The sequence below is a fragment of the Emticicia sp. TH156 genome (genome assembly GCF_002855535.1).
GTDB classification, from domain to species: domain Bacteria; phylum Bacteroidota; class Bacteroidia; order Cytophagales; family Spirosomataceae; genus Emticicia; species Emticicia fluvialis.
The window spans coordinates 57672-100402 of the sequence record NZ_PKRS01000013.1; the positions used below are offsets into that span (position 1 = coordinate 57672).

36 protein-coding genes are annotated in these 42731 nt (G+C 40.2%); 21 read left to right on the forward strand and 15 right to left on the reverse strand.

Annotated features, from left to right (window positions below; genetic code table 11):
- Window positions 1–69: 69 nt before the first annotated feature.
- Window positions 70–351 carry a hypothetical protein gene (locus C0V77_RS20850; RefSeq protein WP_101728328.1) on the reverse strand — a complete coding sequence of 94 codons (282 nt, stop codon included), beginning with the start codon at window positions 349–351 and terminating at the stop codon, window positions 70–72.
- A 946-nt stretch (window positions 352–1297) separates the two neighbouring features.
- Here C0V77_RS20850 and C0V77_RS20855 point away from each other — a divergent pair.
- The 4 genes from C0V77_RS20855 to C0V77_RS20870 all read left to right on the forward strand — a co-directional run bounded on the left by C0V77_RS20855 (window position 1298) and on the right by C0V77_RS20870 (window position 8688).
- Entirely contained in the window at window positions 1298–4474 is a 3177-nt protein-coding gene (locus tag C0V77_RS20855) for a TonB-dependent receptor (RefSeq protein ID WP_101728329.1), read from the forward strand.
- A gap of 49 nt (window positions 4475–4523) precedes the next feature.
- Complete coding sequence (locus C0V77_RS20860; protein WP_101728330.1) at window positions 4524–5972, forward strand: RagB/SusD family nutrient uptake outer membrane protein; 1449 nt, start codon at window positions 4524–4526, stop codon at window positions 5970–5972.
- A 49-nt stretch (window positions 5973–6021) separates the two neighbouring features.
- Window positions 6022–7653: a tetratricopeptide repeat protein gene (locus C0V77_RS20865; protein ID WP_101728331.1), complete on the forward strand. Its 1632-nt coding sequence runs from the start codon at window positions 6022–6024 to the stop codon at window positions 7651–7653.
- Between the two features lie 153 nt (window positions 7654–7806).
- Window positions 7807–8688: a DUF1684 domain-containing protein gene (locus tag C0V77_RS20870; protein WP_101728332.1), complete on the forward strand. Its 882-nt coding sequence runs from the start codon at window positions 7807–7809 to the stop codon at window positions 8686–8688.
- Window positions 8689–8764: 76 nt separating this feature from the next.
- On the opposite strand, the gene C0V77_RS20875 is transcribed toward C0V77_RS20870, so the two are convergent.
- From C0V77_RS20875 to C0V77_RS23500, 7 genes are all read right to left on the reverse strand, one after another.
- Window positions 8765–9535, reverse strand: a complete 771-nt coding sequence (locus tag C0V77_RS20875) for a DUF2490 domain-containing protein (RefSeq protein ID WP_101728333.1) — start codon at window positions 9533–9535, stop codon at window positions 8765–8767.
- Window positions 9536–9545: 10 nt separating this feature from the next.
- Complete coding sequence (locus tag C0V77_RS20880) at window positions 9546–10415, reverse strand: cyanophycinase (protein ID WP_101728363.1); 870 nt, start codon at window positions 10413–10415, stop codon at window positions 9546–9548.
- Between the two features lie 40 nt (window positions 10416–10455).
- A complete protein-coding gene (locus tag C0V77_RS20885) occupies window positions 10456–10890 on the reverse strand; it encodes a hypothetical protein (RefSeq protein ID WP_216824458.1) in 435 nt (144 codons plus the stop codon).
- Between the two features lie 232 nt (window positions 10891–11122).
- Complete coding sequence (locus C0V77_RS20890) at window positions 11123–11953, reverse strand: sterol desaturase family protein (protein ID WP_101728334.1); 831 nt, start codon at window positions 11951–11953, stop codon at window positions 11123–11125.
- Window positions 11954–12909: 956 nt separating this feature from the next.
- On the reverse strand, window positions 12910–15075 hold the full coding sequence (locus C0V77_RS20895) for a xanthine dehydrogenase family protein molybdopterin-binding subunit (protein ID WP_101728335.1): 2166 nt from the start codon (window positions 15073–15075) through the stop codon (window positions 12910–12912).
- Window positions 15072–15557, reverse strand: coding sequence for a (2Fe-2S)-binding protein (locus C0V77_RS20900; RefSeq protein WP_101728336.1), 486 nt, complete (start codon window positions 15555–15557; stop codon window positions 15072–15074). Before C0V77_RS20900 ends, C0V77_RS20895 begins: the two co-directional genes overlap by 4 nt.
- 96 nt (window positions 15558–15653) lie before the next feature.
- A complete protein-coding gene (locus tag C0V77_RS23500; protein WP_255408991.1) occupies window positions 15654–15788 on the reverse strand; it encodes a hypothetical protein in 135 nt (44 codons plus the stop codon).
- Window positions 15789–16175: 387 nt separating this feature from the next.
- Between C0V77_RS23500 and C0V77_RS23505 the strand changes: the two genes are divergently transcribed.
- A complete protein-coding gene (locus C0V77_RS23505; protein ID WP_255408992.1) occupies window positions 16176–16310 on the forward strand; it encodes a hypothetical protein in 135 nt (44 codons plus the stop codon).
- A 447-nt stretch (window positions 16311–16757) separates the two neighbouring features.
- On the opposite strand, the gene C0V77_RS20905 is transcribed toward C0V77_RS23505, so the two are convergent.
- Complete coding sequence (locus C0V77_RS20905; RefSeq protein WP_101728337.1) at window positions 16758–17486, reverse strand: LytTR family DNA-binding domain-containing protein; 729 nt, start codon at window positions 17484–17486, stop codon at window positions 16758–16760.
- Window position 17487: 1 nt separating this feature from the next.
- Complete coding sequence (locus C0V77_RS20910) at window positions 17488–18516, reverse strand: sensor histidine kinase (RefSeq protein WP_101728338.1); 1029 nt, start codon at window positions 18514–18516, stop codon at window positions 17488–17490.
- Between the two features lie 250 nt (window positions 18517–18766).
- Between C0V77_RS20910 and C0V77_RS20915 the strand changes: the two genes are divergently transcribed.
- The gene (locus C0V77_RS20915) at window positions 18767–21136 is read left to right on the forward strand and encodes a TonB-dependent receptor domain-containing protein (RefSeq protein WP_158237983.1); all 2370 of its coding nucleotides are present in this window, start codon (window positions 18767–18769) and stop codon (window positions 21134–21136) included.
- A 587-nt stretch (window positions 21137–21723) separates the two neighbouring features.
- Here C0V77_RS20915 and C0V77_RS20925 read toward each other — a convergent pair.
- Window positions 21724–24357, reverse strand: a complete 2634-nt coding sequence (locus C0V77_RS20925; protein WP_101728341.1) for a DUF5686 and carboxypeptidase-like regulatory domain-containing protein — start codon at window positions 24355–24357, stop codon at window positions 21724–21726.
- Window positions 24358–25107: 750 nt separating this feature from the next.
- Between C0V77_RS20925 and C0V77_RS20930 the strand changes: the two genes are divergently transcribed.
- Together C0V77_RS20930 and C0V77_RS20935 are read left to right on the forward strand one after the other, a co-directional pair.
- Window positions 25108–25530, forward strand: a complete 423-nt coding sequence (locus tag C0V77_RS20930; RefSeq protein WP_101728342.1) for a DoxX family protein — start codon at window positions 25108–25110, stop codon at window positions 25528–25530.
- 592 nt (window positions 25531–26122) lie between these two features.
- A complete protein-coding gene (locus C0V77_RS20935) occupies window positions 26123–26428 on the forward strand; it encodes a helix-turn-helix domain-containing protein (protein ID WP_229236340.1) in 306 nt (101 codons plus the stop codon).
- Window positions 26429–26922: 494 nt separating this feature from the next.
- Here the strand turns inward: C0V77_RS20935 and C0V77_RS20940 are convergent, their stop codons facing one another.
- From C0V77_RS20940 to C0V77_RS20955, 4 genes are read right to left on the reverse strand one after another with little or no spacing between them, the layout of a single operon-like run.
- Entirely contained in the window at window positions 26923–27999 is a 1077-nt protein-coding gene (locus C0V77_RS20940) for a glycosyltransferase family 9 protein (protein WP_101728343.1), read from the reverse strand.
- A gap of 6 nt (window positions 28000–28005) precedes the next feature.
- Window positions 28006–28563, reverse strand: coding sequence for an HAD-IIIA family hydrolase (locus C0V77_RS20945; RefSeq protein WP_101728344.1), 558 nt, complete (start codon window positions 28561–28563; stop codon window positions 28006–28008).
- Window positions 28556–29905, reverse strand: a complete 1350-nt coding sequence (locus C0V77_RS20950) for a glycosyltransferase family 1 protein (protein WP_101728345.1) — start codon at window positions 29903–29905, stop codon at window positions 28556–28558. The genes C0V77_RS20945 and C0V77_RS20950 overlap by 8 nt, the downstream gene beginning before the upstream one ends.
- Window positions 29898–30878 carry a glycosyltransferase gene (locus tag C0V77_RS20955; RefSeq protein WP_101728346.1) on the reverse strand — a complete coding sequence of 327 codons (981 nt, stop codon included), beginning with the start codon at window positions 30876–30878 and terminating at the stop codon, window positions 29898–29900. Before C0V77_RS20955 ends, C0V77_RS20950 begins: the two co-directional genes overlap by 8 nt.
- A 395-nt stretch (window positions 30879–31273) precedes the next feature.
- Here C0V77_RS20955 and C0V77_RS20960 point away from each other — a divergent pair, with 395 nt between their 5' ends.
- The 13 genes from C0V77_RS20960 (at window position 31274) to C0V77_RS21020 (ending at window position 42569) form a co-directional block, all read left to right on the forward strand.
- On the forward strand, window positions 31274–32959 hold the full coding sequence (locus C0V77_RS20960) for a carbamoyltransferase C-terminal domain-containing protein (RefSeq protein WP_101728347.1): 1686 nt from the start codon (window positions 31274–31276) through the stop codon (window positions 32957–32959).
- Complete coding sequence (locus C0V77_RS20965) at window positions 32956–33927, forward strand: glycosyltransferase family 2 protein (protein ID WP_101728348.1); 972 nt, start codon at window positions 32956–32958, stop codon at window positions 33925–33927. Before C0V77_RS20960 ends, C0V77_RS20965 begins: the two co-directional genes overlap by 4 nt.
- Entirely contained in the window at window positions 33924–34856 is a 933-nt protein-coding gene (locus C0V77_RS20970; protein WP_101728349.1) for a glycosyltransferase family 9 protein, read from the forward strand. Before C0V77_RS20965 ends, C0V77_RS20970 begins: the two co-directional genes overlap by 4 nt.
- Window positions 34857–35739: 883 nt before the next feature.
- Window positions 35740–36552, forward strand: a complete 813-nt coding sequence (locus tag C0V77_RS20975) for an SDR family oxidoreductase (RefSeq protein ID WP_101728350.1) — start codon at window positions 35740–35742, stop codon at window positions 36550–36552.
- 25 nt (window positions 36553–36577) lie between these two features.
- Window positions 36578–37747, forward strand: coding sequence for a zinc-dependent alcohol dehydrogenase (locus C0V77_RS20980; RefSeq protein WP_101728351.1), 1170 nt, complete (start codon window positions 36578–36580; stop codon window positions 37745–37747).
- Between the two features lie 75 nt (window positions 37748–37822).
- A complete protein-coding gene (locus C0V77_RS20985) occupies window positions 37823–38209 on the forward strand; it encodes a transposase (protein WP_216824459.1) in 387 nt (128 codons plus the stop codon).
- A gap of 140 nt (window positions 38210–38349) precedes the next feature.
- Window positions 38350–38745, forward strand: a complete 396-nt coding sequence (locus tag C0V77_RS23435; protein ID WP_229236341.1) for a hypothetical protein — start codon at window positions 38350–38352, stop codon at window positions 38743–38745.
- Between the two features lie 40 nt (window positions 38746–38785).
- Window positions 38786–39067, forward strand: a complete 282-nt coding sequence (locus C0V77_RS23440) for an integrase core domain-containing protein (RefSeq protein ID WP_229236342.1) — start codon at window positions 38786–38788, stop codon at window positions 39065–39067.
- 360 nt (window positions 39068–39427) lie between these two features.
- Complete coding sequence (locus C0V77_RS20995; protein WP_101728352.1) at window positions 39428–39832, forward strand: recombinase family protein; 405 nt, start codon at window positions 39428–39430, stop codon at window positions 39830–39832.
- Window positions 39816–40241, forward strand: a complete 426-nt coding sequence (locus C0V77_RS21000; protein ID WP_158237984.1) for a recombinase family protein — start codon at window positions 39816–39818, stop codon at window positions 40239–40241. The genes C0V77_RS20995 and C0V77_RS21000 overlap by 17 nt, the downstream gene beginning before the upstream one ends.
- Before the next feature lie 189 nt (window positions 40242–40430).
- Window positions 40431–40721: a hypothetical protein gene (locus tag C0V77_RS21005; protein ID WP_143706152.1), complete on the forward strand. Its 291-nt coding sequence runs from the start codon at window positions 40431–40433 to the stop codon at window positions 40719–40721.
- Window positions 40722–41359: 638 nt separating this feature from the next.
- Window positions 41360–41668, forward strand: coding sequence for a transposase (locus C0V77_RS21015; RefSeq protein ID WP_101728356.1), 309 nt, complete (start codon window positions 41360–41362; stop codon window positions 41666–41668).
- A gap of 163 nt (window positions 41669–41831) precedes the next feature.
- Complete coding sequence (locus C0V77_RS21020) at window positions 41832–42569, forward strand: DDE-type integrase/transposase/recombinase (RefSeq protein WP_101728357.1); 738 nt, start codon at window positions 41832–41834, stop codon at window positions 42567–42569.
- Window positions 42570–42731: the final 162 nt, after the last annotated feature.

The window sequence follows — 42731 nt, forward strand, 5'->3', positions numbered from 1 at the left end:
ATTTAATGCCCAGTGCATTTTAATTTCAGCTCTGAGAAAACGGTTATATATAGATTTTTCATCCAGGTCCTAAATTAAATCCAGTCGCTCTCCCTCTCTGTGCTTTATTCTTTCATAGTATTCTTCATCGTCTGAATTCAACAATTCTACCATGTCAATATAACTTTCAAGATAAGCTCTGAAAGGGCTGTCTTTCTTTTCATTTACCAAAAGATTTCTAGCTGTCCGAATTTTATATTTAAAAACCTCGGTATATGCCTTTTGAAACCCGGGTGTAAGCTCAAAATCTCCGGCCCTGGAATAGATAGAAAAAACAAGTAAAATAATAATAGGCCTAATAATAAAATTCATTGAATTGTCTTTATAAAATTGATTCGTAGGTCACTAATTTCTTTTTAAAGCGTATTAAGGTGCAAGCTTAAATAAAATTCTTCTATTATCCTACTTATCATATATATTATATAGTTTATTGTATTTTATTAAGGCACAACTATAAGTTATTGCCGCCCTGCAACCATGAAATATCTATTCTCTGACCTTAACAAACCTTTAAACACTGCATTGCGCATCATTAATTAAATTATAATTTGTACTTTACTAAGATACACACATTTAGTTTAAAATTATCTTGCAGGCTAAGAATCTATTAATTTATTTTGTCGATAGATTTAGTAGAGTATTGTATTACTAATACCTTCTCCCAATCTACCTACTGCTGACAACCCTTGAAACATTAATTAATTTAAACCCAAAGAAGCATATATGAATTAAAAAAATACCACTCCTGCTGGAACAAGAGTGGTAGGTCAAAAAAAGGCTCATTGCGAATGATTAAGAAGGTTAGAATAACCTTCAGGCACCTTATTTTTTTATTTAACCATTACAAAGTAAATGAAAAAGAATGTAAAAGTACATTTCTACAGCCCGATTTTATCAAGTAGGCTCAATACGTTTATTACCCGATTTTTTTCAGGAATAAACGCTTTAATCTTCGCTCAGAATGTCATTAACTATATTCAAAGAGTAAGGTTAAAGCCCTTTTCAACGTCTTTAAATACTTATCTGAAAGGTTATAAAGTATAATGGGTACCGCTATTGCACGAAAGTGTCGCGTCAGGATTTTAGTCTCTTCTTCATTCAAAATACAATTGAAAAGACTAATGCAATGCTGAAATAATACAATGCCGACCCAGAACTGCCATTGTTAAGAAGCATTTTCCAGATAGCCGAATGCTATCAACCGCATCATTTACCATTATATCTCAGAACCTTCGGTCAATTAATCAAACAGCACATCATGAAATTTAACAGGTCTACATTTACTTTATTGATTTTAGTTCATTTATCTGCTCATGTTTTTGCGCAGTCAAAAACCATAACAGGCACAGTAAAGGACAAAGACAACGGCGAAGCGCTGCCGGGTGTTTCGGTAACAGTAAAAGGCACTAACACTGGTGTTATTACTGATTTAACAGGTAGCTATAAGATTCAGGCTGCAGAAAGCAGCACACTGGTCTTCTCATTTATAGGATATACCACCATTGAAAAAGTGGTGGGCAATAGCGCCTCAGTTTCTGTTGATTTGGTATCAGAGGCAAAACTACTCAGCGAAGTAAGGGTAGTTGGCTATGGCACCCAAACCAAAGCAGAATTTACGGGTTCGGCAGCAAGGGTTAGCGGAGACGTGGTAAAAGAACAACCTATTCAGAGTTTTGACCAGGCGCTGTCTGGCCGTGCCGCCGGGGTAAACATAGCACAGCCCAATGGTGTGTTAAACAACCCGCCGGTTATCCGTATACGTGGGGTTAATTCCATCTCTTTAAGTTCGTATCCTTTAGTGGTGGTAGATGGTATACCTATCAACACCGGTAATATATCTACCAGCACAGCAGTACCCAATAACCCTTTGGGAGACATCAACCCGGCTGACATAGAGTCGATAGACGTACTGAAAGATGCCGCCTCAACTGCAATCTATGGCTCACGTGCAGCCGGAGGTGTCATTCTGGTTACTACCAAAAGGGGTAAAACAGGTAAACCACGTATCACCTACGAAGCATGGGCAGGGGTATCTAATGTTACCCGTTTGCCTGAACTTTTAAATGCAGAACAGTTTATAGCCATTAAAAATGAGGCAGTTTTAAATGCTAAAGTACTAGGTGGCAATGCCAATAACGACAACGTGGCATCTGCCCTGTTTTTTCCGAATACCGATGCCAGCAACAAACCTGTAGATACCCGCTGGTATGATTACATCTACCGTCAGGGGGTTTCCCAAAGCCATAATTTAAGCGTGTCGGGTGGCACTTCATCAACAAACTATTACTTTTCAGCAAACTTTACCAAACAGAATGGTTTTCTGGTAGGCAATGAATTCAACAGAAAGGCGGTTCGTTTCAATATCGACCAGGAGCTTACCTCATGGTTGAAGTTCAAAGGCGGCTTGTCTTATAACACCAGCTTTAATGAATCACCTTATGCCGGTTCATTGCCTAATTCTAATTTCTTTCTGGTTGGGGTAGCACGTTTAGCCATTGCTCTTCCGCCCAATGTAGGGCCGTTTAATGCCGACGGAAGCTACAATGTAAACCCGGCGAGCCCAAATACCATTGGCGTAGGTAACAATAAGTTTGTCAGTAACTGGGGTAATCCGGTGGCTTTGCTCAACGAAAACAGGTATACCTCTGCCAACGACCGGGTGATTGCCAACTTTACATTAGATGCCGAGATTATTAAAAACCTGAAGTTCACTACCACCTATGCAGTTGACCGACTTAAAACAGAAACAGTAAGTTTCGACAGCGCGATTCAAGGAAATGGTTTTTCAAGCAGAGGGAATGCCACCAATACCTCAGGCCTGAGAGACAACTGGAACTGGACAAACACCTTAGGTTATAACTTCGCTATTGGGGCAAAAAACAGTGTAGCTGCCTTGATAGGCTACGACATCCAGAAATTTGATGTGTCGTCATGGGGTGCTTCAAGAACACAGACCTCTGACCCCTTCTTCGAGAATTATCAGGGTAACTGGGGCGCAATTGCCGCTGCCAACAACGAAATCGGCCAACGTGTATTTCTTTCTTCTTTTGCCCGCCTGAACTACGACTACAATAAAAAATACTTTGTTACTTTCAACTTCCGCCGCGACGGTAACTCTGCGCTGGGTACCGGCCGTAAATGGGGCAACTTTGGTGGTGTTTCTGGTAGCTGGCAACTGTCTGACGAAGGATTTTACAAAAACTCTTCACTGACAAGAGTACTTAACAGTGTGAAACTGAGAGCCAGCTGGGGCAGAGTCGGGAACGGCAATTTAAGCAACGAATACAGTTCTCTTGAACTATACAGCGGTTCATTGTACGGCAATGCGGCTACCTGGGCTATTGCACAGGCTGGAAACTCAAACTTAGGGTGGGAAACCAGCAAGCAAACCAACATAGGTGCAGAGCTGGGTTTTCTGAACGACCGAATACAACTGGAGGCAACTTATTTTAACAACGATGTTGATGGTTTGATATTAAGCGCGCCGCAGGCGGTATCAAAGGGGATTCCGGGCAATGCCATTCTGGGCAATGTGGGTTCTATGTATAACAGGGGTGTTGAGTTAGGCATTAATGCCAGCATTTTGCGTAAGGGAGATTTTTCGTGGAATGCCTCATTCAATATTACGACCCTGAAAAACAGAGTTACGGCGCTGGCTGACGGCAATACCGATATAATAGGTACTACACACGTAGCCTATGAAACCACCAACATTACACGTGTAGGGCATTCGGTAGGTAGCTTGTATGGCGCCAGAACGGCGGGTGTGAATCCGGCTAACGGGCAGCGCATTTTTATCAATGCAAAAGGACAACAAGTGCAGTTCAGTCAGGTTGTGCTACCGGGCCAAAGCCAATGGACTTACCTTGACGGCACAAAAGCGCCTGCCATTACCGGTGCCGATTATTACCTGATAGGCAATGCCTTGCCTACCTTTTACGGAGGGTTGGCTAATAATTTCAAATATAAAAACTTCGACCTGGGTATTAATCTCTCGTATTCAGGCGGTAATTATATCATGAACGGTACACGTGCTACTTTGCTAGACCAGAGAGCATATAACAATTCAACCGAGATACTGAACCGCTGGCAAAAACCGGGTGATATTACAGATATTCCTCGTCTGGTTTATAACGACCAGACCTCGAGCGGTTCTTCGTTCCCTGTTTCTGCCAATGCCGAGAAAGCAGACTTTATACGCCTGCAAAATGCTTCTCTGGGCTATCGCCTACCTAATTCGCAGGCTTTGTCTTCAATCGGCTTGTCGGCAGTGCGCGTGTACGTTCAGGGAGCTAACCTATTTCTAATTACCAAATATACGGGTACAGACCCTGAGTCTTCTGTGAATGGTAATTCCAATACAACGCCGGGTGTAGAGAAGAACTCGGTTGGGCAGGCGCGCACTTTCACATTTGGTATCAATGTAAGTTTCTGACCTGTTGAACCATAGTCAGAGCATATATACAATTAAAATCGTAAGAACAATGAAACTTATATCCAGAAATATATCATTAGCAGGCCTGCTGGCAGGTTCACTTTTTATACTCTCAGGCTGCGACCAGGAGAAAGAACTTAATCCGGCACCCATTACAGCCATTAGCGGCGTAAACGCATTCGATACCCCCGACCGTATTCTGGGGCTTGTGAATGGTATTTACAAAGCTGCCAAATCTTCTAACTTTTATGGTGGCAACTATTACATCTATACTGAGGCTCGCGGAGAGGAGTTCATCAACAGAACCAGTAATACTTTTACGGCATTTGAAGCCTGGAGCCAGACCTTAAATTCGGGTTCAAACTTTGTGGCCGGTTTTTGGGAAGCAGGCTACAGAACGATAAATAATGCCAATATTCTGATTCAGGGCTTGAAGGATAATCCGAAGGTAGTTAGCGAAACCCTCAATAAACAGTTTACAGCAGAGGCTAAGTTCCTAAGAGCTTTGAGCTATTATGCTTTGGTAACGCTGTATGCCCGCCCCTATAATGAAAACAAGGGCGCTTCGCCAGGATTACCTCTGCGCCTGAATGCTGAAAAATCAACTGCGAATAATGACTTAAAGCGTAGCTCGGTAGCAGAAGTATATGCACAGATTATCAAGGACCTCAATGAAGCTGAAACAGATTTGCCCCTCACCTACGCAACAGCCTTGCTGAATACCACCCGCGCGCACCGCAACACAGCCATAGCGTTAAAAACGCGCGTATATCTAAACAGCAGTAATTATGAGAAGGTAATTGAAGAAGCGAAGAAGATTGTTTCAACCGCTGCACCGTTTACTGCTTCATCTGGTGTGGTGCATAAGTTGCAAAACATTGTCGAGATTTTCACTACCAATTATACCAGTACAGAGTCTATCCTTTCTATTCCGATGACCGAACTGGATAACATTACAGGTCAGCCGTCGTTCCCGTATGTTTTTAATGCTAACGCAGAATATAACCTTAACCCAACGGGTATATGGGGTGATAAGGAATGGAAATCTACCGATTTGAGAAGGACATTTGCCCGTACGGCATCAGGCGTGCAGTTTCTGACCAAATATAATAAACCGTCTCCTTTTCTGGACTACATGCCGGTTATCAGGTACTCAGAGGTATTGCTGAACTATGCCGAAGCTGCAGCACAAACCGGAGACCTGAAGAAAGCAACAGAACTGTTAAAGGCCGTCCGCAATCGTTCTGATGCTACCTATGAGTTCCCGAACCCGGCCATATCAACAGCGCCTGCATTGGTAAATACCATTCTTACCGAGCGCAGAATTGAGCTACTGGGTGAAGGCTTCCGGTCGAACGATTTGCTTAGGAATCTGCTGCCGCTTCCTGCCAAGTCAAGCAGTTCTCTGACAGCCCCCGAAGTGAAACCGTCGCAGGATAATTACATATTCCCACTGCCTAATGTAGAAATAGTAACAAACAGGCTATTGCTTCAATAAGCCTCTTTTACTCTTGTTGAACCTTATTTACTCAAAAACTAAAAGAGCTATGTTACGTTTTCTTTTCTTTCTATTAATTCCATTCGGAATATATGCCCAGCGGGTCCGTGTAGGTGAAAACCAGCATGAGAACCACAAAAGCAGCCAGGCTGAAGCACATGACGGAGGCGTAACCCATGACAACCATAGTCATCTGGAGCATATTTTAGGATACCGTAAAGAAACCGCCTATGTACCTAATTTACCTCCTCCAGTACTCTTTAAGGGTATTGGAGAGGTAAATTTTAAAATCAGTAGTAAATCGGCTAAGACCCAGCTGTATTTTAATCAGGGCATAGCATTACTTCACTGCTTCTGGGACTTTGAGGCCTATCGGGCTTTTAAGGAAGCTATTAAGCACGATTCTTTAGCTATCATGCCTTATTATGGTTTGTATAGTGCCATTGGTGCTATAGAAGGAGATGAGTTTAAACCCGACCAGAAACTGGCATTAGCTAAAATCAAACAATTAAAGGAGAAAGCGAGTGACAGAGAAAAACTGTACGCTGAAGCCATTATACTAAGAGATGATGAGAAAACAGGTGGCAAAGCTGCTTATCAATCTAAGTTGGAGTTGATTATTCACAAATATCCTGAAGATGTAGATGCAAAATTGTTTCTGGCTCTAAGTAAAATGGCTGGTTATGACACAAAGCTGAATCCGCGCGAAGGACAGCTTTATTCAGAGTATTTGCTGAAAGATATTCTGCGGAATCAACCTGACAATGCCGCAGCCCATCATTACTGGATTCATCTGAAAGAAAATTGCTGCCCGGAAGACGCCTTTCAAAGTGCTGAAACGCTATCAAGACTTGCGCCTAATTCAGGACACATGGTGCATATGCCAGGACACGTGTATTACAAAGCAGGCCTGTACCAGAAAGCCTATGAATCTTTTATTGCGGCTGTAAAAGTAGATTCGGCCTATATGAAAGATCAGAAAATACCAGAGGTTGATGCCTGGAATTACATACATAACATTAACTATCTGCTTTCTAACTGCGCCGAAGACGGTAGGTATAACACTGCGCTTTACTATGCCGAAAAGCTGAAAAATATGCCTGCCACGAAGGAACGAAAAAGAAAATTTGAAGGCAGATTTTTCTATCAGGGGGTGATTGCGCCCGCCAAGATGGAACTATGCTTTGGCTTCTATGAAAGAGCCGCTGATAAATTGGCGGCCATTAGACTAGACGAAGATAGTCTTTTTACCAATAAAGCCATTGCTTACAAAAACGCGCTTTTCCACTTTGCCTCCGGAATGGCTGCCATAAAGGCAAACAACATTGCTCTTGCCAGACAGCATTCAGAAGCGTTAGATGCTCACCTCTGGAGAAACCTAAATCAATCTGCAACCCAAGACCAGATGAATGCCAGGAGAGTCAGCGACTTGAATGTGGCATCTTTGGAATTGCAAGGAGTCATACAAAGTGCTGAAGGAAACTATGATGCTGCCATAGAAACACTTGAGTTAGCTACACAAAAAGAAGAGGATTTAGGCTATAGCGAGCCCCCTACCTATGCCCGGCCTGTGCTGATTAGCCTGGCTGAAGCCCATCTGAAAGCCGGCAAATTTGATAAAGCTGAAAAAACATATCAGCAACTTCTTAAAAAACACCCTAACAGTGCTAATGGCATCTGAGGGCTGTGCAAGGTCTATAAGCAAAAAAATGCCCACCACAAACTTCAAGAGTACAAGGAAAAACTCAATGAAGTACTAAAGTATGGCGATAAAAGCCTTTTCCCGTTGTAATCAATCAGTGGTTTTATCATACACATTTAAAATTTAATTCTTATGAACAAGTACATAAAATGTCTGGCGTTACTACTGCCATTGGTAGCGTTCTCGTTTGTGGTAGAAACTCCTTACGAAACCGCTATTAAAAGCTGGCAACAGAAAAGAATAGAAAACCTGAAAAGTGAAGAGGGTTGGCTGAACCTGGCCGGATTATTCTGGCTGGAAGAAGGTGAAAATACGATAGGTGGGGATAAAAAGAACTCGATCGTATTCCCAGCCAACCACTCTGAGCCTTTTATCGGGAAGGTAATTTTGAAGAAAGGGCAAATTAGTTTCGAGGCCGCACCAAATGCGGTAGTCTTACAAGGCAATGACCCAATATTAGAAACAACGCTTTTTCCGTACAACGGTAATAAACCCACGGTTTTAAAACATAAAACTTTACGTTGGTTTATAATTCAACGAGGTGATAAATATGCTATCCGGCTAAGAGATTTAGAAGGAGAATACCTGTTAGGATTTAAAGGCATTGAGACTTTCCCGATTAACGAAGCATGGAAAGTAAAAACCCGGTTTGTACCAACTGAAGGCAAAAAACTGAGCATTACAGATATTACAGGAAGAACTTACGAACAGGATTCGCCAGGGAAACTGGTATTTACTCTTGATGGAAAAGAGTATAGCTTAGCTGCAACAGGCACGAAAGAACGCTTGCATTTTGTATTCAGCGATGCCACCAGCAAACACGAAACGTATGGTGCAGGCAGATTTCTGGATGCCGAAGCACCGGACGCAGAAGGTAACATCTATTTAGATTTCAATAAAGCCTATAACCCACCATGTGCTTTTACACCGTACGCCACTTGTCCGCTTCCGGTTAAAGAAAATCAACTGACGGTAGCGATTAAAGCGGGTGAGAAATACAACGGAAATCATTAAACCAACCTGTTCAACCAGCTGTTTTCAATCCTTATTGGTAGCCCTCTAAGGATTGAAAATAACTGTTCTACTGTCCCTATCTTTTTCTTTTAAAAATGGCTGATACATTATCAATAGTCAGGATACCCCACAAAAAATTATAATAATCAATTTCTTTGCCCGAAATACGAGACTGTATCCCCCAGACATAACCCAAACTTCCCTTGAGATATTTGTTAAACGGATAATTTAATCCTGCATATAATCGGTTCTGATCAAAAATATTAGGATTCCCTTTTACTGCTTTACCAAACTGAATAAATATTTCGTCATTTACAATAGCAGTGAGGGGCTTGTTCAAAAATGCAAATGTGATTGGTTTCTCAAATCTCAACATATAGCGTACCCGAAAATTAGGCCTGAATATCCCGTTATTTAATAAGTCTCGCTGCCGGTATTCTAATCCATACCGATTATAGGTATTAAAGAATCGGCCTTTTACCTCTTGTTCAATCCTTCCTGAAACACGCCATTCATTAATCGGGTCTTTCTCAAGGTCTACAGGTTGAGAAATTAGTATCCAGCTTTTAAAATATCCGACTGGAGAAAAAGAAAGCCTGACCGTAGGTGTCAGGTTATAATGTAGCCATAGCCAGTAGCTGGTAAACTGGCTTTGAGCCAATACATCCCAGTTTGTTTGTTGGGTATTCTGCCTTCTGTGTTGAAGGTAAACCTCCCAGCGTAATTTTTTACTTATTGTATCAGTCAAGACCAGCCGTCCCCAGACAATATTATGCTGATATTCTTTTTGTGAGTATGTCTTTGTGAAAACTAATGAAATAATCAAAGGCAGTAGTAATTTTTTCATCAAATGGCTACTATTTGGTTTTTATTGTTTTTCGTGCTTTTAAATCAAATTTTTGCCCTTTACTTAAAAAGTAAAATGGCCCGTTATTACCTGATTCGCCAGATGGGTTTTCTTTTTTACCATCAAAATTAGTCACATCATAAATCGCCACTACTGAATTTCCTATTACTTCAAACTGATTCTGTTTGACTACAATTGCTGTGCTTTCATCAATACCGATGCCAAGCAAAGACGGATACTTTCTGATAACGGGAATTAAATCAAACTGCCGGTTTCGTGGTAATATATGTTGGTCGATAGCTACATTATGGATAAAATCAAGCCCCTGAACATGGTCACCTTCCAGAACTGTATTGGCTTTTGTATCACCCCTTAGCAAAAAAGAACCTTGGATAGTAGCTCCGGCGGAAGTACCTCCTATTACCCCATTTCTATCTAATAAATCTTTGAGAGCCTTGTGCGTAAGCGTATTCAGATAAGAATCTGCCAGGCGCCATTGCCTACCCCCGACAAACCACACGCCTGTGGCTTTTCTTATGGGTGCTACAAAAATTTCAGAATTAGCCTCGGTTGGGTTTGTTGTGTGCAAAACCTTCACAGTAGCAACGCCAAACTTTTCTAACAATTCTTTTTCAGGCGAAAACCCTTTATTGGCGTGTATACTTGAATCTCCTTGTGCTGTCGGGATAACTACAATATTTGCCCCTTCGCCACCAGCCAGTTCAATAAATTTTGCCCATATTTCAGCGGGCACTTTTCCTCCACCTACTATCACCAGAGAACCTCTTTCAGGGCCAATAAAAGAGCTTGCCGATTGCTGAGAAAAAGCAAAACGACAAACAAGGAATACTGCAAGTGTGGTTAGTATATATCTTTTCATTGTGTAAACAAGTTTTGTTTTAAACAGTAAAGACCCAGATTTACTTTTCAAGGCTTTCTGTACCCACTGATACATCCCAATGGGCATCCAATATCTCAAAGCGTCGGGATTCTTCTTTTTTGAACTTGGGCTGGTCAGGGTATAAAGTTTTCTTGTAAGGCTCAGTCAGGTTTGGGTCAAAGGCTGCCTGCACGTTTTTAAATACCAAGGTAATTCGATAGTCCCAGCGGCTTTCTTCAGTAGCATGCTGTAAAGGCTTATCTAATTTAATACTTAACAAATCTCCTTTTTCTATAGCTTTCTTAAGTAAAGGATAATGGTTCTTTTTATAAAGTTCCAGAAATTCGGACTGATAACCCCACTTCACTTTGTAATAACCTTCAATAGTAAAAGTTTCATCTTTTTGTGCCTGCGCAAATACCGGGAAGTTAAGTAAAGCAACCACAACTATAAATTTAGAGAATCTTGTTTTCATATTGCTAATGATTTAAGCGTTTTCAGAATCTTTTATTTAATTTAAGCGCTTATATACCTTCTGAATCCTATTAAGATAATGTTTACTCTTAAGATTTACAAAACTCTAATGCTCAAGTCTATACATCTAACCATAATAAATATACGTATTCCAGCGCCTTTTTTTTATACAAGGTAATTTTAAAAACAGCCGTCTGATTCAAACAGCTGTTTATGCGCTAAAAAAAACCTGCTTATTTAGACATTTCACTCTTTTCGTTTGTTGATTTGAATATTGGGTAGCCCAGTTGGACATACCAGGGTTCTTCGTGGTAGTCGTCAAGACCTATTTTTTCAGGGAATTGTCTGGTTATTTTACCAGTTCCAAAAATCACATCCCATATAAAAAACATATTACCATAGTTGCCATTTACAACGCCGATACCATCATGGTCGTTGGCGGCATGGTGAGCGTGGTGCGTAGCAGGGGTGGAAATCACTCGCTCAACCACCCACATCAGCGGATGCAACCATTTGATTTTATAGAGAGGCTTGTCCCACGGAATACTTGAATGTGAGGCAATGCCAATCAGTATCTTCAGAAAATAACCTACAATGAAGGCCTCGCCAAAACCCAGAAAAACCAAAGTTGCAGAAACGATTCTTGACGGAAACAGCAATAAATACAACCACGAATTTCGGCCAGAAAGCAACACGCTCATTTCAGGCGCGCTGTGATGCACTCTATGCCCTTTCCAGAGCCAGGGATATGTATGTGCCGCTCTATGCCACCAGTATTGGGTAAAATCTTCAAGCAGACAGGTAATCAACAAACCGGCCCAGAAAGGCACATTGGCAAAGTAATTTGCGTAATCAGAGAAAAAATAGGTTAGCACGTAAGTGGTAAAAAGGAAACTAAGTGGACGAGTAATTACACTTGACAACGCAAGACCTGCCACTGTAATATGCCACTCATTTTTGTTCCATTTTCCACTTTTAAAAGCGCCTGTAAAAAACTCCGCTAAGCTGAAAAATATGAGAAGCGCTAAAATCTCATAATAAATTGTGCTTTCTGTAAATTTCATATTACAAAAAATTTAATGGTAAAAAATTCAGGGTTCTAGGTGAAATTCATCAGTGAGAAGGCCGTGTTGAAGACACCACCCAATGCACTTTTCATTGTTTATACAATTAAGTTGAAGTGACTAACGCCTGAGATGGCGTAATCTAAGATTTTCTTTTAATCTACTTAATCGATAGACAAAATAAGCTATATGATACTGGTTTTCCAAGAAATTTTACATCTTTTTTTATAAAATTTCTAGGTGCTTTTGGCAAAAGCATTTGAGACCTTATTTTTTGGTACAACAAAAGTAGATACGGTCATATTATTCCGTTAGTAAGTACTCCGATTTGCATGATTAAAAAATGCTTTGTTAATCACAGAATACATGAAAAAATACTCATTATTATAAAGGGCTACCTAAGCCCTTACACACGATGGTAAGTGTGCTTGATTTTGAAATACGGACAACAAAAAGGTGATTTTGATGAAGATATGATGATTTTCTTGTTCTCGAGTCAGCTTTTTTTAATAAATACCGAAGAAAAAGTACTATCTACCACTCAGGATAGATAGTACTCATAGCACCACAAGTGCTTTATTATGCCAGGCTAACTAAGCATATTAAACAGAATGCTTATTTCAGCTATTCAATTAAAGAAGCTTTGTTTGTTTCTGATAAAGAAGAAAAAATAATCAGGAGGATATTATCAGGCATTGCCAACGAATGCTGCCCAGACATTGATAAATTCAGTGAGCCTAAGATAATAGCTCAACTATCACTACAGGTTACGTAGACAGATAGCTATTCCCATAGCGATATTGCTTATGATTTAGGTTTTGAACTCCCTCATTCATTCGGCAGTTTATTCAAAACTACAGCCTTACTATATCTATTGAAATTCAGAGAAAGTTTTATCGAATGCATCGCCCGATTTAGCTTCGATAACATACATACGCGCACCATGAATTATTCGTCTACCCCAATGTTAAAGGCAAACTTCTGAGTCTTTTGCCGGTAATATCAAACACTGCCGCGGCAATAGCAGGCGCTACCGGCGACAGTGGGGGTTCTCCTACGCCCAGCGGAATGGCTTCTCCTTTAATGATAATTACTTCAATTTCTGGGGTATCGGCCAATGTAACCATTGGGTATTTATCAAAATTGCTATTGGTAATTGCACCATCTTTTATTGCTATCTGCTCATATAAGGCTGCTGTTATGCCCATCATAGTGGCGCCTTCTACCTGCATCCGTATGCCCTCGGGGTTAATGGCAAGCCCGGCATCAATTACCTGGGTAATTCGTTTAACAAGTATCTTGTCTCCGTCAATGCTAACCTCAGCCACTACTGCCGAAATGGTTTTACGGTCGTTGCAGATAGCCACCCCTCTCCCCTGTCCTGGTGTTTTCGGCTGCTTCCAGCCGCTTTTAGCTTTTAAGGTTTCTAATACTTTTACACACCGGGTATTTATCTTTTCATCTCCCTTCAACAGTTCTATGCGCATATCAATAGGGTCTTTGCGGGTTTCATGTGCCAATTCGTTAAAGAAACTCTCTATGGCAAAGGTATTGGCAAACATACCTACACCCCGCCAGATACCTACCTCTATCGGCAGTTTATTATGCCACATGGTAGCCGCCTTATTTTCTATGTTGTACATGATACTTGCTCCATGACCCGCAGATATAAAATCGGCCCCAAGAATAGTTGGCCCCAAATTGGCCGGTATCTGCGCAAATATCTGGTCAGGCGTGGCCTGGTTATGGCTTACAGCTTCAATTATACCGTTACTATTAATTTTTGCTGCCAGTACATGATGTGTCTGCGGGCGATAAATGCCACTCTGAAACTCCTGCTCTCTGGTATTAAACAGGTGCACCGGCTTACCCATTATGCGGGATATTCTGGCAGCCGCAATAGCTAGTTTGGCATCCATCCGTCGGCCAAAGCCTCCACCGGCATAAGTTAAATGCACTTTAACATCTTTAGACCGGAGGTCCAGCGCATTGGCTACTACTTTTCTGAGCAGGTCCGGGGCTTGTGTTCCGATAATGAGTTGCAATTGACCTTTACTGAAAGCGGCAATGGCACCGTTAGGCTCCATGTGCGCATGGGCACCTATAGAGGTTCGGTATTGGCGGGTAAAAGCTGCTTTTCCGGTTTCTTTCAGTAGCCTCCCGGTTACCCCCTCTTTCTGAACATTTACCTCATTGCCTTTACCCACTTGTGTGAATTGCTCAATGTCTTGCTGCTGCCACTTTTTTGGGATATCCCATTCAACTTGTATTTTTCCAAGACCTCTTTCGGCTGCATACCGATTGCTCGCCACAACCGCTATTAAATTATCTTCTTCAATTACCCTCAAAACGCCGGTCTGCTTTAAGGCTTCTGCCGTTTGTATGGCCTTTACGCCTGCACCTATATATGGCGACTGCAGCAATGTAGCGTAAACCATTTCGGGCATGCTGTGGTCAATGGCATAAATGGGTTCACCCAATACCTTTGGTTTCAGGTCTATGCGTTTTACTTCTTTTCCTATATATCTGTACTGGTCTCTGGTTCTTAATTCGGGTTGAGAAGGCATTTCCCAATCCTTCACTGACTTCGTAAGTTCGCCGTATGTAATTCTCCGTGTTCCGGCAGTTAAAACACCTTCTTTGGTGCTTATATCGGCCACGCTTACATCCCATTTTTTAGCGGCTGTTGCTTTTAGCATCTCACGTATATAGGCTGCCATTTCTCTGATGGTTTCATAGAGCGACGACGTAGAACTACTGCCCCCGGTACTGATTTTGTCAATGGGGCCGTCAGCTGTATTGGCATGTACTACTTGTATCATTTCAGGCAGCACATCCAGTTCTTCGGCTGCCAACATGGCAAAACCTGTAAAAATGCCTTGACCCATTTCTATTTTAGGCGATTTTAGGAGAACCGTATTGTTGCCTAGAATCTCAAACCATACCAGGGGTTCATTTTTGTCTATCAATGCCGGCGCATCCAGGGTTTCAGCCATTTGTGCAGCGAACCTTCTGATAACACCACGACCGAAATATCCGGCCACCATTACTCCGCCCAGAATAATAGCCCCCCTCTGGAAAAACTTACGGCGAGAAAACTCTTTTGTATTTTTGGCTGTCATGATTTCTGTTCTGTTTGGGTATTTTGTTTGATTTCAGCGGCTCTTTTGATGGCTTTTAAAATGCGGGGATGGGTGCCGCACCGACATATATTGGTAATGCCGGATTTTATTTCATAGTCTGTTGGACTACCGTTCTGCTCAAGCAGTTGCGCGGCAGCCATCAAGAACCCAGGCTGACAGTACCCGCATTGAGGAACGTTTTCGTCTATCCACGCCTGCTGAACAGGGTGTAACTTATCTGCATTTACAGATAGGCCCTCTAAGGTTGTTATTTTTTTATTGGCGGCGTATTGTACCGGAAAAGAACACGAACGGACAGCGCTGCCATCCACATGCAATGTACAGGCGCCACACAGGGCTTTGCCACAGCCATATTTGGTGGCCTTCAGGTTCAGTTCATCTCTGACAACCCATAAAAGTGGCATATCAGGGTCAACGTCCACCGAAGTTGGCACATTGTTTACAATAAATTCTATCTTCATAGATATTTTATCAGTTTCCGGTTATTGAAATGGGCATTTGCCCTCTCTAAAATCAAACTAATGAGTTAAAAATCCAAACAAATACCATGAATCTTTCTACCGGAGCGTTTCCGCTGTAAACAAAACATCTCCGTCTTGCGCAATTGGCGTGGCTGTAACCCGGTTTATGTAGTAGCCACAATCGCTGCCTTTGGCGTCAAATAACTGTTTCAGGATACTTTCGCATGCCATTTAGCCAGCCTGTTCAATCCGAACATTTAATCAGTTGTATTCTCTATGATATTTGAAAGCCCCATAGATAAATGATAGGCGACCAGATTAACATCCGTACATAATTCGAATAATATGGGGGCACTACGCTTCTTATTTTCTGTAAAGCTTCAGAGGATAGTTGTTTGCAAATAAAACAATTCGGGACTGGTAGTGAGACACACTGTTGGCATTAGGTAATGCAATTTTGGCTATTGACTCCATGTTAGATGTCATATCCAGCGTAATCTCCTTGACTTTTTTGTGAATATTCACTGGGATTTTTCGTAGCATATCAATACCAGTTTCTGCTTTAATACCTGTTATTATGGCAATAAATCAGCCTTTTTTACCTTAACTCTTTTGACTGTGAAAATCGTACGGTCGCCGAGCGATATAACTTTCCATCTGACAGACTATTCTCTTAGCTGGATAAAAATTTACCTAAGTGCTTTGGAAAAAGAAGCCAGTCTCTGGTATGGCTATCCTAAAGCAATACCCTAAAGTCACTTAGCTAATTTTTCTATTGTTCTTACAGGCGCTTCCCATTCATTCCATATTGGCCTGCAATAGATTGTATGGCAGCCGGATTAGAAAAGATTGAGTTTTTAGGTCGGCGCTCCGATAAAGAAGAAGCAAACCCATTTGTCATCTGTATACCATTAATAGCATTTGGTAAGCCGAAAAACTTTATAGTTCCTTTTTAAAAAACGCTTAACATTAACTTTTTACAGAACCCCGGAAGCCACGCTACACAGGCAAAAGATTGGGTACCTCAGGCAGGTAATGCTCTCAATTCTTGCATCACTTCTCAACTTTTGGGTTTGTTATCTCGGTGCTTTTGCGGGCTGATTGGGGGTATAATCGAACCCTAAATATCAATTTTAATTTTTTGGATAGTATTCATTCATGTAAACAATCTAACTTTTCACTTTGTACAATCAATTAAACTCAAGAGCCAGAGTTCCGTTGATACCGCTCTAAAAGTTCTCTGCGGAAAGTATTTCCAATCGGAAGAATAACGCCATTATCAAGATAAGCCTGTGCGCCTGTAATTTTATTTATCTTGTTTAATGCCACAATATGCGATTTATGAATACGCATAAAAAGGCTCTTGTCCAGCTTTTGTTCGATTTCAATAGTCGTAACCGGACTAAGGTAGGTCTTATCATTTGTGTGTACCTTAATATAGTTCCCCCAGCTCTGAATGTAAATAATCTCCTCTAACTGTATTCTTAGGAGGTCGCCATCTACTTTTAAAATCAGAAAGTTGTTATTTAGAGTGCTAGTCATTTCTTTCGGCTGAACCAACACAGGTTTATATCTGGAAAACACTTTATCAATCGCTGCTAAAAACCGAGGAAACTCAATGGGTTTAATCAGATAATCCACTACCTGATATTTATAACTTTCTAAAGCATACTGACTGTAGGCAGTTGTCAGCACAATTAAAGGTGGATGACTCATGGCCTCCAACATTTCCATACCCGTAAGGCCGGGCATATTGATGTCAAGAAAAACAACATCAACAGGATTTTTATAAATATAATCTATCGCTTCAATAGCCGTATAAAAAGAAGCGCATAGAGAAAGGGTTGATATACCCTTAAAATAATGAGACATCACTAAATGTGCCCCTTCTTCATCATCAACTACAATACAGCGTAACGGAGTCAGCATCTTAGAGACAGTTTAAATCTATTATTAAATTTGTTCGATATTCAGTACCCTCATGCGATGACTGAAACTGATAATGACCCTTATATAATAATTCAAGTCTCTTCTGGATATTCTTCAAGCCAACGCCCATTGATTCCTTTTCAAGTAAATCCATGGAAAGCGAATTTCTAATATTTACATTCAATGAATGATCAACAAAAGCGATATCAATTGATACAAACCATTTCTGACTGATTGTCTGACTATGCTTAAATGCATTTTCCACAATAGTAATTAAAATCAGAGGGGCTATTTGATACTGTTTAAGTTGATCGCGATTTTCTGGAAATCGAAAAAGAATCTGGCACCTTTTGCCTATTCTCTCTTTTTCCATGGCTATATAATTTTCTATAAATCTGATTTCCTCTTCTAAACTTACCTTTGTGTTATTTCCATTTTCAAGCTGATAGCGCATCAGGTTAGACAATTTCAAAATTAAATCCGGGACTCTCTGAGGGTCTGTCAGACTAACACCATATAGGTTATTAAACATATTAAAAATAAAATGCGGGTTTAATTGCGCGTGCAGAAACTTAATATGCATCTCACTCAACAGCATCTGATCCTGATTTCTTAATTGTAATTCTCTTGAATACTGCCTGATTAAAAAAAGCGACAATATTGTCATGGTGTTGACAGTACAGATAACAAAATGATAAATAAAACTTTCAATTACGTTAATATCTTTATAAAAACGGGGGTATATCCAATAAGAATTAACCAGATAATGCAGTAAAGCCCCGATAGAAATGAAAAAAAAAGAGATTAATGCATACCTGACATATTCTCTTTTTAAGAATAAGGGAAATACAAAAAAACGATGAAATTGTGCTTGTCCATACAATATCAGGAAAAATAGCAGGCCCTTTAAAAAATCTGTAAAGGTGTTTAACTCAATCCATTCATGAGCCATGGTTAATATGAACATGGCAATAAAAAACACAACCTCCTGCACATAGCTTCGGTGATACCATTTCTCTTTTTCTGCCATTTGATTCCATTTTTGAATTAAACCCTTAAAAATCGGGAAATTATAACAATTTCACAAGAATAGATGACCAACATGGTTGGTCATCAAAAATGGACTTTTGCTCATGTATATTATGGGATGGATGACTAATGATTTTCCTTTGAATCTTCATTATTAATTTTCTCAAATCATGCTTAGCTTTCAGGTAAGACTCTTCTTGTATTTTTGCATACTATTCAACGTTACCGATTTATGCGCTCAAACTAAACCTGTGTCTGATGCTGTTGCCATTAAAGGAATGGTGATTGATTCATCTACACGTCTTCCAATGGAATTTGTGACAGTCATTCTCATGACAAATAAAGGCCAGGTAACCCAAACCTTATTTACTGAAAAGGATGGTCTATTTTCATTCAATGTTACTGCAGGCAATTATTTAATAACGATGTCTTACATTGGTTATAAACCATATACTACTGCATTGATTACTGTAAATGCCGGTAAGGCCGTGAACCTTGGCTCTATCCATTTAAACCCTCAGGAAAGAATGCTTGAAGAAGTAACAATAAAAAGTCAGAAATCGGTAATACAAAGTCAGGATGATAAAATCATTTACAATGCTTCAGCTGACATTGGCAATAAAGCCGGTTCTGCTTCAGATGTATTAAGGAAGGCTCCGATGGTAACTGTGGGGGCTGACGGTGAAGTTAAAATGAGAGGCAGTTCTAATATTAAAGTGCTGCTCAACGGTCTGCCATCTAATATACTGGCAAAAAACCTTAAGGAAGCCCTTAAGATGATTCCGGCCAGTTCTATTGAATCTGTGGAAGTAATCACCATGCCCTCGGCCAAATATGAGGCAGAAGGCGCTGCCGGCGTTATTAATATTATAACCAGGAAAAAAATGAAAGGTACCAGCGGCAATGTAGATTTGAGCGCCGGCAACCTTGAGCAATCTGCTAATATGGGTCTTAACATCGCGAAAGGGAAGTTTAATATGAACTTCTCCTTAAATGCCACTGCAGAAAAACAAAGAAATGTATCTCAATTAAACCGACAGTCTTTTCTGGAAGGGCAAACCGCAGGTACATTACAGCAACGTATGGATGCTTTGCAGCGGGATAAAGGATTCTTCGGAGAATTCAGCAGTGAATATAGACGAGATTCGACGCAGAAACTCGGTATTGGCGTTTCTTACTGGTATGGCAGTTGGCCAACTAACAGTCATTTGTACAACCTTTACAAAAGTGTTCAGAGCACCCAGGAATACAACCAGACTAGCAGGCAGAATGGACAGTTCGGGTGGTTGGATTTCACGCTTAGTTATCAAAAGAAATTTAAGCTACCTGGGCAGGTGCTTCAGTTGGTAGGGCAGGTAAGCCAGTCGGCTGATAACTCTGATTATGTAACCGACCAGTATTATCTTTCCGGACAACGTTATTTCAGGGAAGAAAGCCCTAACAAAGGAACAAGCAAAAACCCGAGCATTCAGGTTGATTATATCCATCCGTTGAAAAAATCCGGCAAGCATTTACTTGAAAGCGGCATAAGGTTTGCCAGAAGTAACTCTTCCAGCGCCTACGAAGTATTTAATAACAAGGAAAACCCTGAAGGTTCACTCGTCAGAGACCCTCTAAGGTCGGATAAGATGACCTATTTTCAAAATACGCTGGCTGCTTACCTGAGTTTAAAATTTGAACTAAAGAAAGACTGGGGTTTACGATTAGGCGGGCGCTATGAGAACACACGTTTAGGGGGTGAATTTACCAGCTCTTCTCCTTCCTTTACAGCCACTTTTGATAATTTTGTGCCTAGTTTTTTGATTACCAAAAAAATAAATGATCAAAATGATTTGAAATTAAACTACACTGCGCGCATCCGCAGACCCTGGATTTGGGATTTAAATCCGTATATTAATGCCAGTGACCCTCGTAATCTCACGTTTGGTAATCCAAGGTTGCGTCCAGAACTGACGCGTATGCTTGAAGCAGCACATACTTTTAATGCCTCTTCCGGCTTGAGCTTGCACAGCAGCATCTATTTCAATTCAAATACGAATGCGATTGAATCGTTGACAACCGTTGATAGTCTTGGAATTTCAAGAACAACCTCACAAAATATTGCAGCCAATAAACGCATAGGCACCAATATCAATGCCAGTATCCAGATTACTAATAGCTGGATGCTCAATACGGGTGCAGAATTCTATCATGTTTGGTTTAAAAGTTCTGCATTAAACGTTCAGAATAACGCCAGTTTTTATTCGATAAATATGAATACATCATACCTTTTACCTAAAAATTTCACCATACAGGTATCAGGCGATTATAGTAATGGCTATATCACATTGCAGGGAAGAAGCTCAGCCAATTATAGTTATCGTTTTTCTGCCCGTAAAGAACTCTTTAACAAAAAAGCAAGTCTATCTCTGAGTATCAACAATCCATTCCAGAAAACCTTTTTGCAGAAAAACTATGCAGATGCTACATCCTTTCATAGCATAACTACAAATAGGTATTATAACAGGTTTGTTACAGTTGCTTTCAGCTGGCAGTTTGGCAAATTAAGTTCGGGAAGAGATTTTCAGGAAAAGAGTTTTTCTGGTCAGGATAGCCCGCCTTCCAGAAACAGAAGAAAGTAAAATCATTTTACATAAAAAATCTATCATTTACCCATACATTTAATTACTACGTACGGGTATGTTTAAACAAAAATGGCGGTAATTACAAATTAGCCGGCGTGCGCCAGAAGCAGTAAATACCAGATAATCTGATTTTAAAAACCTGAGATACCCGAATGGGGTTAGGATATATGTCATTGATATCAGCAGGTCGTATATCTGGTGTGTAGATATACGACCTGCTGGCTGTCTGATAGGTTGAACAGGCTGCTAGTCATCAAATTTAATTTATTATAAGTGAACGATGACCATCCTTTTGACAGAACCTGTCTATACCCTACTGATCAACGGATGAAGCTTCTGGTTGGTAATATCAGAGATTATTTTTTTGCTGAATACTTAAAACCTATGTAGAGCGCAGAAAATTGGCCCAAAAATGGTAGATTGAACACTGTATTTTGATATCCGTAATGTGCAAAAGATGGCAATGATTACCAGATGGCTCTGCAAAGGTAAGCCTGGCCATAAATTTAGCGAAGGCTACCAGCGTTTGCATACTGGCAACCTTCGCTAACCCTTTTAGATATACGAAGCATTTAGAGAATCTTTTAAAAATCCACATTCACTTTTAGCCTGATACCCCACAGTGGCGCACCTTTGTGATGCAGATAAGTAAAACGGCGTACAACATCTACCCTCAGCACCTTAAAAATATTGGAAATGCCGAAACTACCCTCTACGTAGGGGGTTAATCCAAGTTGATGGCTGAGTAAAGAACCGTCTTGTGCCACTGGCATTTTAAACAGCCCCTGAGTACGGTCTGGGTTATTCCTTTCGGATAATGTTCCCCAAAGTGCTTTAACTGTCACTATTTCGCGTAGTTTTAACTTTTTTACCAAAGGGACTTTATTAAGAATGAAACCATTGAAATAATGTTGCGCGTTTATCCCTACGTAACGATCGCTGATAAACTCAAGAAAATTCATGAGGTTGTATGAGGCCATCTGGTAAGCGTAGGTTTGATTGGCCCGGTGAATAATCAGCAGTGGATAGGGCAATTTTCCAAAAACGGCTCCAGCTTCGGTTGCTACATCAAGATTACCAAGTTGAGAAAGGAAGAATCTCTTTCTGACCTGAAAACCTATCCGATTATAGTTGAACTGCCCTCCGGCAAAGCCCTTAATACCTATGGCTGAATTAAGGGTAAAAACCGGATAACCTTTATCAATTGGTCTGCGATAACGCTTACCCTGAAAAAAGGTCTCATGCGGAGCCCATCTCACCTCGCTGTACACTTCTGATGTTTGAAGGTTTTGTTCAGAACCGGGGCGGCCTGATTCATTCAATTCAAACCTTAAAGCGCCTCCTCCTATCAGGTTTTCCTGACGGATACCCAGTTTAAATGATAAATGCGCGTTGGTTTCGTAGAGATGTTCGAACTGCCATTTTTCACTATTCCATATCTTGTTGTTATTGCCTCTTCTAAAGGATAACAGAAAATTGTCGCTGGAAGAAAAAGCCAATTCCTGGCCGGGAATCTGAATATCAGAAGTATAGACAGCAGAAATGGACCGCACCGGAAATTCATAAATGGAACGTTTGGTAAGGGAAAGCGTGGCGCCGAGACGGTATTTAGTAAAACGATCGCGTACGCCATAGCCCAGGTAACCATCAAGCACTATTCTCCTGCTGAAGGCATCTGTCGTTCTGCCACCAAACTTGAGACGTGATCCTTCGATAGGATTAAAGCTATAAAAGCTGGTAACCGGCCCTACCTCTACAGGGCCAGCGTTTGCATAGCCAGATAGCAGGAATGCACCGAAAGCCATTGATTGGCGAAACGAATGTGAGGCTTTTAAACTGTCAACATTCTGCAGTGCGGCTACTTCATTAACCGATAAAGGTACAGGCCGTTCTACCTTACCGTAGTTTGGTGTACCAGTACGCACTTCTGAAAAATTTGTAGTCGTCACATCGTCAATCGACAGTGCACCAGGAACAAAATCGTATATCATATACGTTTTCTCCCCAAAAAGTTCCATGCCATTCTTCACAATTCCCATATTTAACGACATGGTACTTTTCTGAAGATAATATTTCCGGTCTGCATCTTTCTTATACTGCATTGTAACAGAGATATCATCTAACCAGTTAATATTGGCTTTACTGCCCACTGTCAGGTCCGCCTTAGTAACAGCATAATGCCCATCGAGTGTCACAGACAGATAACCATTAAACAAAGCATCTTCCTTATTTTTAGGGCTAACCATTACTAGCAGTTGCCAGGGTTTAGAAGTTTTGATGGTATCACGCAGGTAATATTCATAAAACAAAGTAGCCGTTTCTGCTACAGGGCTGAGGATTCGCCTGTTGCCCAATGCGATATCGTGATTATAGATATCTGGCTCACCATATATTTTATCCATGAATTCATCAAGGCCATCCTCATCAAGGTACTGATCAATACGAGACTGTCGCGTACCGGTAACGATGGGCTTCATTGATTGGCCCTTAACCTTGTGATGCACCTCTGATTTCTCTGCCAGATAAATAGGTATTAAGGTACGTCCCTTTTGTCTGGTTGAATCAACTTGTGTCATAAGAAAAGGATATTTCCGCAGCAAAAACGGATTCTTGCTATTTGAGTCCTTTTTAACACTAAAAGATAAGATTAGTTTTTCATAGTGTTTCAATGAGTAATTCTCCAGCTTCTTTGCATTATTTGAGTCTTTATAAGCGATAACTTCTCTGATAAATTCAACTGCGGGGTTATTTCGGTTCCGGTATTTGGGTTTCTTCACACTTATCACTACTTCATTAAGGACGACTGCTTCAGGAGACAGCGTGATGACCAGATTCCGAGTGGAGTCGCGCCTAAAAGGATACTTCAGTCGGGCATATCCTGTTGCCGTAACCAGTAAGGTACCGGAATCTAAGGTTGTAGTCAATGTAAAATAGCCATTGGCATCTGCAGCAGTACCTTTATCAGGTGCACTTAAAATACTGATGGAGGCGAAAGGAACTACTTCTTTGGTTTGTCCGTCAATGACGGTGCCTGAAACAATCGTATGTTTCTGTGCCCAGCTAAAAGACGTAATAAAAATCAGAACCAAATGAATGGTTAAGTTCAACCGATGTCTATTGTTTGTAGCTAAGTTAGCTTTGGGTTGTTGCATAGTAGTTTTCTTATTGTTCTGTTGTATAATAATTCTCACACAGTCTGTTTCTTTGATGCGTATCATTACCTGGAATGGTGACTGATTCTCTCTGCCTATCAGCTTAGTATTGCGCCCGGCTTTATGTGTTTGCAGAAAACATTAAGTACAATCCGTGCCAGGTAAATGCCCGATAGACCCATTATTAGATAGTTGTGTTAAATCTGACTTTCAAAAGAAATGAATGGCAACAGGGAAAGGAAAAATAAATGAGAAGCACAACAATAACGATGACCAACTTTGTTTGTCAGACTGGGTAAGAAGGAGAAAAAATGTAAAACGCAGATTAAGAAAAGATGCAGCCTTTAATTGTTAAAGCTGAAAAATATACTAAAGAATACAATTTGGAAGACCACATAGATCCTGCACATTTTCTTGTGCCAGTGTGCTTGCTATAATTTCCGCAATCAATGCGCTGGTTTCTACCACTTGTGCTTTTGTTTGCTTTAAAGCCAGTAAAGAGAGTGTAATTAAGGGGATTCATCTCTATAACGTCGAACAAAGGCATTCATTTCAGAAGGCTCCAAAGGCACTTTAGTGGCGATTTTCTGCTGTTGAGTTAGTTTCTCGCAGATGTCGAACAGAACCAGCCTATATTTACATCAGAATTGAATCTGGTAACTGGTAAGAATAACTATCCTCAAAAATTGTTTTGTTGATAAAGAAAATACAATTGCCCAGTCAACCATGATAGCAAATAGTCTTGTCAGATTTAAGTATTATACTATTGAATCCGCATATTTTTTTTACAATAAAGAATATTAAACAACCTATATTATGGTAAATTCTATTAAAAATCTGAACAATGATCTGGGTTTATTGCTCATTCGTATGGCAGCAGGAGGGCTTATGCTATTTCATGGTATTGCAAAAATAAGGCATGGACATGACTTTGTACGAGAGATGCTGGCCGAAAAGGGTTTACCCGAGTTGCTTTGGTTAGGGATACCACTTGGAGAGTTTGTTGCCCCAATATTACTCATTTTTGGCCTGTTTACCCGCCTTTCAGGATTACTTATGGCTCTGGTCATGCTCTTTGTACTTATTTTTGCCCATGGAGCCGCCACTTTCACCATCGGTGAAACCGGAGGTCTCGACGGCGAACTGGCATTGGTGTTTATGCTTTCTGGGATGGCCTTATTTTTCACTGGCGGAGGGAAGTATGCCTTACTAAAACCCAAAAACGAATGGTTGAGATAAATTGAAGGCATATTTGTAGTTAAGTATGCGCACCGGATATAGCTGATACTTACGGATTAATGAAGAACAAGTTTGATGAGCGGCTGAAAGGATAAGAACTCAAATTATTAAGACTGAGTTTTACAATTTAATCTACCTTCGCGTACCTACCCGGGGCAGGTTATTACCCACGTTAAAAGATTGTTTTTTTACCCGAATTTCTGCTGTACCTATAGGTTAATAAAACTTTGGCTGTAGTCTTGCAGGATGTAAACGTAAGATTCTCAACTATAATCGTTGGCGTTAGTAGCTTCAAAATGCCTTAATAACTCTCTTGTATCTTCTGTTATCTTAAAATGCGAAAGTTTAAATTACATATCCGCCCCGCAACTTTTTAGGTTTGATTCGTTTTAGTCATCAATATCTTTATGAATAAAGTCGAAAGATTAATGTCATGTATCAAAACAACAAAGCCTAATAATCTACTGATTATTAGGCTTTTAACTTGCGATCTGGACGGGGTCGCAATCGAACTCTTAATACCGTTGTTGATCTTTCTTGATGAATTCAATCAGGCCTGAATGTTGTTTATTATTTACAAATACATTATACTTTGAAGATAATAAACACTAAAAAATCAGTGCAATCAAAAAAGCAAGTTTTACTTCCCAGATTTCTTCAGATTATGGAGGAAGTGGGAGAAAATATCAAGCTGGCACGTAAGCGTCAGAATCTGACCACCACTCAGGTATCTGAAAGGGCAGACATTAATCCTACCTTGTATCATATTGAAAAAGGAAATTCTAGTGTTTCACTCGGTGCTTACTTTAATGTACTACGGGTATTTGGATTACAGGATGATTTCTTAAAACTGGCTTCTGACGATGAATTGGATAGAAAATTTCGGTGTGTTTCTTGACTCTATGCCTGATAATTGGGGACGGACGCTCATGAAACGTCGGGCTGCCATTAATACCCGACTGGTGGGAAAATCTTTGCGGACTTTTATGACATTTATTATTTATTTGGTGTTCACAATCTCAGTCGTATATTAAGAACAAACATCACCCACAACTTTTCATCTTAAGCCTTTATACGCCGACTTCATACTTTAGGGAATAATTTATTCAATATTGATGTGCTTTTCTAATCAAATGAGAAGGTGATAAAGATATTAAATCCTGCTGTGGCAATCTTATTATACTTTGCTGAAAATAAAATAAAGAGTGCTGCAGACTACTTCATAAATTAAGCAGCACTGATAATCAACTTTTTATTCGTTTCAGACCGAGTAAGATTCCAATCAAATCCCTAATACTCCTAATACTATTATTAACATTTTTGAATAATCTTAGCATAAAATACGTACCTGACAATGAATTGCCTGGATATATATTCTATAAACGATGATTTTTAATTAGGCCTGTCAAGAATTTCTCTCAAGGCATTGACTACTTTCTCTGGAGAAGGATAGGGCAAATTCTTTTGCAGATTATGTTCAGAAACATACCGCACCACCTCGTTTTTACTCTGTATAATTTCTTTCACCGAATATGTAAGTAATGTATGGGGCGACTGCCACGGTGTGTGCTGTGGGTTAGTTAAAGCATATAAAACCACCGATGGCGTCTGGGTAGCTGCAGCAATATGGATAGTGCTTGTATTAACCGAGACAACCGCTTTGGCAACGGCAATCAATGCAACAAATTCCTCTATGGTAAATAATCCTGCTACCGAGTAGGTATGTGCGCCCGCATGCTCACTTAAAGCATCTGTCATCTCTATTTCGACAGACGACCCCGTAAAAAGTATAGGTAAATCAGCATGTGCAAGTAGTTGGCCTATTTTTATCCAGTACAAAAATGGATAACTCCTTCGTTCTTCTGATACTCCCGGATGAAAAACCAACCAGGGTTTAGCAGTATTGATTCCCAGTTTTTCCAATTTCTTTAATGCAGAAGTCTGTCCTCTTGTTGAATATTGAAGCGAAAGTTCTTCTTTAAATGCATAAGCCCCAATACTCTTCACCAGATTAATGTCTCTCTGCACCTGATGCTGTATATAACTATAAGGTTCCTTGTCAGGAAGCCAGTCGGTCAGTAACTCGTAGGGATTCTCGCGGCCATAGGCAAGACGCCTGGGGATGCCTGCCAATAAGCTGAACAAAGCAGCTGGCAAAGCACTCTGGCTGTATACAGTAAAAATAATGACACCGTCAAATTCTTTCTCCCTGATTTCTTTAATCAGGCTTTGCAGCTGTATGTCTGTCAATGGATTGACACACTTCACCCAAGGCAGATTACTGATTATGACCTCATCTATTTCAGGTATACAATCAATAATCAGGCTCCCAGCCAGAGAAGTAAGAACCGTAAGTCTACAATTAAATGTTTCCTTCAAGGCACGAAAGGCAGGGGTAGTCATGATCAGGTCGCCCATGTTATCAGCACGGATGCATAAAATATTTCTACATTTCTGCCATTCTTTCATAAGGTTTTAGCCGGACTTAAGTATATAATCTGATGCCTCTAATAAATGGGTTGCTATATAAGTAGGTATCCGAACGGTTGATAAATTCCATTCGGTTTCGTTGCCGTTATTAATTAATATGGTTTTGCAACCGGCCAGAGTACCCGCTTCAATATCGTGGAGTATATCTCCAACCATCCATGAACTGGCTAAATCTATATCTAGCTCCCAGGCTGCTCTTAGCAGAAGTCCCGAAGCCGGTTTCCGGCAATCACAGGCTTTTCTATAATCATCACATATACCTTCAGGATGGTGAGGACAATAGTAAAACCCACTTAAAGGCACTCCATTAATTTCGAATAATTGAAGCAGATATTCTTTTAACTTTATAAACTTATGCTCAGAAAAAAAACCTAGCGCGATACCCGACTGATTAGAAATAATAATCAGTAAATAGCCACTTTGCTGTAAGTGCACCAGGGCCTCAATAGCGCCATATTCCAATTGAACAAGTTCAGGATTTATATTATAAGGTACATCTTTAATTAGTGTTCCATCTTTATCAAAAAAAACGGCCTTATTCATATAAATTCCGGTTTATTTGCTGAAATGACGGTTCCTTAAAACCGGGGTGCACGCCCATCACCGGAATGGAAGTCAGTGATGGTCTTCTGTTGAAAGAAGGCTGCACTTTATAATTTGAACAGATTACCTTTTCATACAACTGCTGCATTTGCTGTGCAACACAGTCCCAGGTGAAAATCTTATTAACTCTGGATAACGAGTTCCTGCTCAGGTAATTATAAGAATCCTCATTCTCCAATCCAAACTGTATCTTTCTGGCTAACATATCAGGATTATTGGGTGGTACCAGAAAACCCGTTTTACCATCAACCACACTGTATTTAATACCGCCTACATTTGACCCGATAACAGGCGTACCACAAGCCATAGATTCCAGGGGAGTAATACCAAAGGGCTCATACCAGGGTGTGGATATAAAGAAATCGGCCGCGTTATAAAAGTACTTGAGCATATCCCGGTTTTTGCGACCCGCAAAAATTACCGAATCTGCTACCTGCTCTTCTTTTGCTATGGCTTGTAGTCTTCTCAGTTCAGAATCTTTATCTGGGTCTGGCATATCGGCATTACCACCTACCACTACCAGTTTCACTTTTGTAGATTGCTTTAACCGGCCCAATGCCCTGATAACGTTATCTATGCCTTTTCGGGGTACCATTCTACCGAGTTGTAGTAATATTTTTTCTTTTACAGGCAGGTTGAGCGCCTCGCGTGCCAGTATCTTATCCATTGGGTAAAACTCTTCCTCACTAAAACCACAAGGTATAATGGTAATTCTTGAAGGATTGGCGTTATAATGATTAACGAGGTCTTCCTGGTCCTGCGGACATTCGGCAATAATCTGGTCGGCATCTCGCACAATCAGTTGCTCTATCGGGATTCTCGCAGCAGGAAAACCATCCTTTTCTTTCTGATGTAATTGTCTTATTTTGCCCAGTGCATGAAACGTTACCACATATGGAATCTGTAAACGTTGCTTTAAATGATAGGCCACCAATGCCGACATAAAGAAATTGGCGTGAACAATTTCGTAACTAACCTGATTGTTCCTGATATATGCTATCATGTTTTCGGTAAAAGCACCCATGTGATCAAGCAGTTTTTCTTTCGGCACAAAAGATTCGGCTCCGGCCTTAATATGAATAACCCTTATACCATCCATCCAGTGAACTGTCGTGGGTATCTCTTTAGTATCTTTACGTGTATAAATGTCAACCTCAAATCCATTTGAGGCCAGTTTCTTACAGAGTTCAGCCACGTATACATTCTGCCCGCCGCTATCAACGCCGCCCAAAACAGCCAAAGGCGAAGCATGTTCGCTTATAAACGCAATTTTCCTATTCATGATAAGCTGTGTTTAAATGGATGGCGTATTGAAAGACCTCATACCATTCATTAGTGAAGCGATTGATGTTGAATCTGTTTTTAGCAATTGTTTGTGCCTCTGTCCCCAGCGATTTCGCCAGCAAGCGGTCAGTTAATAGTAACTGCATACGCTCAATCAGGATATCAATATTGGTATTGATGAACCCCGATTCTCCGTTTTTTATAATACTCGGATACTCTGTAGTTGCTAAAGCTACAATGGGCATACCTATCATCATGGCCTCGCAAACGGCCAGACCAAAACTGGTATACCTGATAGGATTAAAAAAGAAACGGTAATGACTGAGGAATATAGGCAGGTCTGGATGCAGCACCTCACCTAAACCATCTGATTCTTTGGTGCCCATACCAATCAGGTCAATCGGAACACTTTTTCTCACTTCATCAAATGTGTCCCATCCGGCAATACGCCCTCTCTGCTCTATATGATTAATCACAACAATTCCTTTGGCAATATGCCCTTTATATTCTACCTGCGAATCGGTAATGCCGTGTTCAATAACCCGCACATGGGGCGTAGCGTTATACCACATCAGTTTATTGAAGTGCGTTACGTGTACAACTATAACATCTGGGTCGTTCACAATATGTCTGGTATTAGTCGGATGCCCCTCCGGTGTATTGTGCTCAACATATACTCTGGGCAATTGTCTTTGGAGTTCCGATAATACTTCAAACTGATCTTTTACATAGTTTTTTTCAGATTGAAACAGAATACAATCAAACGCAATGTCTTTTACATTCTGGGCGGATACTTCAATTACATTTGCCCCAAACGGAAAGGTTTCACCTCTGCCATAGTATCCTTCTGACTTCTCGTTATTGACAGGAATGTAAATATCATAATTGCCCTGCGACAGATAATAGAGATAGCTCCCGTGTACATGCCAGGTAAATATTTTTAGTCTGGACTCTTGTATAAAATTATTCATATAAACGAATGTTCTTTAACATGCCCTCAATCTTGCAAAAAAACGATACCAGCATGTAAAGTCCATGGGATAGAAGTGGTTGATTTGAAAAAAACAAATAAAGTATTGAACAAAAGAAAGAGCATTAAGCGAATTTTAACATCGGGAGGAAAAACTTGCGCAAAGTGTCGTCAGATTTAAGCGCATCTATTTCTACATGTTTTTATTGGCACACCAAAATGCCGGAAATTTTTGCAGACGGTGATATGAAAGAAAATCATCAATTCGGGGCTGTTTCATTCAGATTAATCCGCTTATCGATAATCTGCGCATACCATTCGTCTTTCTCACTTCCGCGCTGGCACAATCGTTTCTCCTATTCAATACCCCAATGTCTTTAATTAACTGAAATCAATATGTATACATTAGGCATAAACGCTGCATTTCACGATTCGGCCGCAGTATTAATAAAGGACGGACAAATAATTGCCGCTGCAGAAGAAGAACGTTTTACGCACATTAAGCATGGCAAAAGGCCGCTCCCTTTCTCAGCCTACGAAATCCCTTACCATGCCATTGATTATTGTTTAAAAACCACTGATATCCACTTGAATGATATTGAGAACTTTGCTTACTCGTTTGATCCGGAGCTTCTGAAAAAATCGGATGATAGCGCAGCAGGCGCGTCTATTTATCATGACTGGGACGAACTGTTCCAGACTTATATTGAGCTGGCGGCCCTGCAATTGCAGGATGGATATCCGCATCATCTGCAAAAGCGTTTTATAGGTGCGAGTGACATTCAAAAAAAATGGCACTATGTAGCGCATCACGTAGCTCACGCGGCCAGCGCTTATTATCCTTCGCCTTTTCAGAAGGCTGCTATTATGATTCTGGATGGTCGCGGAGAAAAAGTTTCTACCAGTTATTATCTTGGCGAGGGCAACCGCATGACCGAACTGGGCGTTGTGTGCATGCCTCACTCATTAGGAATGTTGTACGAAAAAATAACTACTTATCTGGGTTTTCTTCATTCATCAGACGAATACAAAGTGATGGCTCTGGCTTCCTACGGCAATCCCATCTTTATGGATAAGTTTATGTCGGCCATTCATTTATCTGAAGACGGGTCTTATCAGATTGATGACTTCAATCCGGAAGAGTGGTGGGGGCCGCATCGAAAAAAAGATGATCCGTTTACGGGATTACACTTTGATATAGCCCACTCTTTACAGAAGGCGCTGGAAACAAGCGTGTTGTTTCTGGTAAACTGGTTGCATAGGCACACACAAACTGACAATCTGTGTTTAGCAGGGGGAGTAGCGCTCAATTGTGTACTGAACTCAGTTATTAAAGACAATAGCCCGTTTAAACAGGTGTGGGTACAGCCTGCGGCAGGCGATGCCGGTACTGCCCTGGGGGCAGCTCTGTGGGTTGATGTAGCGTATAGCAACGCAGATGAAACCGATCGGTATGTAAGAGAAATGAACCATGTGTATTGGGGACCATCGTACACCGACGACGAGGTAGAAGCCTTTTTGAAATGGTCGAAAGTGCCTTACAAAAAACTGGATAATGTAGCCCGAGATGCAGCTAACATACTGGCTCAGAACAAGATTATAGGCTGGTATCAGGGGCGAATGGAATTCGGGCCGAGAGCTTTGGGGAGTCGCTCTATATTAGCGTCGCCGATTGAAGCAGAGATGCAGGCAAAACTGAACGACATTAAGGACCGGGAAGATTTCAGACCAGTAGCACCGGTAGTGTTGGAAGAAGAAGCAGGCGAATGGTTCGATACCGCCTCTTTCTCACCATTTATGCTGTTTGTGTATCCGGTAAAAGAAGATAAGGCTGATAAAATTCCGGCCGTGAGGCATGTAGATGGAACAGCCCGTATCCAGACCATTAACCGCAACCAGCATCCGCTCTACTATGATTTACTGCATGAGTTTAAAAATATTACCGGTGTGCCTGTGTTGGTTAATACATCTTTTAACACCCGCGGAGAGCCAATTGTGTGCACCCCGCGCGATGCCATTGAGTGCTTCTGGACTTCTCCTTTTGATGCCTTAGTAATTAATTCTTTTCTTTTAGAAAAATGACGAATCCAATAAGCATATCGGTTGTAATACCAACTTATAAACGTCCTGAACTGTTGAGCCGTTGTCTGGAAGCTTTGGCCATGCAAACTTTTTCAGGGGGGTATTTTGAGGTAATCATTGTCTGTGACGGACCGGATGACCCAACAGCTAATGTAATACAAGCGTTTATAAACCGGTTTGAAAAACTTCAGTATTATTCTTTGAAACAACGAAGTGGCCCTGCCACAGCACGGAATTACGGCTGGAAACAGGCATTGGGTCAACTCATTGTTTTCACCGACGATGATTGTATCCCTTCACCCGAATGGTTAAATGAATACTGGCGTGTTTATTGCCTGCACCCGGAGCCTGAAATAGGTATGAGTGGCTGCACAAGGGTACCCATTCCGGTTTCTCCTACTGACTATGAAAAGAATGTTTCGCTGCTGGAAAAAGCAGATTTTATAACTGCCAATTGCGCTTGCACCAAAAATGCGCTGCAGGTTGTTGGTGGATTTGATGAAGACTTCCCCATTGCCTGGCGGGAGGATTCGGCATTGGAATATGCCTTCCATTCAGCCGATATTCCTATTATCAAGATTCAGGAAGCCGTAGTTACCCATCCTGTCAGAAAAGCCCATTGGGGAATCAGTCTGAAAGAACAAAGCAAAAGCATTTATGATGTGCTTCTGCATAAAAAATATCCGGCATTCTTTAGCAATAACCAAACAAACTGGGTTTACTACACCATTATTATTAGCAGTATTGTTTCTGTTACGGCGTTTCTGGCAAATCAACCCATTATTGGGTTAATAGCTTTTGCTATCTGGTTTTCATTATTTCTTAGCTTTGTTGTCCGTCGTTTACAGAAAACCAATTTGTCGTTTTCACATATAGCAGAAATGCTGATAACCTCTGCTCTGATACCATATCTGTCAGTTTACTGGACTTTACGAGGAGCTATACGCTATAAAGTTTTTTACTTATGAAAATCCATCCGGCTAATGTAAAAAAAATTGCTATTCTGAGAGCCTTGCAATTGGGCGATTTACTGTGTTCTGTTCCGGCTTTCAGAGCCTTACGACATGCGTATCCTGCGGCAGAAATCACATTGCTGGGTTTACCCTGGGCAGCCGCTTTTGTCGACCGGTTTTCAATGTATATTGATAAGTTTGTGCATTTCCCGGGTTATGAAGGCTTACCGGAACAAGCTTTTGACCAGGACAAGTGGGCAACATTTATGCAGTTGATGAAAGAAAAAAGATTTGATCTGGTGCTACAGATGCAAGGGAAGGGAACCATCGTAAACGAGATGTTGCAAGCCATGTCGTTGCCGCTTGTATCGGGTTTTCATTGCGATGAAAGCACCGTCAATTCAGATTTATTTGTAAAGTATCCTGAGGGCATCTCAGAAATTGACAGGCATTTGGCGTTAATGCAACACCTTGAGATACCCCTACATGGAAAAGGCCTGGAATTTCCGGTTTATGCGGCTGATATGGCAGAATGGGAAAACAAGATACTGCCGCTTCTGCCGGAAAAATATGTTTGCGTGCACGCAGGGTCGAGAGGCGAATGGCGACAATGGCCAACACCTTATTTTGCTTTGGTTGCGGATTACTGCGCCGAACATGGTTATGAGGTGGTTATTACCGGAACAAAAGAAGAATCGCCCATTACGCAACAGGTTATCTATTTTATGAAGAACCAACCGATTGATATGACCGGTAAAACGAGCTTAGGAACCATAGGATTGCTAATAAAGAATGCAAGCATACTTATCAGCAATTGCACGGGGGTATCTCATATTGCCTCTGCCACCAGAACCCCAAGTGTAGTCATAAGTATGGATGGAGAACCCGAACGCTGGGCTCCACTAGACAAAGCCATTCACAGAGTAATTGACTGGCCAAGATAGATGTACAAATTCTTGAATGTGCGTGACATAAACACCAGTCTTTACCAAAAGACTTGACCGGGCATTTGCTTTTAAATCCAACAGAATCTCTTTCTTACTTACTCGGGAGTACTGGCAATAGGTAGAGTTTTTAATCTCCTCGTAAAACAAATATAGCTGCCCTTTTGAGACAGATTCATTTGTTTATTTAGTGGAGTGATTTCATTAAAGACAGAGTGTTAAAATGCCGTGAGTTTTGTTGTGTTAATCGAATGATTTTCCTATATAAATTATTTAAGAAATGCATAAAACAGCCTGAAACGGCTTATCTTCTCAAAATCTTCCTAATAAAGCTCCTGACAATTTAATCAATCCCAAAAACACAGATTGCCTATCACATTGCTGTAAACAAAAGAAACCGCATCAATCCATTTTGAGTTGGTCTCTTGATTAGCAAATTAATATTTACCGGAGTCAATCACTGACTCTGCTTGCTGGTTTTTTTGTCATCGCCCTGCTGGCTGCTTCGATGACTACCCAATTGCTCCATGTGTTTTCCACTGCTCTGCTGTCCTTGATGCGGACTGTTTTTGTTACCAGCATGTTTGTTAGATGAGTCTTTATCATCATCTTTTTTGCGGTCGTCTTTTTGATTTTACATTGTTTTAAATATTTTAAGTTTGAACTGATGTACTCTTACAGATAACCTGTAAAAAAATCACAAATGCTTTATAAATCGGTTTTTTTACGTCCATATTGAGTTAAATCTGCCCTATCTGTCAAATTTTAGTCCTTTTTATTTCCCGTCGGCCCTCAGTTGTCTATTTTACTTCGCTGCCTATTGCCGATTTGCTTTGTGGGCTGCTTTTTTCATAGAAAGATATACATCTATCAAATAAATATCATGTCTAAAAAACATCAACAGCCGTATGCACTTATTACAGGTGGTACAAGTGGGATAGGATACGAATTAGCCAGACTGCTGGCTAAAGACGGGCACAATCTGATAATTGTTGCCCGTAGCCACAAAAAGCTTGATGAAGCCGTACGCTCGTTGAGTTCGGCCTATCAGATACAGGTAATTCCGCTGGCGAAAGATCTGTTCAAAAGAAAGGCGGCTTTTGAAGTATATGATTTCGTCAAATCGCAGGGGATTGAAATAGACATTCTTATCAATGATGCCGGACAAGGACAATACGGCGAGTTTATCAATACCGACCTTGAACGCGAAATTGATATTATCGAACTGAACATCATAAGTCTCGTAACACTTACCAAATTATTCCTGATAGACATGGTAGGACGCAAAAACGGCAAAATCCTTAATCTTGCCTCCATAGCCAGCAAGGTTCCCGGGCCGTTTCAATCGGTTTATCACGGCACAAAAGCTTTCGTTCATTCATTCACAGAAGCAATCAGAGCAGAAGTAAAAGAATCGGGCGTTGTTATAACCTCTCTGTTACCCGGCGCGACAGCTACAGATTTCTTCCGGAAGGCAAATATGTTGGAGTCAAAGGTGATACAAGACCCTGGTAAGCTGTCGGACCCGGCTGATGTGGCTCTTGACGGATATAAGGCTCTGTTGGATGGCGATGACATGGTCATTTCAGGTCTCAAAAATAAAATTCAGGTGGCCATGAGTAATCTGATGCCTGATGAAATCGTAGCCGAAAAAATGTACAATCAACAGAAGCCTGTTGAAAAGGACTCTGAATAATTAATTATCTCAAATCAAACAATTTATGAAAGCAGCAGTGATACATGGCGCAGGAAAAATTACCTGTGATAACGTGGAAGACCCGACAATCCAAAATCAGGATGATATTATTCTGAAAGTAACAGCTACCGCCATTTGCGGTTCAGACTTGCACATCTATTCGGGAGGTATCCCCCAGCCCAGACCTATGGTTTTAGGGCACGAGTTCATGGGTATTGTGGAAGAAACAGGCAAAGGCGTAACAAAACTTAAAAGAGGCGACAGGGTAGTTGTGCCTTTTCCTATAGCCTGTGGGCATTGTTTCTTTTGCGAACATCATTTACCAGTGCATTGCGAGAACAGTAATCCTGAAAATTATGGCCCCGAGGGAGGACTGGCGACCGAAAAAGGCGGTGCCTTATTTGGTTATACAGATTTATATGGAGGGTACGACGGCGGCCAGGCTCAATATGTAAGAGTACCCTACGCTAATTTCGGCCCGAGGGTAGTTCCCAACAATTTAACTGACGAACAAGTACTGTTTCTGACCGATATATTCCCCACAGGTTATACTGGTGTCGACTGGGGAGAACTGAAAGGAGGTGAAACTGTGGCCATCTATGGGTCTGGCCCTGTGGGTCTTATGGCTGCTAAAAGCGCCTGGCTGCACAACGCCGCCAGAGTTGTGGTAGTTGATACCTTACAATATCGCCTCGACAAAGCGCAGGAAACTACCGGCTGTGACATTATTCTTTGGGAAGACGGTCCAAAGGGAGTTGTAGAGCAGATACGTGCCATGACTGGCGGGCGCGGTGCCGACCTTTGTATAGATGCCGTAGGCTTTGAACCGGATCGCAGCCTGATTGACAAGCTGAAAGCAACCGTCAATTTCGAGAAAGGGTCTGTAAAAGTATTGGAGGCCTGCATGAGCGCTGTCCGCCGGGGTGGAACAGTTTCTGTTCTGGGCGTATACCCGACCATCTATGATAATTTTCCAATCGGACAGTTTTTTGATAAAGGTATCGTACTTAAAGGCGGACAGGCACCTGCTCAAAAATACATTGATTTGCTGTTAAGCTATGTAGAAGAAAACAGAGTGAAGCTTGACGACATTATTACGCATAGACTGCCACTGACAGAAATAGCCCATGCCTATGATATATTTCAGAACAAACAGGATGGCTGCGTAAAAGTGGTTCTTGACCCTTGGAGATAAGTTGCATGAAGGAAAGGTAGTAGCGTAATTAAAAATTGGACACAAAAATAAGTTAACTACTTAACTTTGTGTACTATGACAAAACATCGGAAGAAATGGACTCCGGAAGAGAAACTGGAGATTCTGGATTACAAGAAGACACATGGACTTACGAAGACTTCACGAGAATTTGAAGTAAGTACAGTAAGCATCCTTAATTGGGAGAAGGTGTATTCAGAACAAGGCCCAGAAGGTTTAAAAAAAGGCGCCAGGACCTCACTTGAAAGAGAACTTCAACAACTTCACAGGGGGAATCGGGAGTTAAAGGCAAAGGTGGCTGAAAAAGATTTAGCCCTTCGTGTAAAGGATTCTTTATTAAAAAAAGCCGGCAACGAAAATAGAGGAAATGATGGTGGTAGAGGATTTTCAGGAAGCAGGTTTTCCATTAAGTTGTCTGTTAAAGCTAGAGGGGTTGGCTTGTAGTACCTACTACTATATTTCTAAAGGAACCAAACCAGGCAAAAGACCAAGTGCTTTTATAGCCAATTCTGATGGAAGCAGAAATAACATTCAAAAGATAAAGCAGGAGATTGAAACACTGCTTTCAGGGGAATTTGTAGATTATGGACGGTTCGACGATTCGTTATTATAAAACCTACATCTATCTTACTCAGGAGTTAGGCTATAAAATTGGTTCTTGTAGTGTTTATGAACTAATGAAAGCCAATGGCTTGTTAAAATATCAAAGAACAGGTAAAGTCAGAGGCAAACGAAATTGGGTGAAAGATTTGGTACCTAATCCTGTAACTGAATTTTCGTTCTTGGAATTTGATATTAAGTATATCTATGTGGCTGGCAAAAGAGCTAATGTACAAGTGCTAACGGTTCTGGATGTTTATAGCAGATGGAATTTGGGGCATTATATCAACTGGTCTATTAAAGCCAACGATGTAATTGCTCTGTTTGAGGAAATCTTTCAGAATTATCAAATGCCTAAATATTTTATTGTAAAAAAATGACAATGGTAGCCAATTTGAGGCTGATATCGTTCAGCAATACATGAGAACTAAAGGAGTAGTCCAAGAGTTTACTCTACCCGCAACTCCACAACAAAATGCACATATTGAGTCGTATCATTCAATACTGAAAAGTGCTGTTTGCCAGAGAATTGAATTTGAAAATTTAGAGAATGCAAAAGATTTTATGAACCGTTTCAGAGAGTTTTATAACTTTAAAAGAATTCATGTAGGATTAGGATTTAAAAGCCCTTATAAATATTTGCTCCATAGGAATGTTGATATGAAAAATTACACCCTCAAAGAGAATTTACAAAATTTTTAAACCATTTATAGGGTCAAATTAATTGCAGTTAAGACATACCCGGCAACTTATCTGAAATGTGTAAGAGATTTAAGTGATTTTGGTTATATTCGTTATAAGCCTTCTTTCAATAAGAACAAAGGCAGTAAAATCTATTTTTTCGAAAGTAAATAATCAGATTAATACAAACAATTAATGAAAGCCCGCAAGGGCTTTTATTGTCTAAAATCAGGAGGTGTGAGATGGAAAAAGTGGAAAAGAAAAAACCTCGCTTCGGTTTGAAAAATACAGTAATTGGAGACCCTGTTTTTCCCGTTATTGAAGCCAAATTGTTAAATTTGATAGCGGAAATTATTGTCAATATTTCAATTAGGGAAAGATATGAAGAAAGCCATCAGATATCTGCGTTTCAGCGACAGAAAGCAAAGTAACGGCTCCATTGAAAGACAGGAATTATATACCAGTCAATGGCTTAGAAACAATGAGGTAGACCTGGTAGATACATTCATAGATCGGGGCTATAGTGTCAAAACTTTTGACAGACCAGACTTTATAAAATTACAGGAGTTTATTGCGAAACATCATAAAAAAGTCGACTATCTCATTGTTGACCAACTGGATAGCTTTAGCCGTAATGCAAGCGAAGCGATGGGTTATGTAAAAAAGTTGCAAAAAACTTATAACATTCAGATTGTAAGTGTAACTGAAGGAATAACCTTCGATTATGATACCCCCAGGCAGTTTCTTCAGGGCTGGGTTACAGCTGCTTTTGGCAGAAGAAGATAATATTAACAGAAGTATTAAAGTACGTGAAGGTATTTATACCGCTAAAGCAAAGGAAGGTCGGTATATTTTTAAAAACCCACCTTACGGCTATTTTAAGGTTGGTGAACGTAAAGAAAGGAAACTCGTTGTTAATGAATCTGAAGCGATTGTAGTCAGATTTATTTACAGTGCTTACTTAAAAGGAGTGCCCATTTATCTTATTGCTGAACAAGCCAAAGAAAAAGGATTCAGGCGTTCAGGAAATGTAGCCATTCAGCGTATTTTAAGCTATGCGTTATATGCAGGGTTGCAGCATGTAGATGCTTTCAAAGATTATCCCGGTGGCCTATTCCTTGCACAGCATGAACTGATTATTGATCTTAGTACATGGGAAATGGTCCAGCATAAACTTAGAAAATCCGAAAAGTAAAGAGTGGTTATTGTTGAGAAAATACCTTTAAGAGGGGTTTTAAAATGCTTTTCTGGCAAGCTTTTAACAGGAGCACCTTCACGGGGAAAATTAGGTAATTACTAATGCTATTATAAGTGTAACCGAACCAATCATCTTAATTTGAGCGTCATAAAGGCGCATGACCAACTCTGACAAGTTTTTGGACTCATGAGTTTGCCAGATAACATGATAAGAGTTATTCAAAAAAATGCACTCCGCATTTTTGAAACCAAAACAGCTTCAGATAAACAACTACTATTTGAAAAACAAAGGAAACTTGAAGCCGAAGATTCGAAATTGCTTGCCATTGAAGAAAAATGGATTATCAATAAAATCAGCCATGACACTTACGAAAGGTGGTTCTCTTCAATTAATAACAATAGACTCTCCTTGAAAGCATCCATTGAACACTTAAGCAGTGACCAAAGCAAGACGTACAGAATTTTAGAAACAATTTAGAGAAGCTAACTGACCTGGAATTTGTTTTTAACAAGACCAATGCGTTGCAAAAACAGGAGCTGATAAATATGGTGTTCGATCAAAAACTCAACTATCAGGAGGGCATGTATCGAACCCCGACAATGATTGATTTATTATCTCATAACTGCCTAATAATGAGAGAGAAAGGCTTGTTGGATTATCAAAAAAAAAAGCGGGAGAATTTTTCAATTCCCCCGCTTAGCGGGCTAAACGGGGTTACAATCGAACCTTTGATACCTATTTTGGTTTTTTTGGATGACTTAAAAATCGTTTGAAATCGTTTGCTTATAGATTCTAATTTTGTTGAGTGGGGATAATTTCACATTTTAATCATGAAATGGCATTTAGTTTTTCAACAAAAATATCTTTAAACCTTTTTAAGTCTGAGATTTCCACTATTTATTTTCATATGAAATAGAGCATGTAACATAATTGCTGATTCTTAAGTGTCAATATATTTCAATGTTTGAATTAGCTAATGCTTTTAAAATCAGAAATATTTATGTACTCTTTTTACGAAACAAATCACTGGGAAATTAAATCCTTATTAATAAGATCGTAATAGGTCGATAAAAACTTGGACACAAAACTAAGTTAACAATTAATTAGATTTGTGTATGTCAAAACATCGAAAAACATGGTCATCATCAGAGAAGGAGAAAATAGTACTTCATTCTATCCAGCATGGTGTCAGTGAAACATCAAGAGAATTTGGAGTTTCAACAGTGAGTATCTACAGTTGGAAGCAGAAGTTTGAACAACTGGGCAAAAATGGTTTGCAATCGGGAGCAATGACCGACTCTGAGCGAGAACTGAAGTTATTACGTCGTGAGAATGAAGCACTGAAAAGGATTGTGGCCGAGAAAGAGTTAGCTATTCAGATTAAAGATTCTTTATTAAAAAAAAGTCAATCAATAAAGAAGTGAAAATCATGGTTGTTGATGAGTTTTTGGAACAAGGGAAGCCTAAAAATCTGGTATTAAAGCATGTTGGACTGCCAAGAAGTAGCTATTATTATACCTCCACGGGTAAAAATCGGGCAAAAAAGCCTCCAGATTTGTTTATGATGTAAATGACAATCGACACGATTTGGAGTATGTTTTAGAAGAAGTTAAAACACTCTTAGAAGAGGAATTTGTTGATTATGGTTACTATAAAACCTATCGTTATTTAAATCAGGAGAAGGGCTTAAAGATTGGTGCTTATAGAACCTATACGCTTATGAAGACCCATAATTTATTAAAGTTTCAGCGTAATAAACTCAAAAAAGTTAATAGAAATTGGGTCAAAGAACTCGTTCCAAGCGTTCAAAGTGAATTTAGTTTTTTAGAATTTGACATCAAATACGTTTATATTCAGGGGACACGTTCTAATGCACAAGTATTGACTATTTTAGATGTCTATTCAAGGTGGCAATTGGGACAATACATTGCAAATTCTATTAAATCCGAAGATGTAATCAGGTTGTTCGAACAGGTTTTTGAAACTTATCCAATGCCTCAACAATTCATCGTCAGAAACGATAACGGATCACAATTTGAAGCGACCATTGTACAAGACTATTTAAGGCAAAAGGGCGTAATCCAGGAATTTACAAAGCCTGCAACACCCGAGCAAAATGCACACATTGAGGCTTACCACTCAATTATGGAAAGTGCTGTCTGCCAGAGATTTGATTTCGAAAATTTAGAAGATTTTAAACAAACTATGGCCAGATGGAAGAAATTTTATAACTTCCAAAGAATTCATGGTGGGTTAGGCTATATCTCCCCTAGAAAATTCCTTCAATTAATAGGGGTAAAAATTGACCCTAAATGGGAAAACTAAATTAATTATTCTGTCCAAGTATTTACGTTTAAGACAAAACTCAAAATTTGCTCATTTATATACTCTGAAATAGTCACGATTTAATCTGACAGTTACGATTTATTTAGTAACTTAACATTAAAGATTAAATCAATGACAACACAAGCAAAAATCATTAAGAAC

Coding starts and splice junctions, on each gene's coding strand:
- C0V77_RS20850 (WP_101728328.1), bottom strand. CDS start 351: ATGAATTTTATTATTAGGCCTATTATTATTTTACTTGTTTTTTCTATC.
- C0V77_RS20855 (WP_101728329.1), top strand. CDS start 1,298: ATGAAATTTAACAGGTCTACATTTACTTTATTGATTTTAGTTCATTTA.
- C0V77_RS20860 (WP_101728330.1), top strand. CDS start 4,524: ATGAAACTTATATCCAGAAATATATCATTAGCAGGCCTGCTGGCAGGT.
- C0V77_RS20865 (WP_101728331.1), top strand. CDS start 6,022: ATGTTACGTTTTCTTTTCTTTCTATTAATTCCATTCGGAATATATGCC.
- C0V77_RS20870 (WP_101728332.1), top strand. CDS start 7,807: ATGAACAAGTACATAAAATGTCTGGCGTTACTACTGCCATTGGTAGCG.
- C0V77_RS20875 (WP_101728333.1), bottom strand. CDS start 9,535: ATGAAAAAATTACTACTGCCTTTGATTATTTCATTAGTTTTCACAAAG.
- C0V77_RS20880 (WP_101728363.1), bottom strand. CDS start 10,415: ATGAAAAGATATATACTAACCACACTTGCAGTATTCCTTGTTTGTCGT.
- C0V77_RS20885 (WP_216824458.1), bottom strand. CDS start 10,890: ATGAAAACAAGATTCTCTAAATTTATAGTTGTGGTTGCTTTACTTAAC.
- C0V77_RS20890 (WP_101728334.1), bottom strand. CDS start 11,953: ATGAAATTTACAGAAAGCACAATTTATTATGAGATTTTAGCGCTTCTC.
- C0V77_RS20895 (WP_101728335.1), bottom strand. CDS start 15,075: ATGACAGCCAAAAATACAAAAGAGTTTTCTCGCCGTAAGTTTTTCCAG.
- C0V77_RS20900 (WP_101728336.1), bottom strand. CDS start 15,557: ATGAAGATAGAATTTATTGTAAACAATGTGCCAACTTCGGTGGACGTT.
- C0V77_RS23500 (WP_255408991.1), bottom strand. CDS start 15,788: ATGGCATGCGAAAGTATCCTGAAACAGTTATTTGACGCCAAAGGCAGC.
- C0V77_RS20905 (WP_101728337.1), bottom strand. CDS start 17,486: ATGCTGACTCCGTTACGCTGTATTGTAGTTGATGATGAAGAAGGGGCA.
- C0V77_RS20910 (WP_101728338.1), bottom strand. CDS start 18,516: ATGGCAGAAAAAGAGAAATGGTATCACCGAAGCTATGTGCAGGAGGTT.
- C0V77_RS20925 (WP_101728341.1), bottom strand. CDS start 24,357: ATGATACGCATCAAAGAAACAGACTGTGTGAGAATTATTATACAACAG.
- C0V77_RS20930 (WP_101728342.1), top strand. CDS start 25,108: ATGGTAAATTCTATTAAAAATCTGAACAATGATCTGGGTTTATTGCTC.
- C0V77_RS20940 (WP_101728343.1), bottom strand. CDS start 27,999: ATGAAAGAATGGCAGAAATGTAGAAATATTTTATGCATCCGTGCTGAT.
- C0V77_RS20945 (WP_101728344.1), bottom strand. CDS start 28,563: ATGAATAAGGCCGTTTTTTTTGATAAAGATGGAACACTAATTAAAGAT.
- C0V77_RS20950 (WP_101728345.1), bottom strand. CDS start 29,905: ATGAATAGGAAAATTGCGTTTATAAGCGAACATGCTTCGCCTTTGGCT.
- C0V77_RS20955 (WP_101728346.1), bottom strand. CDS start 30,878: ATGAATAATTTTATACAAGAGTCCAGACTAAAAATATTTACCTGGCAT.
- C0V77_RS20960 (WP_101728347.1), top strand. CDS start 31,274: ATGTATACATTAGGCATAAACGCTGCATTTCACGATTCGGCCGCAGTA.
- C0V77_RS20965 (WP_101728348.1), top strand. CDS start 32,956: ATGACGAATCCAATAAGCATATCGGTTGTAATACCAACTTATAAACGT.
- C0V77_RS20970 (WP_101728349.1), top strand. CDS start 33,924: ATGAAAATCCATCCGGCTAATGTAAAAAAAATTGCTATTCTGAGAGCC.
- C0V77_RS20975 (WP_101728350.1), top strand. CDS start 35,740: ATGTCTAAAAAACATCAACAGCCGTATGCACTTATTACAGGTGGTACA.
- C0V77_RS20980 (WP_101728351.1), top strand. CDS start 36,578: ATGAAAGCAGCAGTGATACATGGCGCAGGAAAAATTACCTGTGATAAC.
- C0V77_RS20985 (WP_216824459.1), top strand. CDS start 37,823: ATGACAAAACATCGGAAGAAATGGACTCCGGAAGAGAAACTGGAGATT.
- C0V77_RS23435 (WP_229236341.1), top strand. CDS start 38,350: ATGGACGGTTCGACGATTCGTTATTATAAAACCTACATCTATCTTACT.
- C0V77_RS23440 (WP_229236342.1), top strand. CDS start 38,786: ATGAGAACTAAAGGAGTAGTCCAAGAGTTTACTCTACCCGCAACTCCA.
- C0V77_RS20995 (WP_101728352.1), top strand. CDS start 39,428: ATGAAGAAAGCCATCAGATATCTGCGTTTCAGCGACAGAAAGCAAAGT.
- C0V77_RS21005 (WP_143706152.1), top strand. CDS start 40,431: ATGAGTTTGCCAGATAACATGATAAGAGTTATTCAAAAAAATGCACTC.
- C0V77_RS21015 (WP_101728356.1), top strand. CDS start 41,360: ATGTCAAAACATCGAAAAACATGGTCATCATCAGAGAAGGAGAAAATA.